The organism is Mesorhizobium sp. B3-1-8 (assembly GCF_006439495.1).
GTDB lineage: Bacteria > Pseudomonadota > Alphaproteobacteria > Rhizobiales > Rhizobiaceae > Mesorhizobium.
Genome location: NZ_VFTK01000015.1, coordinates 55931 through 111008, shown reverse-complemented (window position 1 = coordinate 111008; position 55078 = coordinate 55931). Strand labels below are relative to the sequence as shown.

The window sequence follows — 55078 nt, the reverse complement described above, 5'->3', positions numbered from 1 at the left end:
CTGGATTGAAATCCCGGCATCGTGCACGGTCGCGGCGCTTCCCGAAACAAGCCTGTGCCACCAGTAGAGATCATGGCCCTCGGCGATAAGCCGGTAGGCGCAAGTTTTTGGCAGCCAGGTGATGGTGCGCACATTCTGCGGCGTCAGGCCGACGCAGTCGGGCACCCGCGCCAGGCGGTTGGCATAGTCGGAGCAACGGCAGTTCTGCGCGTCGAACAGCCTGCAGCCGACGCTTGTCCAGAATATCTCGCCGGTATCCTCGTCCTCGAGCTTCGACAGGCAGCATTTGCCGCAGCCGTCGCAAAGCGATTCCCATTCGGCCGGGGTCATCGCTTCAAGCGTCTTGGTTTTCCAGAACGGCGCGGTCATTTTGGTGGATTTGGCCCTCCGCGGCCTTCCGGTCAAGCGCTGCTGTGACGCTGACCCCGTATCAACATTAGAAAAACATGAAATTGCCTTTAAAAGGCCGGTTGGGCGTCCTTGGCTGGTGCCAATGCCTGACGGAACCAATTGCGGATGATGAAAGTTTGGGCAGGGATGGGACCCCAGTAGGAGAAAATTGATATGAAACGCCAACCACGGATTCTGGCGGGCACGGCAATCGGCCTGCTTATGGCATCCGCGCCGTTGGGCGCGTACCCGCTGCAGGGGGGTGTCGCTTCTGGCAGCCTGCACGGCGCGCCACTCATTCTCGCGCAGGCCGCCTGCGCCGAAGGCCAGTCGGCCGAGGAATGCGCCCAGGCCGGTGGCGGCCAGCAGGGGGAACAGCCGCGGAAAAGGAAGCGCGAACAGCAACAGCAAAGCGAATCGGCGCCGGCTGAACAAGCCGCACCCGCCGAGTCCGAGCAACAGCCGCGCAAGAAACGGCATGAGCAGCAGCAGACGGACAATGGCCAGTCCGGGGAGGCTGCCCCGGCCGAGCAGCAATTCAAGCCGCGCAAGAAGCGCGACCAACAGCAGCAGATCGAAGCGGCGCCCGCCGACCAGGGCGGCCAGCCCGCGACCGACGAGCAGCCGATCAAGCCGCGCAAGAAGCGCGATCAACAGCAGCAGATCGAGGCGGCGCCCGCCGACCAGGGCGGCCAGCCCGCGACCGACGAGCAGCAGCCGCGCAAGAAGAAGCGCAATCAGCAGCAGATCGAAGCAGCGCCGGCCGACCAGCAGCCCGCGCAACAGGTCGCACCTGCCGCCGGTAACCAGCAGCAGAACGACCAGCAGCAAGGCAACCAGGGTCGCAAGAAGCGCAAGCACGATCAGCAGCAGAGCGAGCCGGCCGGTCAGACCGGCGAGCAGGTGGCGCCGACCGAACAGACCGCTCCCGCCAACGACAACCAGCAAGGCGGCAACCAGGGGCGCAAGAAGCACCGGCAGAACCAGCAGAACGAGGCCGCTCCGGCGGGCGAACCCGTGCCACAGGCCGAGCCACTGCAAAACGGCGAGCAGCCGGTCCAGGGCGAACAGACCCAGGACAAGAAGAAGCGCGGCAAGAAACCGGCTGCCGAACAGCCGGCAAACGGTGAACAGCCCGCTACCGGTGAGCAACCTGCCAACGGCGAGCAGACAAAGACTGGCCGACAGCCCGCCACCGGCGAGCAGCAACCCGGGACCGGCGAACAGCCGGCGAACAACAACCAGCCTGCCAATGGCGGCAACGCCGCGCAGGGCGAAACCGCCAATCCGAACGAGGCACCTGTCCTGGACAGCCAGAAAGATGCCGTGCGCAAGCACCGGGGTCGCAACGATACCGGCCAGAACGGTGGTGCCCAGAACGACAACGGTCAGGCCGGCAATGGCCAGAAGACCAATCAGGCCGGACAGCGGCAGGGTGGCGAGCAGGCGCAGCAGCCGGCTCCGGTCGATCAAGGCCCGCCGCCCACCGACGACAAGTCGGCGCAGCAGGCGATCAGGCCAGAGAAGCTCGTCCCTGTGGATGAGGAGAAGGGCAAGCGGATCGACCGCACGCCCGAAGACTTTGCCCGCGACCGCCGGCGGCCAAAGGGCACCGACGTCGTGAAGCAGTTCGGCGACCGCGTCATCCTCCAGTTCAACAACCAGACATTCGTGGAAAGCAACGAGGCGCCCCGCATCACCCGCGGCGCCAAGGACGTCTACTACGAGGACCTGTCGGGCGGGCGCACCCGCGAGACGGTCGAACGCGGCAACGGCGTCCGCGTCGTCACCATCCGCAACCGTTATGGCGATGTCATCCAGCGATCGCGGGTCATGCCGGATGGCCGTGAATATGTGCTGAGCTATGTCGATGAGCGGCAGTACCAGGATGACGGCGACTGGCGCGATCCCGGCGACGACCTGCCGCCGATGCGGCTCACCATACCGCGGCGGGACTACATCCTCGATTCCGAGGATGTAGAGAGCGACGACGACTACTACACTTTCCTCGAGCAGCCGCCGGTGGAAAAGGTGCAGCGTCTCTACTCGATCGACGAGGTCAAGCGCTCGGCCCGCGTGCGCGACATTGCACGGCGTATCGATCTCGACACGCTGAACTTCGACTTCGGCTCGGCCACCATTTCCGACACCGAGGTGCAGAAGCTCGATGGCGTCGCCAACGCTATCGAAAAACTGCTGCAGAAGAACCCGGCCGAGACCTTCTTGATCGAAGGCCACACCGACGCCGTCGGCACGCCGGATGCGAACCTCGCTCTGTCGGACCGTCGCGCCGAGGCGGTCGCCGAGGCGCTCACCAACGCCTTCGGCATCCCGGCCGAGAACCTCACCACGCAGGGTTATGGCGAGGAGTATCTCAAGGTGAACACGCCCGGACCGAACCGCGAGAACCGGCGTGTCGCCATCCGCCGCATCACCTCGCTGGTGGCGCCGGTGGCGAGCAACAGCGACCAGCAATGAGCGTGTGATTTCAAGATCCTGTCCGGATTTTCGGAATCAGCGCGCAAGATGAAGGCCCGTCCTGTCCGGACGGGCCTTTTTCTTGCCGGCTCAAGAAGATTTGTCCTGCCGATTAGCGACTGCTCATTGAATCGCCGCATTGCGACACCCAGATTCTGTGTAGGGCGTTCCCTGCCCTGTCCCGACTCCAGCGGGACACACTGAGCCCCGTCGGGTCCCCTCCCCGGCGGGGTTTTTTGTCTTGAAAACCGGCCCTGTCTGGCCGAAATACCCTCTATCGCAATTTGAACGGAAGCCTTCATGAAGCGTCTCGAACTCGCCATCGAATCCGTCATCCTGGCCTCGCGCTGGCTGCTGGTGGTCTTCTATCTGGGGCTCGGCGTGGCGCTGGCGATCTACGCGCTTTCTTTCGGCAAGAAGCTTTATGAGTTCGTGATGAGCGCCTTCACGCTCGGCGACACCGACACGATCCTGAAGATGTTGGGCTTGATCGACGCCGCGCTTGTCGCCTCGCTGGTGGTGATGGTGATCATCTCGGGTTACGAGAACTTTGTCAGCCGCTTTGACGAGCAGGACGGCGAGGTCCATTGGCTGGGCACGATCGATGTCGGCTCGCTGAAGGTCAAGGTCGCCTCGACCATCGTCGCCATCTCCTCCATCCACCTTTTGCAGGTGTTCCTGAATTCCGTATCCTACACGACCGACCAGCTGATGTGGCTGACCATCATCCATCTCGCCTTCGTCGTTTCGGCGCTGATGCTGGCCTATATCGACCGAGTCATGGCGTTGGCCAAGGGCAAGAAGGCCGCGATGGATCGAGGCGAGCGCTCCGTCAGTAGATCCTTCTGACTTTCGTCTGCGAGTTCGCAAACACCTCGTCGGGGACAAAAAAGTCGCCCGCGAGCTGATCGGCCGCGCCCGGTGCGTAGATCGAAAAGTCCGTGACGCCTTCAGCGCGCAGAACCTCTTCGTCGATGTAGAAATTGCCGGTCGCCTCGCGCGACGGGCGCAGGAAGATCGCATGCGCCGCATCGGCCATGATGTCGGGCGAGCGGCTCATCGCCGCTACCGTCGCGCCGCCAAGCAGATTGCGCACGGCGGCCGTATCGATGGTCGAGATCGGCCACAGCGAATTGACGGCGATGCCGGCTCCGGCGAACTCCGCGCTCATGCCAAGCGTGCACATCGACATGCCGAACTTGGCCATCGTGTAGGCGACGTGGTTCTTGAACCACTTGGCCTTCATGTCGAGCGGCGGCGCCAGATTCAGGATGTGGGGATTCTCTGCCAACTTAAGATGGGGAATGCACATTTTGGAGACCAGGAAGGTGCCGCGCGTATTGATCTGGTGCATCAGATCGTAGCGCTTCATGTCGGTCTCCAGTGTGCCGGTAAGCTGGATGGCGCTGGCATTGTTGACGCAGATGTCGATGCCGCCGAACCGCTCCACGGTCCTGGCCACCGCCTCGGCGACCTGCGCTTCGTCGCGAATGTCGCAAAGCACCGGCAGCGCCTTGCCGCCGGCCTGTTCGATTTCTTGCGCCGCGCTATAGATCGTGCCCGGCAGTTTCGGATGCGGCTCGGCGGTTTTGGCCGCGATCGTCACATTGGCGCCGTCGCGCGCCGCGCGCAGCGCGATCGCCAGCCCGATGCCGCGCGATCCGCCCGAGATGAACAGCGTCTTTCCGTTGAGCGACATCCTTCGCCTCCCTCATCAATTCGGAAGGCAACTTGCGCGGCTGATGGGCACGGCGCAAGAGCCGAAAGGAGGCGAAGCGGTTACGCTGCGTAGCGTAGGAAACCACCGTGGCGCGGAGAGGATCACTTGAGATTCAGGTCAGGCCGAGTCGAGAATGGTGGGTTCCGAGAACCGGAGCGGAGCGTACTTGAAGTACGTGAGCACCGGAAGCGCAGGAAGCCGCCATTCGCAGGCTGGCCTCACCTGAATCTCAAGTGACCCTAGACCAGCACCAGCCCCTGCCGCATGGCGATGGCAATCGCGTCTGTCCGGTTGGCGGCGCCGAGCTTGATCAGGATGGCGGCGACGTGGAACTTCGCCGTGTGGACGGAAATGTTGAGCCGCCGGGCGATGATCTTGTTCGGCGCGCCTTCGGCCAGCAGCGCCAGCACTTCAGCCTCGCGCGGCGACAAGGCCGGGCGAGGCTGGTTGTCGTCAGGCGTCTCTTCCCCGGCAAGCTCGTCATCGTGGAAATCGCCATGCGCGACCTCCGACGGCGGCGCCTTGCCGACGCGGTAGCCTGACGCCGCCAATCGCGCAGCGGCGGCGATCAGCAGGCCATTCGCGGAGACAGGCAGCACGGCCAGCACATTGTCCGCCGCCCCCCGCTCGCCGCCCGCACGCCGCGAAAGCAGGACGATGGGCGTCGCCGAACTGACGACCCGGCTTTCCAGGCCGGCCTCATCGGCGACGGCGACATCCGCCATTTGGCCGACGCCACTTCCAGCCAATGCCGGCGCCAGATCGTCGCTCGCGGCCAGCGCATCGGCAAGCTGCTCGGCCCGCTGGGCATCGGCAAGCGCGACAAGCACCGTCAGCCGGTGAATTGCCGGCTCCGGTCTCGCAATCATTTGTGCCGCGCTGCTGGCCATCGATCCTCTCAGCTCAGCGGTTTCTCGCCGATGGTGATCGACACGTCGCGCTCGGCGCCGCCGCTCGAAACGCCTAGAGTGACGGTGGTGCCCGCGCTGTCCGGTCCGAGCTTGCGGATCAGCTCGCGCGGTCCATGCACGGCCTCGCCGTTCCAGGCGATGACGATGTCGCCGACATGCAGGCCGGCGGCCTTGGCCGGGCCTTTATCGTCGAGGCTCATCACCATGGCGCCTTTGGTGTCGCCATTGCGGATCGGATGCAGCCCGGCGCCGAGATAGCCGCGCGCGACATGGCCCTTCTCGCGCAGTGTCGCGACCGCGCGCTCGATCGTCTCATAGGGCATCACCAGCGCCCGCCGGCGCGGTCCGAACAAGAGCATGCCGATCACGCCGCCCTTGGCGTCGAGCACCGGCCCGCCCTCGAAGCGCCCGCCGGTGTTGATGGCGAGGTTGATGCGCCGGTCGATCGTGCCGCCGCGCATCGAGCGCCAGGCCGAACCGACCTCGCCGACCGTGCCGAATACGGCAAGCGCGGCTCCCTCGCTGCTGCCCGCGGCGATCGCCAGATTGCCTGGGCGCACGGCAGAGGCCTGGGCCAACTGCGGGAGACCGGCAGCACCGGAAGCAGGCTTCAACAGGGCAACGCCCGTCGAAGGATCGCGTCCGACAAGCTCGGCCTTGACGGCCTCGCCGGAAGCCAGCGTCAATTCGATCTCCTCGCCGGCTTCGACCGCTTCCTCGGCGGTGACGAAGAAACCGTCGCGCCAGTGGAAGGCGCTGGCGGTGCGGTGATGGTGCGTGACGAAACTCGCCACCGCGGGGGCAGCGGTGGCCGCGACGTCGGCAATCGCGTCGGAAAAGGCACTGAGGTTGAAGTCGCTCATAAGACTATCTCCTGGGTTCGGTGACCCAGATATCGCTCGGTAGCGCAGCCTCGGGTACTCGCCTGACGGCTAGTCACCGGCCCGACTGGCCATCTGGTCAGGTCGCGGCAATTGCGGCCGCTCCGCACATATAGTCATCATTGTACGAGGGAACACGCCCATGGCTTTCGCAGCCGAAAAACTTCCATCCGATGACACTTTGCTCGACGCTTACTCGGTATCCATCGCCGATGCCGTCGACCGCATCGGTCCGGCCGTGTGCCGCATCGAGCGCATCGGCGCCGGCGGCCACGGTTCGGGCTTCGTCATCGCGCAGGACGGACTGGTCGTCACCAACTTCCATGTCGTCGGCGACGCGCGCGCCGTGCGCGTCACCATGCCGGACGGCGCCGCGCGCGAAGGCCATGTGCTCGGCCGCGATCCCGACACCGACATCGCGCTGGTGCGCGCCGACGGCAGTTTCGCCGACGTCGCGCCGCTCGGCGATTCCAAACGCCTGCGCCGCGGCCAGATCGCCATCGCCATCGGCAATCCGCTCGGTTTCGGATGGACAGTCACCGCCGGCGTCGTCTCGGCGCTCGGCCGCTCGATGCGCGCCTCGACCGGGCGGCTGATCGACGACGTCATCCAGACGGATGCCGCGCTCAATCCCGGTAATTCGGGCGGACCGCTGGTGTCGTCGGCGGGCGAGGTGATCGGCGTCAACACCGCCATGATCCACGGCGCGCAGGGCATCGCCTTCGCGGTCGCCTCCAACACCGCCAATTTCGTCATCTCGGAAATCATCCGCTTCGGCCGTGTGCGCCGCGCCTTCATCGGCGTTTCCGCCGACACGACCAACCTGCCGCGCCGGGCGGCACTCTTGTCGCAAGTGACCACGAACACGGCGGTGCGCCTGCGCGGCGTCGAGAAGAACGGCCCGGCGGCCAATGCCGGCCTGAAGGAGGGCGACATCATCGCGGCAATAGACGGCCGGCCGGTCACCGGCGTCGACGACCTCGTGCGCATGCTCGACGCCGAGCGCATCGGCCGCGAGACGCTTTGCACCGTCGTGCGCCGCACCGGCGTCAGCCAGGTGACGGTGATGCCGGTGGCGCGGACGAACTGAGAGCCGTCGGGCGGCCTAGCCCCCGGCCGCGCCCTCGGCGTAATGCGCCAGGAACTCCTTGCTTGGCGGGATCGGCTTGATCACGTCGATCAGCACGCCGTTGGGGTCCCTGGTGAGTGGCGCTGGCCGAAGGGCTCGTCGCGCAAGCTGCGCAGGATCGGCAGGCCTGCGGCGACGACGCGCTCATAGACGGCGTCGGGATCCCGGACCTCGAAATTGATCAGCAGGCCGGACGCGCGCCCCCGTCCCTCTTGCGGGATCGTCTCATGGTCGCCCTGGACGATGCCAAGGTTGACGCGCCTGTCCTCGACCGACTGCAGGTGCACATACCAGTCGCTCTCGAAGAGCGGGGTGAAGCGGAAATGCTCGACGTAAAAGACCGCCGTCCCGGCGACATCGCCCGTCATCAGCACCGGATAATAGCTGGTCGTCTTCATCTTTCCTTCTCCTCGCATCCAACATACAGTCTGTATGTAAGTTCAAATAACATACAGGCTGCATGTATGCAACAAGAGTCCGGGCGCCGCTCCAACCGCGACCGCACCGAGGCGACGCGCGCCGATCTGATCCACGCGGCGCGAAAGCTGTTTACGGAAAAATCCTACGCCGAGACCGGCACGCCGGAGATCGTCGCCGAAGCCGGCGTGACGCGCGGCGCGCTCTACCATCACTTCGCCGACAAGCAGGCGCTGTTCGCGGCGGTCGTCGAGCAGGAGGCCGCGTCCGTGGCGGCGGAGATCGACCATGCCTCCCCGCCCTCGCTATCCGCGCGTGACGCGCTGATCGCCGGATCAGATGCCTATCTCAAGGCGATGCGCGCGCCCGGCCGCACGCGGCTTCTGCTGCTCGACGGGCCGGCCGTGCTCGGGCGCGCCGCCATGGACGAGATCGACAACCGCCACGGCAACCGCTCGCTGCGCGAAGGTTTGGCGGCTGCGATGTGCGCGCAAGCGATGACCAGATTGCCTCTTGAGGCGCTGACCGCCCTGCTGGCGGCGGCCTTCGATCGGGCGGCTTTGGCCATCGAGGCGGGCGCGTCCGGCGCGGATTACCGCGCGGTGCTGATCGCGCTCATGGACGGCTTGTCTCCGGCCCTTCCTCCGTCCACACGCCCGGCTCCATCTCGTTGAAGCAGCCGAGCTGCCGCTTGAACTCGTCGATCAGCCAGGTTGCCGCCGGCTTGGGGCTGCGGTCGACGCGGTGCATGGCATAGAGCGGCGAGCGTACCTCGCGATAGGGCTCGAGATCGAGTTCGACCAACCGGCCGCTGGCAAGGTCGTCGGCGATCAGCCAGCGCGGCAGGCCGCCCCAGCCGAGACCTTCGCGCATCAAGGCATGCTTGGTGCGCACATCCGTCAGCCGCCACGTCCGATAGGCAAACACGCCATAGTCGCGCCCGCGTGTCCGCTCCGACTGGTCGGTGACGACGAGCTGGATATGCTCGCGCAAATCCTCGACGGCGACGGGCCTGGGCAGCTTCGCCAGCGGATGGTCGGGCACCGCCGCCGGCACCATCGAGGTGAAGCCGATGCGCAGCAGATTGACGTCGGCGTCGCCTTGCAGGCCGCCAAAGCCAAGATCAGATTGGCCATTGACGACCTGGTCGACGATCAGGCCGAGCGAGCCGATGTAAAGGCGCAACATGACCGCCGGGAACTGAACCTCGAAGGCCTTGAGCACGCGCACCAGCGCCGGTGAAGGCAGCGCCACGTCGACCGATATTGCCACTTCCGCTTCCAGCCCTTGCCGGTAGCCATCGGCGCGCGAGCGGATGCGCTGCAGGACGCCGATCATGCGCCGCGCGTCCTCCAGCATCGCCTTGCCGACATCGGTCAGCTGCGGCTCGCGCACGCCTTCGCGCTCGAACAGTTTCAAGCCGAGCTGCGCTTCGAGATTGGCGATGCCGTAGCTCACCACCGACTGCGCCCGGTTGAGCTTGCGCCCCGCGGCCGAGAAGCTGCCGGTGTCGGCTACTGCCACCAGGATCTGGAGCTGATCCAATGTCGGGTTCGGCTGCATGGCTAGGCCATCTATTTTATTGATGGATTGTATGCACATTATACCAGTTATCCTGATGGAGCAGCAATCCCATATCGGTGTGGAAAGTTTTAATCCCAACCCCAAGGGGACACCGCCATGTCTATTCTGCTCGTTACCTCCAGCCCGCGCGGCGCCGCTTCGCACTCGACCCGCGTCGCCACTGATCTTGCCCAGAAGCTGGTTGCCGCCGATCCGGCCAGCACGCTTGTCGTGCGCGATCTGGTCGCCAATCCGCTGCCGCATATCGACCCTGACTACGCCACCGGCATCTATACGCCGGCCGAAGCCCGTACGCCTCGCCAGGCCGAAGTCGTCGGCGTTTCCGACGCCGTGCTCGACGAGCTCTTCGCCGCCGACACCGTGATCCTCGCAACCGGCTTCATCAACTTCAACATCTCTTCCACGTTGAAGTCCTGGGTCGACCACGTCGCCCGCTCGGGCAAGAGCTTTGCCTATGGCGAAGGCGGCCCGAAGGGTCTCGTCAGCGGCAAGAAGGTCTATATCGTGCTGGCTTCCGGCGGCATCTATTCTGAAGGCGTCGCGGTGCAGATGGACCATGCCGTGCCTTACCTGCGCAGCGTGCTCGGCTTTCTCGGCATGACCGACGTCGAAGTCATCCGCGTCGAGGGCGTTGGCATGGGTGCCGATGCGGTCACCGCCGCGCTGGCCCAGGCCACCGCCAAGGTCGATGCGATCGCTGCCGCCAACGCCAATCAGGTCGCCGCCGCGGCCTGATTGCCGATGCCGGTAATGAAAGAGGCAGGCGCCCGCCAGCGCGTGCCTCTTTTTGCGTTCGCTGGTAGGTGGCCGCCCTACAGCGGCGGCAGCACTACCGCCGGATGGCGATCCTCGCGCAGGATCAGCCCCAAGCTGTAATCCAGCGCCAGCTTCATGGCGCCAAGCGCGGTTCCGACATCTTCCAGCGAACTGACCGCAATCTGCGTCGGCCATGCCAATTCGCCGGCCACCCGTTCGACCTCCGCCGTCATCAGCGTATTGCGCCCGACGCCACCACCAAGCACGATCAGGCCCGGATCGAACATGCCGATACAGCCGGCCGCGAGCCGGCCGATATCGGCGGCATGGCGCGACACTGCCTCGGCGGCCGGGCGCGACCCTGCGAGCGCCAGCGCGAACAATTCCTTGGCCGAGTTAGGCGGGGCTCCTTCTTGCGCCGGCCAGGTCTGCCGGCTGCGTTCGATCAGCGCCCGCGAGCCGAGATAGTGCTCCAACCCTTCGCGATAAGGCACTTCGCTGACCGACCACGGAAAAGGCATGCGGCCGACTTCGCCGGCAGCGCCGCCTGCGCCGCGATAAAGCCGGCCTTCATTGATGAGGCCAAGGCCGACGCGCACGCCGACCTGCAGGAAGGCAAAGGTCTGGTGACCTTGCGCCGCGCCGAAATGCATTTCGCCGATCGCCGCGCAGTTGACGTTGTTCTCCAGGATGATCGGCACATCGATCTTTCGTCGAAGCGTGTGCAGCACGGCGTCCGGACTATTGCCCTGGCCATTGCCGAGGCGGCTGTGCGAGACGATGCGCGGCACCGCGACCGCTATGCTGCGCAAGGTGCGGAAAGTCTTGCCAACCTTTGCGGGGATCGATTTGGCCACCGACAGAACGACCGCGCCGATCTCATCGATGGTCGCCCCGTCCGCAATGCTCTCCTCCCCCGTGGCCAAAGGCTGGGCATCCATCGAATAGGCGACGGCGCGCACTTGTGCGGCGCCGACATCGATGCCGATCACATAGCCGGCACCGGGGCCAATGCCATAGACGGTGGCGGTCCGCCCGACGGCGCCGCGTTCCGTCCCGCGCGACGCAACGAGGCCGAGCGCGCTGAGCTCTGAAACGGCGGCCGACATGGTCGGCTTGGAGAGTTCCAGCATCGAGCCGAGCTTCGGCCGCGTCACCGGCCCTTGCGAGGCCAGCAGGCGCAGCACGGCGCGGGCGCTTTCCGTCAAGCTGGGGATGTCGGCTGGAGCCATCTGCGACGTTTATCCCGCCTCTAGTCCCTCTTGGCGCTCGGTCCGGACCTGCCGTAGCGTATATCGCGAATCAAACACGACAGCCGTCATTGTGAAGGGTTTGAGCGGTTTCCGCGAATTCCCCGGCAAGAACAGCGGCGGCGACGGGATCAAAGCTCAGTCGGCGACCAGGGTTTCAGCTTGGTGTCCGTCTGCCGGTAGCGGAAGGTGATATCGGTGAGGCCGGCCGCATCCTGCATGTCGCCGACGATCATCTGCAGCGCGATGATTTCCAGGATGCCGTTCGCCATCGCATTGCCCAGCGCCGGAATGGAGATGACAGCCAGCCTGTCGGCAGCAGCGATGTCCATCCTGCACGTAATCAGGACCGAGGGGCAGCCGAAGGCCGCGACATCCTGCGCGATCTTGACCTCGCGGCCGTCGCCGAAGGCGACAAGGCCTGTGGCCGCGTCCTGCGATTCCATCGGGCCGTGCAGATAGTTCAGCGTATCCCAGCCGGAGGCAGGAACCCGAACTGCCTCGCGGATCAGCATCGCCGCCTCGCCCGCGTTCGCAAAACCTATACCGGCGCCGACGATGTCGATGGAGGCACGGCCGGCCAGCAGCCTCGCTGCCCGGCCGGCACTTTCCCAGCCATCGGCCAGCAGTCGCTCGACTGCCCCCGGCAATTGCGCCCAGTCGAAGGAGCCGCCGGTGATCCTGTCGACCAGCATGCCGAGCGCGAGCAAAGTGCCGGTATAACCGGTCGAACTCGCGCCATTGTCGGCGCCCGATTCCATGGCGATCACCGCGCCAGTTATACCGGCCAGCGGATTGTCGCCGCCACGGCAGATGGCAAGGCGAGGATAGGCTTTCGCCTGTAGCATCACATCGGCGATTTCACGGCTCTGGCCGGAGGCTGACAGAGCGACAAAGGCTTCCGCGGACGCATCTGTCCGGCCATAGAGTTCGGTCGGCACGAAAGCGATCCCCCGCCTGCCGGACTGGCGCAGATAGAAGGCGCCGGCGAGCGCCGCCTGATAGCTGGCGCCGATACCGGCAAAGCCGATGGCTCCCGCGGTGAAACCCGAGAGGTCGAGCGTGTCGAGCGCCTTGGCCACAGCCTGCCTTCCGGTCTCAAGGCTTTCGGCTTGGCGGGACACCGCCGTTCGGTAGCCGATACGCTTCATTTTCGATGCTCCATGACTGCTATGCTCTGCTGCGGGAAGCTGTTTGGCCCGCGACAAGGCGTCCAGCCAGCGCCACCGCGCCGATCACCGGCGGCTCGCGCAGCAGGACCACGTGGCTTATCGGCGACACCGATGCCATGGCCTCGACGAAAGCATCCATCAGCATCGGCTGCTCGGCAATGACGCCGCCGCCGGCAACGACAAGCGCGGCATTGGCGCCGCGTTCGATCAGCAATTGGACGAGCGCGGCAAGTCCCTCCCCGCCTTCCTTGATGACGCGGGAAGCGAGCGGCGAGCCGGCAGTTGCCGCATCGAAGACGGCGTTGGCGTAGCGGCCCCAGGCCGCGGCACCCCTCGTCTCGTTGAGCAATATACCGAGCTTGGTCTGGTCGTCGGTTCCGATTTCGCGCATCAGCACGGCGATCAGCGGATCGCCCTCCTGGCCGCGGTCGAGCGCGCGGCGGATCGCCTTGGCCGCTTCCCGCACCAGTGCGGCGGCGCTGCCTTCGTCACCCAGGATCCAGCCCCAGCCGCCAGCGGCAAGCATCTTGCCCTCGGCTGTGCGCGCGACCGCGATCGAACCGGTTCCGGCCACCACCCCGATGCCGTCATCATAGCCGGCCGCGGGCACCATCAGTTCGGCGTCGTTGACCACCTGCACCCTGGTTTTGAGATTGGCTGACAGCAGCGCCTGGAAACGCCGGCATTGCTCGTCGGTATCGCAACCATGCGCGCCGACGGCCATGGCAGCCGGCGATGATCCGCCGCACAGGTCCGCAACGATGGCCGCCAGTTTCGCCGCATCGGCCTCCATCTGGCGGATCCGCCACTCGTCGGTGACAACCGTCTTGTCGAACAACAAGGTGTCGCCGCGCCGCCCCATGATGCGCGTCTTGGTGCCGCCTATGTCCACGCCCGCCAACAGGTTCTGATCCACGAACATTCCCCTCGTCCCACGGGCTACCGATGGACCGCACGACGTCACGATCACATTAGTTAGGAAACTTTACAAACTATCTTTCCAGACGGCAAGAACTATGATTTGATTAATCGCGTCAAAGCGCATGAAGCGCTGAATGGGAGATCGGGAAGATGAGCAGGAGAAGGATCGGCCTGGCCCTCGCGGCCGCCTCTTTCGCATGGGGATTCGCAACAAGTCTGGCGCACGCCGCCGACATCTCGTTCTGGACCTGGCGCCAGGAAGACAAGGCCGCCTACAACGAGCTCTTCGCCGACTTCACCAAGGCCAATCCGGACATCCACGTGAAGTTCGAGTCCTTCCCGGACGAGAATTATCCGACCATCGTCTCGACGGCGTTGGCCGGCGGCAAGGGCGGCGACGTCATCCACACCCATGCCTATGGCTGGCTCGAGCAATTCGTGAAGGCCGGTTATTTCGAGCCGCTCGACATGAGCACCGTGCCCTCGCTCGCCAACCAGCCGGCGGATGCGCTGGTGTCCGGCACCTACCGCGCCGACAAGAAGGTCTATTCGCTGCCCTTCGCCTCGCAGACGCTTGGCCTGTTCATCAACAAGGACGTCTTCGCCAAGGCCGGCCTGACGCCGCCGACCACCTGGGATGAGTTCATCGCCGCCAGCAAGGCGCTGAAGGAAAGGGGCATCTATCCCTTGGCTAACGGCATGGGCACAAGCTGGTTCAACGAGATGTTCGTGGCCATCTTCACCAACCCGTTCCTCGGCCAGGACTTCGTCAGCGACCTGACCAGCGGCAAGACCACCTTCAAGGACCCGCGCTATGTCGCGGCACTCGGCAAGCTGCTCGAACTGCGGCCCTATATGCCCGAAGGCTTCGAAGGCATCGACTATGAGACGGCCGGCCAGCTGTTCCTGAGCGGCAAGGCGGCGATGCTCGCCGGCGGCAGCTTCGACATCGCCACCTACCGGTCGCAGAACCCCGCCATCAACATGGACTTCGTCGCCCCGCCAATGGCCAAGGCCGGCGACACGCCGCAAGCCACGAAATTCTTCGACGGCGGCTACGCGGTCAATTCCAAGTCGGCCAACAAGGAAGCGGCGCTCAAGCTGGTCAACTGGATGGGCACCAAGGAGTTCGGCGACAAGTTCTCGGCCTTGCTCGGCAACATCTCGCCGATCAAGGGCGTCGTCATCAAGGACGAACTCTTGTCGCATGTCGCCAAGTTGAACGAGACGGCGATGCCGCATATCAATGTCGTCTATTTCCGCTTCGAGAAGCCGACGGGATCGGAGCTGCTGCAGGGCGACATCACCAAGATGATGTCCGGATCGATCACGCCGGACCAACTCGCCGCCGACATCACCGACGGCCTCGCCAAATGGTACAAGCCGTTCCAGGGCCAGTGAGTTCCAGGGCAAGTGAGATGACGGACGGCTGGCGCCACACCGAAAGACCTTTTCCGTGGCGCCGGTCGCTCTGGATTGCCGCGCTGCTGACGCCGGCGCTGGTGGTCATGGTGCTGTTCGTGCTGTGGCCGCTCCTGTCGGCCTTCCGCTTCGCCTTCTATGAGTTCAACGGCCTGCGTCCGTCCGGCTTCATCGGTTTCGAAAATTTCCGCGAGGTCCTGTTCGAAAAGCCATATAGCGACTGGACTTACAATGCGCTGAAGCACAACGTCGTCGCCTTTCTGGCGCTGATGGTCTTCGAGAACGGCACTGCTTTCCTGATCGCCTTCGCGCTGCTCAAGGCGCTGCCGGGCCATCGCGTCCATCAGGTCATCGTCTTCCTGCCGGTGGTGCTGTCGGCGGTGATCGTCGGCTTCCTGTGGAAGCTGTTCCTGCATCCCCTGTTCGGGCTGGTGAACCAGCTCATTGGCCTGGTCGGCGTCGGCGCCATTCCGTGGCTCGGCAACGAAAACACTGCGCTCGGCAGCATCCTGTTCGCCAACATCTGGCACTGGCTCGGCTTCCCCACTCTGGTGCTGCTTGCCGGCATGCAGCGCATCAGCAAGGACGTGCTGGAGGCCGCCCGCCTCGACGGCGCCGGCGACTACGCGCTGATGACGAAGATCGTCTGGCCGTTGATCGCGCCGAGCGTCACCATCGTCACCATCCTGACCTTCATCGGCAGCTTCAACTGGTTCGAAATCCCTTATGTGATGGCCGGCCTGACGGGTTCGCCGGGCGGCTCGACCGACGTGCTCGGCCTCTATTTCTACCGCACGGCCTTCGGCAGCACGACCACCGGCATCCAGGATTTCGGCCAGGGCAGCGCGCTGGCCGTGCTGATGTTCGTCTTCGTCGCCGGCGTCACCGCCATCGCCCTGCGTTACCTGCGCCGTCGCGAAATCGAGCAGTGATGAGGGATCGCGGCGAGACGATCAGGAACGGCGCCATCCAGCTCTTGCTGGCGGTCAATGCCGTGATCATGATCTATCCGCTGTTCGTCATGGTGGCGTCGTCGTTCAAGACCAACGCCGAGATCTTTTCCTCGCCGCTCTCGCTGCCGACGCATTTCTCGACCGCCAATCTGGAGAAGGTTTGGACCGAGACCAATTTCGTCCGCTATTTGGCAAATTCGGTTGGCATCACCGCGGCCTCGGTCGCGCTGATCCTTTTGTTCAGCACGCTCGCCGGCTATGCGATCGCCCGCTACCGGTTCCGGCTGAGCTCGCTGGTCCTGATGTTCTTCCTGAGCGGCATGACCGTGCCGCTGAAGCTGGCGATCATCCCGCTGTTCATCCAATTGGACACGCTCGATCTCGTCGACAGCTATCTCGGGCTGGTGCTCGTCTATGTGGCCATGGGCATTCCTTCGGCTGTCTTCATCATGACCGGCTTCCTGCGCACCTTGCCGCGCGAGTTGGAGGAATCCGCCCGTATGGACGGCGCCAGCGAGCTCCGCATCATGTGGTCGATCATGCTGCCGCTGGCGCGGCCGGCGCTGGTCATCGTGGCGATCCAGAACGCGGTGCCGATCTGGAACGACTTTTTCTTCCCGCTGGTGCTGATCACTTCCGACAATTTGAAGACACTGCCGCAAGGGCTGACCGTGTTCGTCGGCGAATTCACCACCGACTGGGGGGTGCTGTTCACCGGTCTGACACTGGCGGCGCTGCCGATTACCCTGCTCTATATCGTGCTGTCGAAGCAGTTCATTTCTGGCATCACGCAAGGCGCGGTTAAATAGGCGCAGTCAGACAGCGAAGAGATCGAGGCATCAAAAGTGGCGAACCGGAACAAGATCATCATCACCTGCGCGGTCACAGGCTCGATCCATACGCCGTCAATGTCGCCGCATCTGCCGGTGACGGCCGAGGAGATCGCCACCGCCGCCATCGAGGCGGCCGAGGCGGGCGCCGCGATCGTCCATCTTCACGCCCGCAATCCGGTCGATGGACGCCCCGACCAGTCGACAGAGGCGTTCGCCCCTTTCCTGCAGGTCATCAAGCAGCGCTCCAACTGCGTCGTCAACATCACCACCGGGGGTGCTGCGACGATGAGCGTGGAGGAGCGCGTCCGACCGGCGAAGGTGTTCGCGCCCGAGGTCGCGTCGCTCAACATGGGCTCGATGAACTTCGCGCTGTTCCCGATGCTGGAGCGCTTCAAGACCTTCGAGCATGAGTGGGAGCGGCCTTATCTGGAATCCTCGCGCGACCGCATCTTCCGCAACACCTTTGGCGACATCGAGCACATATTGCGCACCTGCGCCGACAACGGCACGCGCTTCGAGATCGAGTGCTACGACATCGGCCACCTTTACACGCTGGCGCATTTCGTCGAGCGCGGCCTGGTCAAGGCGCCGTTCTTCGTCCAGAGCGTGTTCGGCATCCTCGGCGGCATCGGCACGCATCCCGAAGACGTCGCCCATATGAAACGCACGGCCGACCGCCTGTTCGGCAACGACTATCACTGGTCGGTCCTGGGCGCCGGCCGCCATCAATTGCCGATCGCCACGCAGGCGATCGCGCTGGGCGGCAATGTGCGGGTCGGCCTGGAGGATTCGCTGTGGATCGGCAAGGGCAAGCTTGCCCGCTCCAGCGCCGAGCAGGTGACCAAGGTCCGCCAGATTATCGAAGGCCTCGGCGCCTCGATCGCCACGCCCGACGAGGCGCGCCAGATCCTGCAGCTCAAGGGCGGCGACAAGGTCGCGTTCTGACTGGGGCGCCGGTCAGCCGAACATCCGCTCGCCCTGCTCGTCGACGAGCTGGATGCCCTTCTTGATCGAGATGTCGACGGCGTCGTCGAGCCCGGCGAAACGGTCGGCGCGGATGAAGCGGTGCTCCTTCATCACGCCGTCCACTTCCTTCGAGACGACGCCGCAGGTCTGGTACTGGCCTTCGGCCTTGTAGGGCGTCGCGCTGATCAGGAATCCCTTGTGCTCGACCTGCTTTGCCGGCTTGGTGGAGCCAGTCTCCGTTGCCTCACTACCGCCGCCGCCAAAAAGCTTTTTCAGAAAAGACATTTTTCAAAACTCCCGTTCACGCCCACACAAGAGGAATCACCGCATCCCCTGTTCGCGCAGGCCCTGTTCACGCAGGCTTTGTCTCAGCATGCGCGAATGCGCCGCCGTGTTCCAGCCCCTTGACGAAAACGCCGACAAGAAGCTCGATCTGATGCCAGATCTCCTCGGCCTGCCTGCTGTTCGAATTCGCAACATAGCCACTGGTCACAATGCCATGCACGCTTGACCACAGGGTCCGCGCCGCAAGCGCGCGGCGGTCGTCGTCGAGGCCGAAATCGCCTGCCTTGAGCACGCCGGCGACGATGTCGAAGAGCGCGTCGAGCAGCGCGTCATAAGCGTCCGGGCCAGGCCGCGTCGCGCGTCGGCGGTTGAAGGCAAGCACAGCCGGCCAACTGCCGGGATGCGCCTCGACGAAGCGCACATAGGCAGCCGCCATCGCCAGGATGCGATGCTGGACGTCGGTCACCCCTTGCCTTTCGAGATCGGCCATCGCCGCCAAGCCTGTCGCGCCCAACCGGTCGAGCAGCCGCATGTTGACGGCGCGGTGCACCTCGTCGAGATCGGCAAACAGATTGTAGACCGATCCGACGGAGATGCCGGCCTGCTCGGCGATGGTGCGCGCTTTCAGGTTCTCGGCGCCGCCCTCGTTGAGCAGCGCCTCGGCGATGGCGAGCACCTTCTCGCTCATCTCTTCCTTGTCCAGCGCCATGCTCTTTCCTGTCCTTATGTCCGAAGTCGCAAGCCTAGCCGGGAATTCATTCCATTTGCTTGCGTTTACCATGTCCGGCAGCTCATGAACAGCGTTCAAAATAGCTCTTAAACAATGTTCATTTCCTGTAATGTTGAGTTTGTGAACAACGTTCACGAAAACAGGGAGAAGACCATGCTTAGCCTGATCAAGACATTGCTGGACGGCGCCAGCGCACGGGCCGAGGACAATCTGAAGGATCGTTTTGCGATCGACCTCCTGGCCCAGCGCATCCGCGACGCGGAGGCGGGCCTTGCCGCCGCCAAGCAGACGCTCGCCTCGCTGATCGTACGCCAGCGAGCCGAGCAGACCAGCCTCGACCAGCTCGACCGCCGCATCGCCGATCTGGAGACCCGCACGCTCAGCGCGCTTTCGGCCAACAACCGGGCGCTTGCCGAAGGCGGCGCTTCCGCAATCGCCGAACTTGAGAACGAGCGCGAGGTCCGCCGCGCCACGGTCAAGAGCCTGGGCGAGAAGACCTTGCGGATGCGTCTGTCCGTAGAACAGGCGCATCGCCGTATCATCGATCTCAACCAGGGCATGATTTCCGCCCGTGCGATCGATGCAGAACGCAAGGCGCAGTCCCGTCTCAACCGTTCGATCGGCCGCACCGCGAGCATCAACGAAGCGGAGGAATTGCTCGCTCGCATCAAGGAAAGCAGCGACCCGTTCGAGGAGGCCGGCATCCTCGACGAGATCGACGGCGAGCTGCGCCACGAGGCGATCCGTGAACGCCTCGCCGAAGCAGGCCACGGACCAGCCACCAAGGTGCGCGCTGAGCACGTCCTGGCGCGCCTGAAATCGCTGAACTGAGCCCGAAATTCCAAAACGGATCAAACCAAAGGAACACCACGATGAACGGCAATCAGACTTACATTTTGTTCAATACGGTGTCGGTGGGCGCCGCCTACTTCATGCTGGCCCTGTCGCTGTGGCTGGCGCCGGTCGACCTCTCGACCAAAGGTTACTGGGCGATGGGCGTCCTCTTGCTCACCGGCAGCCTGGTGAACCTGGTCAAGTACCGCACCGACGAGCGGATCGCGGCCGAGACCACCGCCAAGATCGAGAAGGCGCGCAACGAGAAGCTGATCAGCGAATATGTCGGCAAGGAATAATCCCTGCCCTTACCGATCACGGACTGAATGCAAAAGCCCGGAGCGATCCGGGCTTTTGGGTTCCATATGAGAATGTCTTAGCGACGAGCCAAGGCCTCGATCGCCTCGGCGGCGTCTTCCAGGATGCTGATCGCCTCGGCCTGCTTGTCTTCCGGCGCGTCGGCGATGTCGCCGAGCGCGGCGCGCAGCCGGTGGCGCAGCGCGCGGAACCGGTCGCGCGTTTCCGAGCGGCCGCGGCGCCCCTCGTCCTTGTCGTCGCCCCAGCCGAACCATTCGCGCGCCGCGGCCATCTTGCGGCCGAAACGCTCAAGATGGTCGAGCACGCTGTCGATCATCTCGCGATTCTCCTCGAGATGCGCCTTGCCGGCCTCGGTGATCGAAAACACCTTCTTGTTGCCTTCGCTAGAGGACACCGCGTAGCCCGCCTCCTCCAGGAAGGTCAGCGTCGGATAGACCACGCCCGGGCTCGGGCTGTAGACGCCGCTGGTGCGCTCTTCCAGAGCCTTGATGATGTCGTAGCCGTGGCGCGGCGCGTCGGCCAAAAGCGACAGCGTGATCAGCTTGAGATCGCCGTCGGCCAGCATGCGCCCGGCGCGGAACATGTCGCCCGGGCCGCCGCGTCCGCCGCCCCTGCCGCCATGGCCGAACGGGCCAAAGCCGCCGCCGCCGCGGCCGCCGAATTTGCCGGCCATATGCATGAACATACGCTCGCCGAAGTGGTTGTGTCTGTGCATGGATTGCTCCTTGAGTTATATCTTACGATACATCGTAAGTAAGACGCACGGCTTGCAGAGTCAAGATATATCTTAAGATGTATCTTACGACGTGCCAAGACCGCTTATGCGTCTTCGTATGACTGGGCCGAGAGCGCTACCAATGGCCCTTGCGTCGGTTCCAGGCGTAGAGCACGTCCGCGAAACGGTCATAGGCAAAGCGCGTCAACGGCAGGGCGATGGGGTTGCCGAACAAGCTCGCCAGCCATTCCCCGCCCGGCGTGATCCGCCAGACCGCGATCGCCACGTCGGCGCCAACCAGCAGCCGCCCGCTGGCGTCGGTCGCGTGCAGGCGCCGGCGAATATCCTCCAGCGAGGCGCCGAAGGCGGAGAGCGCCTCGGGTTCGAAATTGATGTCGCGGAATTCGACGCGGCCGGCCTTGACCGCTTCGGCGAGCCGCCGCTTCTGGTGGTTGATGCCGGCGTCGCACACCGGACAGCGTGTGTTGTACCAGACGGTGAGCAGCGGCTTGGGCATGGCGCGACTATCGGGAATGCGGCGCGACTGCGCAACAGCCGCGCCGATCCCTAGGGCAATTCCAGGAAAAGTGTGGGCGGTTTTCCGCCTGGAAATTGCAACAAAACAAAGACTTAGTGCGGTTCACCGTTTCCGTGAAACGGTGAACCGCTCTAAGTCGCCTTACCCGAGCGAGCTGATGATTTCGCGATAGGCGAATTCCGGGAACGCCTTCATCGTCCGCGTTTTGACATTGCCGCCCGACGACAACAGCAGCGCGAAGCGGGCGAGCACCGCATCGTCCGGGGCTTCGACGATGGCGACCATGTCGCATTCGCCCATGGTCAGATAGAACGACTTGAACGATCCGCCCATTTCTCCCAGCAGCTTCTTGGCGGCATCGAGCCGCTTTGGCGACTCCCGCACATTCTTGGCGCCCAGCTCGGTCCAGTTGATAAGCACGATGTAGGTTGTCATGGCACACCTCCCTCCGGCGCCACGGAGCTCGACGCCTGGCCGTTACGACCGGCGCCGGGGCGGGCATCCGGCTTTGTCGCCCATAAATGCATCCGACCCCGAAATTATCCTCCTGCCGGGCAAAGCCGGCAAGCCGGCATGAGAGACGGCCGGGAACGAAAAAGGGCGCCGGAGGCGCCCTTTGGATCTTGATATGTCTGGTTCCGCTCAGCTGTCGAGGAAGCTTCTGAGCTTGCGCGACCGGCTCGGATGCTTGAGCTTGCGCAGCGCCTTCGCTTCGATCTGGCGGATGCGCTCGCGCGTGACCGAGAATTGCTGGCCGACTTCTTCCAACGTATGATCGGTGTTCATGCCGATGCCGAAACGCATGCGCAGCACGCGCTCCTCGCGCGGCGTCAGCGAGGCAAGCACGCGCGTCGTCGTCTCGCGCAGATTGGCCTGGATCGCCGCGTCGATCGGCAGGATCGCCATCTTGTCCTCGATGAAGTCGCCGAGATGCGAATCCTCTTCGTCGCCGACAGGCGTTTCGAGCGAGATCGGCTCCTTGGCGATCTTCAGTACCTTGCGCACTTTTTCCAGCGGCATGGCGAGCTTCTCGGCCAGTTCCTCCGGCGTTGGCTCGCGGCCGATCTCGTGCAGCATCTGGCGCGAGGTGCGCACGATCTTGTTGATCGTCTCGATCATGTGCACCGGAATGCGGATGGTGCGCGCCTGGTCGGCGATCGAGCGGGTGATGGCCTGCCGGATCCACCAGGTGGCGTAGGTCGAGAACTTGTAGCCGCGGCGGTACTCGAACTTGTCGACCGCCTTCATCAGGCCGATATTGCCTTCCTGGATCAGGTCGAGGAACTGCAGGCCGCGGTTGGTGTATTTCTTGGCGATGGAGATGACCAGGCGAAGGTTCGCCTCGACCATTTCCTTCTTGGCGATCGCAGCCTCCCGCTCGCCCTTCTGCACCTGGTTCACGATCTTGCGGAATTCCAGGATCGAGATCGCCGTTTCGGTGGCGAGGTTCTGGATCTCGGCGCGCAGCTCCTTGATCGCGTCCTTCTCGTTCTTGGTGAACTCCTTCCAGCCGCGCGAGGTCAGGTTGGCGATCGAGCGGGTCCAGTTGGGATCGAGCTCCGAGCCCTGATACTCCCTGAGGAATTCCTCACGGCGCACGCCATAGCTTTCGGCGAGACGCAAAAGCTTGCCCTCGTTCTGCACCAGGCGCTTGTTGATGTCATAGAGCTGCTCGACCAGCGCCTCGATGCGCGCGGCGTTGAGCGACAGCGACTTCACCGCCTTGATCAGCTGGTCCTTCAGCTCCTTCAGGCGGCGGTCCTGACTGGGCGAGAGCGTGCCGGCCGCGGCCAGGCGGTTCTCGACCTGCTGGTCCTGCAACTTGCGCAGCTTCTTGTAGGTGTCGGCGATGACGTCGAGCGTCTCCATCACCTGCGGACGCAGTTCCGCTTCCATCGCGGCCAGCGACAGGCTCGCCTCGTCCTCGTCGTCTTCCTCTTCCTCCAGCCCACGCGTGTCGCCGCCGACATTGGTGATGTCGTCTTCTTCCTCGCGCGCCGCCGCGCGGCCGCGCGGCTTCTCTTCGGGCTTGGGCGCTTCCTCGACGCGTTCGACCACGGGCGCCTGCTTGGCCTCGGGGCCGGCATAGGTTGCCTCGAGGTCGATGATCTCGCGCAGCAGGATCTTCGATTCGTTGAGCTCGTCGCGCCAGATGATGATGGCCTGGAAGGTCAGCGGGCTTTCGCACAGCCCCGCGATCATCGTTTCGCGGCCGGCCTCGATGCGCTTGGCGATCGCGATTTCGCCCTCGCGCGACAGCAGCTCGACCGAGCCCATCTCGCGCAGATACATGCGCACCGGGTCGTCGGTGCGATCGGTCGGCTCTTTCTTGGTGGTCGTGGCGGCGACGGCGGTGCCGGTCTGCTCGGCGAGCTCGTTGGCGTCTTCCTCGGCGTCGGCGGCCGGCTCGGCTTCGGTCTCCTCGCCCACCTCGTCGTCCTCGACGACGTTGATGCCCATGTCGCTGAGCATCGCATTGATATCTTCGATGCGGTCCGGATCCGTCTCTTCCGAGGGCAGCACCGCGTTGAGCTCGTCGAGCGTGACATAGCCGCGTTTCTTCGCGGCCTTGATCATCTTCTTGACAGCATCGTCGGAAAGGTCGAGCAGAGGGCCATCGGTGGCGCCTTCACGTTCGGTCTCGACCTCTTCCTTTTCCTTTGTCGCCATTCTTTGTCGTCTCCAAGCGGCCGAATATCGAGGCCGCGTAAACTGTCGGATCGGTTTTGCCGGATGCGCTCGCACCGGAACGCTTTTTACCGGTCCGGCAACCGTGTCATCGCTTTTGTTTTGTGCCTGTCGCTAGTCCCAAACCGGTTTCCACTTTTGGGCGACATGCATTAAGTCCAGATTAACCCTGATATCTGGAGCGGGCACTTTGCCTGTCCAGTTGTCACCAGTGCCTCACATCGCTCGAATTTCCCGCCGACGCCGGGGCACGGGTTAACGTTTCGAATCGTCCTGATTCCGCCAATCTGCCAGAAGGTCAAGCGCCTCTGGCATGATTCGCATGAAAAAAGCGAATCAATTACCCGACTTAGAGGCGTCGATTCGACGCGCTGCGCATTTCCACTTCACTTCCAATGGAGGTATTCGGCCCTAAACGCGGCCAACCCTGCCCGATGAAACGCCAAACCCTTCGATCAGCGCTTCCGTTGCCTGCACATCGTTGAATTGCGCTTGAATCTCGACGAGATGCCGGAAGTTTTCGTCCGAAGGGTCTGCATCGAGCGCCGCCTGCGCCTGTTTCAGCTCTCTATGTAATGTGCGGGCGCTGCGCTGCAAGTGCATCGCCTGGTTGAAGGCGTCGCGGGCATCCTCGAGCGCCGCGGTCTCCAGCGCCGGCCATTGACGCGCGCGCTTGATCAGTTCCACCGCCCGCTCCCAGATGCCGCCGCAGCCGGCGCGCTCGATGGTGGCGATGACCGCGCCGCGCTCGTCGGCCGCGTCATGCGCCATCGCGTCGAGGATGGCGGCGTGGAGTTTCAGCAAATCCGAATTGGCGAGGTCGAGGAATTCGACATGCGCGAAATTCTCGTCGATCAGTGCCGGATGGTTGACGAGCGCCACGATGATCGTCGCCTCGCGCACCGACATCCCCTCGCCCCGCTTGACCAGCGCCGACTTGCCGAGGCTTTCGCTGATCGCGATGCGCCCGCTTCCGCCCTTGGCGAACTGTCCACCGGGCGCCGCGGCTTTGCCTTGGCCGCGTTCGCCTGGCCGCCCGCCATCCTGACGGCCCTGCCGCGGGCCGCGCTGCGAGCCGAAGAAGCTCAGCTCCCGCTCGCGCATTTCCTGTTGGTAGTGATAGCGTGTGCTTTCGTCGCGTATACGACTTGCGAGCTCACGCAGCCTTTTTCCAAGTTCCGCCCGACGCTCCGGCGTGTCGAAGACGCCGCCCGCGGTCTCGCGCATCCACAACAGGTCGACCAGCGGTCGCGCATCGGCAAGCACCGCGCGAAATGCGTCCGGTCCGTCCGCCTTGACCAGATCGTCAGGGTCCTTGCCTTCCGGCAGCAGCGCAAAGCGCGCCGAGCGTCCAGGTTGGACTGCCGGCAGCGCCAGGTCGGCGGCGCGCCATGCCGCCTTCAGCCCCGCCTGGTCGCCGTCGAAGCACAGAACCGGCTCGCCGGCCATGCGCCACAACAGCTCGAGCTGGTTTTCGGTAAGGGCCGTGCCGAGCGGCGCCACGGCGTTCTCGAAACCGGCCTGCGCCAACGCGATCACGTCCATATAGCCTTCGACCGCGATTACCGTGCCGCCCTTGGCGAGAGCCTTGCGGGCGCGGGCGAAATTGTAGAGCACATTGCCCTTGTGGAAGAGCTCCGTCTCCGGCGAATTCATGTATTTGGCCGGAGCATCGGGCGCCAGCGCCCGCCCGCCGAAGGCGATGATCTTGCCGCGCGAATCCGGGATTGGAAACATGATGCGGTCGCGGAACCAGTCATAGGAGACCGGGATGTCGTCGCCATGTCGCACCAGGCCGCAAGCCTCGATGTCGGCCTTCGGCACGCCCTTGGCGGCAAGATGTTCCTTGAGCGCGTTGCGGCTGTCCGGCGCATAACCCAGCCGGAACGACTGCTGCGTCGCCGGCGTCAGCCCGCGGTCGCGCAGATAGGCGCGCGCCTTGGCACCCTCCGGTCCTTGCAGCCGCTCCTGGAAGAAGGCGGTCGCCATTTCCATGACGTCGGTCAGGCTGGCGCGTTCCTTCTCGCGCCGTTCCTCTTGTTCGTTGCGCACCGGCATCGGCACGCCGGCCATCTCGGCGATCTTCTCGACCGCTTCGGGGAAGCTGATGCCGTCGAGCTCGGTGAGGAACTTGAAATGGTCGCCCGAAACCGAGCAGCCGAAGCAGTGGTAGCGGCCCTTCTTGTCCTCGCAATGGAAGGACGGGCTTTTCTCGCCGTGGAACGGACAACAGGCCCAGTAGTCGCCGCGCGACGCGTTGGTCTTTTTCCTGTCCCACGCGACGCGGGTGCCGATGACCTGCGAAATCGGCACGCGGTCGCGTATCTCGTCGAGGAAGGCGGGCGGAAAGCGCATCGGGGAAACTCTTTTGCCCTCCATATAATCAAGCCGCCCGGGCACGGCGACTCCGTCCGGCCCATCGTACCCGCTTTTCACAGACGAAAAAGAAGGCGGCCGGGCGGCCACCTTCTGAATTTCGGGATTGCCGCGGATTACTGCGCGGCGATCGCGCCAAAGATGATGCCGGAAAGGACGCTGACCAGCACGTAGTCGTTGCCGACTCGGATCCACTCCTGGCCGGGGCCGGGGCGGCGCAGGCCATGGCGGTTCCAGTCGCGCACCGCCTGGTGACGTTTCCAGTTGGAATAGCGCTGGCCGTTGCGCCAATGGCTGCGCTTTACCACCTTCTTCTTGACGATGACGCGCTTGTCGACATGCCTGCCGGGCTTCTGCCAGTCGACCTGCGTGTAATTCGACTGCGGCGCGCTCGGTTGGACGAGCGGCGCGGCCTGGCCGGAGAAGGCCGAGGCGGCCAGCATGGAGGCGGTGACGGCGGAAAGTATGAGACGCTTCATGGTCAGTACTCCTTGTTGTCGATAGGCAGAGGAATAGCCGCCAATGGATGAACTGAAACTGAACATGAAAATTACAATTCTGTAATGGTTTCCGATGCTTGCAGAGCCTGCTTCAACAAGGCTTTGGATCGCGCCGGTCGTGCCGTTCCGGCATCGCTTCATTCCGAGCGAAGGCGCAGCCGCCAGGCGCATGCAACCAATGTTTCCGCCATTCATTTCCGACATGCGCCGTCGAGCCGAGACTATCATCGCATCAGAAAAATCTATTATTCGGCTAATCTTAATTGGTATATTTCCACGCATTGAAATGATTGAGATTCGTCCTCCTCCACGCATTGCCAGAGCCACCTTGCGAGGTCGGCCTTGAGCGGCTCCGTCGTCCTCCTGCACCTTGCCGGCGCGGTGGCGCTGATGCTGTTCGCCACCCGCATGGTCAAGACAGGCGTCGAGCGCGCCTATGGCGACGTGCTGCGCCACAGGCTGCGCGCCACCATGCGCAATCCGGTCATGGCGGTGCTGGCCGGCTGTGGGCTGGCGGTCGCGCTGCAGAGTTCGACCGCGGTGACGCTGCTGGTCGGCTCCTTCGCCGGAGCCGGCATCGTTTCGGGCGCCGCCGGGCAATTGGCAGTGCGCGGCGCCGAGATCGGTTCGGCGCTGGTGGCCAAGCTGCTCACCTTCGACCTGACGCTCTTGGTGCCGCTCTGCCTGATCGCGGGCACGGTCATGTTCATGGCCACCGAGCGGCGCGATTGGCGGCAGCTGGGCCGTATCCTGATCGGCGTCGGCCTGCTGATCCTGTCGCTGGAGATGATCGGTCAGGCGTCGGAGCCGCTGCGCAACAGCCAGTTGATGCCGCTGATCATCAATTATTTCTCGGGCGATTCCATCACCACCTATCTCCTGGCCGCGCTGGTCACCTGGCTGTTCCAGTCCAGCATTGCCGCGGTGCTGCTGATGGCGACGCTGGCGGGCCGCGGGCTGATCACGCCGGAGCTCGGCGTGGTGCTGGTGCTTGGCGTCAATCTTGGCTCGTCGCTCATCGCGCCGATGCTGACGCGGTCCGCACCGCCCGAGGTGCGCATCGTGCCGATCGGCAATCTCTTGATGCGCGGCCTCGGCTCGCTGATCATGCTGGTGCTGATCATGACCTTCAAACCGGATGTCGCCTTCCTCGGCAAGACCGCACCGGATCAGATCGTCAACGCCCACATTTTGTTCAACGTGCTGATCCTGCTGGCCGGACTGCCGCTGGCCGGCCTCGTCTACCGCGCTTCCGAAAAGATCGTGGCGCTGGGCAGCAAGCCTCAGCCGGCCGCCGCGCTCGAGGTCGTCGAGCTGTCGGCGCTGAACGAGAGCGCCCTCGATACGCCGAGCCAGGCGCTGGCCAACGCGACGCGTGAGGTGGTGCGGGTCTGCGAAATCGTCGAAATCATGCTGAAGCGCATCATCGAGCTTTACGAGGATGCCGACCCCGCCAAGATCAAGGCGCTTGCCGCGCTCGACGACCGTGTCGACAGGAAGCATGCCGCGATCAAGCTCTATCTCGCCAAGATCACCAGGAATCCGCTGACCGAGGACGAGGCATTGCGGTGCCAGGAGCTGATCGGCGCTTGCGTCAAGCTCGAGCAGGTCGGCGACATCATCGTGCGCAACATGCTGGTGCATGTCAGGAAGAAGCTGGAGCGCGGCCTGGAATTCACGCCGGAAGGCTGGCAGGAACTTTGCGCTTTCCATTCCTCCGTGCTTGCCAATGCGCGGCTTGCCTTCAACGTTCTGGTCTCGCGAGATCCGGAAACCGCCAGGCAATTGGTGCTGGAAAAGGACCTGCTGCGCGAACGCGAGAAAGAAACCAGCGCCAGCCATTTCGTGCGCCTGCGCGAAGGCACCGCCAAGAGCGTCGAGACGAGCTCGATCCACCTCGACACGATCCGCGACCTGAAGCAGATCAACTCGCTGCTTGCCTCCATTGCCTATCCGGTGCTGGAGGAGCGCGGCCTGCTTGGCGGCTCGCGGCTGAAAGCCAGCTGAGGTTATCGAAGGCAGCCGAAAAATTAATCTTTGCTCATCCTCGCTTCCGTCGGCTAAGGATCGCCTGAGGGACCTGTTAGGAGGACGATCCGTCGATGGACACGCATTCGCGCAGCTTCGCCAAGGCGCTTTCCTGGCGCGTCACCGGCACGATCGACACGATGATCATATCGCTTGTGGTGACCGGCAGCATCAAGCTCGCGGCCACCATCGGGCTCACCGAAGTCGTCACCAAGTCGCTGCTCTACTACCTGCATGAACGGGCCTGGCTGAAGATCCCGTATGGACGCAAAACGGCGGCGTAGTCGCGGCGACAGGCCGGTTCTGATCGGTCCGGTCAAGAAAAGCTAAAGCGCCATCGTCAATTTCTGCATTGCCGCGCCCGCCCGGGCGTGGTTTGAGGCGTGCATTCCTCGCCTGTGTTTTGAACCATGCTGCCGCTGATTGCCCTTTTCCTTGCCGCCTTCGCCTTCGGCACCACCGAATTCGTCATCGCCGGCGTGTTGCCCGAGGTGGCGCAGGGCCTCGGCGTTTCGGTGCCGACCGCAGGCTATCTCGTCTCCGGCTATGCCTGCGGCATTGCCATCGGCGGCCCGCTGCTGGCTTTGGCCACCGGCAAGATCTCGCGCAAGACGCTGCTGATCGGGCTGACGATCGCCTTCACCCTTGGTCAGGCGGCCTGCGCGCTGGCGCCCGATTTCACCTCGATGCTTCTGCTGCGTATCGCGACTGCCGTGGCGCATGGCTGCTATTTCGGCGTCGCCATGGTGGTCGCGGTCAGCCTGGTGCGCGAGGACCAGCGCGGCCGGGCGGTCGCGGTCATTCTCTCGGGACTGACGGTCTCCAATGTCATCGGCGTGCCGGCGGGAACGGCGATCGGCAGCCTGTGGGGTTGGCGCGCGACCTTCTGGGTGATGGGCGCGCTGGGCATCATCGCGATCCTCGCCATGCTGGCGCTGCTGCCGCGAACGGCGGGCGCCGCCAATCGGCCAGCGGGCCTGGCGCGCGAAGTCCGTGTGCTCGCCCGCCAGCAGGTCTGGACGTCGCTGATCCTGATGCTGATGCTGATGATCGGCCAGTTTGCGCTGTTCACCTACATCACCCCGATGCTGCTCGAAGTGACTGGCCTCCACGAGAGCCTGATCCCCTTTGTGCTTTTGCTCAACGGCGTCGGCGCCACGATCGGCGTTCTGGTCGGCGGCAAGCTCGCCGACTGGAAGCTGATGCCGTCGCTCATCGTCATGCTTGCCCTGCAGGCGGTGGCGCTGGGCATCATCCATCTTGTCAGCCCCTACCCGGTGCCGATGGTCGTCGCCATCGTCATCTGGGGCGGTCTCAACTTCGCCATCGGCGCGCCGATCCAGACGCGCATCCTCGCCTGGACGGCCGATGCCTCCAACCTCGCCTCTTCGCTGATTCCGTCCGGCTTCAATGTCGGCATCGCGCTGGCCGCCTCGCTGGGCGCGGCGATGCTCAATGCCGGCTACGGCTATCGCAGCCTGCCGCTGGCCGGCGCCTTGGCGATGCTGGTGGCGGTGGTGGTGGCTGTCGCCTCGCAGGCCTGGGAGTGGCGCAGCCGCGCGACCCCGCCGCTGCCGGCGGCGGCCGAATAGCAGGCTTTCGCTTGCCTTAGACTTTTGGCCGAGAAGGGCCCGCAGGTCCCGAAAGAATGGAAGCCAGGCCTTGAAGGCCCTCCTTCAACCGTTCGCGGTTGGGGGTGGCGCCCAGCGCCAGGCGAAAGCCGTTGGGAAACTCCTGCCCGACAGCGAACTCTTCCGCGGGGCTGATGGCGAGCCCTCGACGGCGAGCGGTGCCGGCGAGCTCTTCCGAGCGCAGTTGGCTCTCCAGCGGATACCATAGATGCAAGCCGGACTCCGATGCCACAAAACCCTCGGGCAGGATGTCGCGCGCGATCTCTTGCCTGGCCTGCGCTTCGGCGCGCACGGCGGCGGTGATTTCCCCGGCAAGACCGCTGCGCAGCCACTCGCAGGCGAGGCCCGTCATCAGCGGCGGCGCCATCATCGTCGTGCCGCGTATCGCTGCCGCGACCCGCTCCGCGGCTTGCTGATCGGGCACCGCCAGGAAGGCCGTGCGCAGGAAAGGTGAGATGCATTTCGCCAACGTCGCGACATGGAAGGTCCGCTCCGGCGCCAGATTCAGAAAGGCCGGCGGCGGTGCGGCGAGCAACCTTCTGTAGGGATCGTCCTCGATGATGGTCAGCTCGAATTTTTCGGCCATGCGGGCGAGTTCGCGCCGGCGGCCTTCGGGCATGACGGATGCGGTCGGATTTTGAAGCGCCGGATTGAGGTAGAGAATACGGGCGCCATGCCGGCGCGCCGCCTCTTCGAGATCGTCCGGCCGCATGCCCTTGCTATCGTTTGCGACAGCGGCGAGCTTGCGGCGCGCGGCCTCGGCCAGCGCGATCAGCCCGGGGTAGGTCAGCGCATCGCAAAGGATCGCGTCGCCCTCGCGGGTCTGAGACAGCACGACGGCCGTGAGCAGCGCCTGCGCGCCCGAGCCGACAACGACCCTCTCGGCCGGCAACCTGTCCCCCGTTTCGGCAAGCCATGACGAGCCGACGGCGCGCTCCACGGGCGAGCCCGGACCGGGATGGTAGGAAAGCAGCGCTTCGGCGCTGGAGCGCTTGAGCAATCCCTCGATGCCCGTCCTGATCAAGGCCGGCAGGTTGAGGCCGGCCGGTGCCGGCGGAATGTTCATGCTGAGATCGAGGACAGGCTCTTCCGGATCGCCCGGCGTGACGAAGGTGCCCCGGCCCGCCTTCGCGTCGATGAGGTTCCTGCGCCTGGCTTCGGAAAACGCCCGCGTGACCGTCGTGAGATCGACCCCCAGCAGCCTTGCGAGTTCCCGCTGCGGCGGCAACCTGTCGCCAGGCTGCAACCGGCCGTTCGAGCGGGCATCCGCAAGGGCGTCGACGATCTTCAGATAGACCGGTCGCGGCCCTGCCTCCAGAACCGGGAGCCAGCCGATGTCGCTTTCGCCCGTCACGTGTCGCCAATCCATACATTTTGTCGCATTGTATGCATACAAGTATGATATATGTATGTATCCGAGACCTCAAGGCCTGTACCGGCCCTCACGCGAGGTCCATTGGAGCGATCATGGAAGACCTTGCGCATTACCCACGTTTGGTACCTTGGCAGGTAGGAATCCGTGGCCGTTGCCCGCGTTGCGGCGAGGGCCACCTGTTCGAGGGATTCTTGAAACTGGCTCCGAAATGCGATGTCTGCGGGCTCGACTATTCCTTTGCCGATCCAGCCGACGGCCCGGCGTTCTTCGTCATCTGCTTTGCTTGTGTGCCTTCGGTGCTGTTCGCCGTCTGGGCGCAGGTGACTTTCGAGCCCTCCATGTGGTTCCACGCTTTCGTTTCGATCCCGATCGTTCTTGCGACCTGCATCCCGCCGCTCAGGCCGCTCAAAGGCTGGCTCGTCGCAAGCCAGTTCTACCACAAGGCGGAAGAAGGAAGGCTGGCCAGGCCCGGCGAGTAACCTTCAAAGGTCGATACGGAACTTGAGGCTCTCCGCGCCGCCATAGGCGGCGTCCTCGAAGAAGCGGCCGACGAGTTTGCCGCCATTGGCTGTGATGACCTTGTGCGAAGCCGGATTGCCCGGCTTCGCGGTGATCTCGACATGGTCGAGCCCGACCGCCCTCGCCTCGTCCAGCATCAGCCGCAACGCTTCGGTGGCATAGCCTCGGCTCCGCTTCCACGGCACCACCGCATAGCCGATATGGCCAAGCACATGCGAGGGCAGCGCCGACGTGCCCTTCTGCCAGCGAAAACCGATCGAGCCGGCGGCCTCGCCATCCCAGATCCAGCGCCGGAAGCCCGGTAGGCGCGGCACGGTCGTGCCGTCGGGCAAGGTGATGGGCGGCCCCTTCGCTTCGGGGTCGTCAAGGCCGGCGAGAAAGGCGATGGGATCTTTCTCGATCGCCTCGAGCTGCTCGCGCGTCGCTTCGAGGAACCGCACATTGTCGGGCGACCACCCGCGCTCCAGCGCCGCCTTGTAGGAAGGCAAATGTTCGAGCGCGGGTTTGACGATCTCGATCATGGTTCGCTTCCCTGTCGTGACCCGGCATAGCCGCGGCACGGATCGCCCTCAAGTCGCCTGAAACCGGATTTCGCCCTTGTTCAGGAAACAAGCCTTGTCGAACAGTGACATGTCGAGCGGGTTCGGCAGCCGGATATCGCCGATACCCGGGAACGGTCTCCCGGAGGAATCATAGGACCTGTCGACCTGCGAGATGAAGACCAGGACCAGTCTCCGTTCCCGGGCAAACGACCTCAAGGCGCGGATCTGGACCATGAGCTCGGGATTCTCCCGCTTCTGGTCGAGCAGTTGCAGATAGTCGATGACCGCCAGCGTGCCGCGCGGCGCCGACCGCAACCTCTCGACGATGTAACTGGCGCTTATGGCGTCGGAATTGTCGAAATCGAACAGGTGATTGAAATCGGCCGGGTCGATCCCGATGTCGCGGAACCGGTCGAGAATGTCGGCATGCATGTATTCCAGGGTGAAGAACACGGCGCGACTGCCTTGCTTCATGGCCGCCACGGCGAGATCGAGGCTCATCAGCGTCTTGCCCTGGCCTGGCCGCGCCGCCACGAGAACCATGTCGCCGGGGATCAGCCGCCTCAGCAAGCTGTCGCCGGGCGCGGCCTCGGCGGCCTTGGCCGCAAGCAGGCTCCAGCTGGCAAAGCCTTCCTTGGCGGCAACGCGGTCGAGCGCCTGATGGAGCGGAACATTTTCCCGGCGGGACAGGAGCCTCGCCTGGCGTTTCAGATGATAGACGGGTGCGGAAAGCCGCATCGAAAAACCTCCTGCCGCGAGCAGTCTCGACAACCCCTCCTTTTGCCTGGCGCTCGAACAGTTGGTTGGATGTGAATTGCCCTGCATGAACGATGCTTCCCGATGGAGGGAGGAGGCGTGGGCGCGCCGGAATCAGATCATAGCTCAATCGAAGCGGTCCGGAAATCCGACTTCCAAAAGGCGTCGCTAAACTAGAAGTGTTTCGCCGATGGATGCGAGATCTTCTATGATCGACCTGGGTGATTCACGGGTACGAGACAACGCTTCGACAGGAGGGGCAAAACGGTGGGGTTGAAATCTGTTCCGCTGGGCGCGGCCATCTTTTGTCTTGTCGCGACCCTCGCCGCATTGACGGCGTCCGTCAGCTCGTTCGCGGCCTTGCGGCCGTCGACCATTCCGGACTGGCTGCAGCGCCATGTCGGCGACGGCGAGGGCCAGATTTCGCAGGTCGTTCTGGAGCGGGCGCGCGCGCTCTACCAGAAGAAGGTCAGCGATGGTTCGGTCGGCAACCCCTGCTACTTCGCCATGGATGCCACGCGTCCCGGCGACCTCGGCAACAGCGTGCTCGGCCAGCGCTACTACATCATATGCGAAAGCAAGCAGCTCTTCCGCGCGGTTTCCTCGGGCCATGGCGGCGGCCGCAACCTGAAAGGCGTTGCCGATTTCTCCAACGGCAGGCGTTGCGCGAAGAACTTCGGCAACGCGATGGACTCCGCGCTGACGGCCGGCGGCGCCTATATGACCGCCGAGACCAAGACGTCCTTCAAGGGGTATTACCGTGTCGGCGCGCAGAACGCGGTGTTCATGCGTAGCTTCATCCAGTTCGACGGCGAAGGCGAAGCGGCGAACGCCAGGCAGCGCGTGATCGGCGGCCATCCGGCTGCCTTGCTCAGGGGCATGTGCATGCGCAAAGACCCGAACAGCTCATACGCCGACCATGACGGCCTTGTTCCGTTCGGCAAGCTGGTGAACTATGCCGGCGGCCGCAGCAATGGCTGCACCAGCTGGTCGCCGGCCGATGCCGAGCAGATCATCCCGCTGGTGAAGAACAAACCGACGACGCTCTACATTTATCCGGAATCGCGCGACATCGCCGCTGTCGCCCGGGCAAAGGCCGCAGGCCAATCGCTGTCAGGCGCGGGCCTCTATTGGAACGCCTCCTGCCTGAGCGAGATCGGCTCGCCGAAATTCTGGCCCAGGAAGACGCTGGAGCCGATCATCGCGCAGTACAAGAAGGATCATCCGGCACCGCCGCCGCAGCCGATACCGATGTGCAAGGATTAGCGAAGCCGCACCCCTACTGCAGCAGCCCCTTGATGATGGCGCTGGCCTTGGCGAAGTCCATCTGGCCGGCATACTTCTGCTTCAGCGCGCCGATCACCTTGCCCATGTCCTTTTGGCTGGCGGCACCCGTCGCCGCGATCGCTTCGCGCGCCGCAGCCTGGATCGCAGCGTCGTCGAGTTGCGTCGGCAGGAACGCGCGGATGATTTCCATCTCGCCGCGCTCCTGCGCCGCCAGTTCCGGCCGCTTGCCGTCCTCGAAGGCCTTGGCCGATTCCTCGCGCTGCTTCACCATCTTGGCGAGGATCTGCAGGATCTCTTCCTCGCTCGCCGGCGGCTTGCCGGCGCCGCGATTGGCGATGTCGCGATCGTGGATAGCGGCCTGGATCAGCCGCAGCGTCGGCAGGCGGTGCTTGTCCTGCGCCTTCATCGCGCTCTTCATGGATTCGGCGATTTTCTCGCGCATCGTGCTTCTCCTTCGAATGCGGCGGACAATAGCTTTGCCGAACAGCCAACGCAAATCGCGGCAAGATGCTGATATTGCTGGACGAAAGCAAATCGGCCGTGGTCCGGGGACGCCGCATTGACCGCTCCGGCCCGTTCGCCTATGTACTCGGTCCTGCATGAGACAATGAGTTGACGCGTGGGAGCCGGGAAATCCAGCTTCGCGCCTTGCCGCGCAAATGGTCCTGCCGACCGATTGCCGCGCCTGACAGGAGTGCCGCAATGGCCACCACCACCGCCCCCTGGGCAACTGAAAAGCCGACCGCCCTTCTGGTCCTCGCCGACGGCACGGTGATCGAAGGCCGCGGCCTTGGCGCCACGGGATCGGCCGTTGCGGAAGTGTGCTTCAACACCGCGCTGACCGGCTACGAGGAAATCCTCACCGATCCGTCTTACGCCGGCCAGATCGTCACCTTCACCTTCCCGCATATCGGCAATGTCGGCACCAATGACGAGGACATCGAGGATTTGCATCCAGCCGCCCGCGCGGGCGCTGTCGGCGCGATCTTCAAGGCCAACGTCACCGACCCGTCCAACTATCGCGCCGCCGGCCATCTCGACAAGTGGCTGAAGCGGCGCGGCATCGTCGCGCTGTCCGGCATCGACACCCGCGCGCTGACCGTGCTGATCCGCGAGAAAGGCATGCCCAATGCCGTCATCGCGCATGCGCCCGATGGCGTCTTCGACATCGAGGACCTGAAGCGGCAGGCCGCGGCCTGGTCGGGCCTGATCGGCCTCGATCTCGCCAAGGTGGTCACGTCGGGCCAGTCTTCGGTCTGGCGCGAGACGCCCTGGGTCTGGAATGAAGGCTACGGCGAGCGGGGCGAGCCTTCCATGCACGTCGTGGCCGTCGACTATGGCGTCAAGCGCAACATCCTGCGCCTGCTTGCAGGTCTCGGCGCCAAGGTCACCGTCGTCCCGGCCAAGACCGGCGCCGAGGAGATCCTGGCCATGCGGCCTGACGGCATCTTCCTGTCGAACGGCCCCGGCGACCCGGAGGCGACCGGCGAATATGCCGTGCCGGTGATCCAGGACCTCTTGAAGACCGACATCCCGGTGTTCGGCATCTGCCTCGGCCATCAGATGCTGGCGCTGGCGCTCGGCGGCAGGACCGAGAAGATGCACCAGGGCCACCACGGCGCCAACCATCCGGTCAAGGACCACACCACCGGCAAGGTCGAGATCGTCTCGATGAACCACGGTTTCGCCGTCGACGCGGACTCGCTGCCCGAAGGCGTCGAGGAAACCCATGTCTCGCTCTTCGACGGCTCCAACTGCGGCATCGCGCTGACCGGCCGTCCAGTGTTCTCGGTCCAGCACCATCCCGAGGCCTCGCCTGGCCCGCAGGATTCGCATTACCTCTTCCGCCGCTTCGTCAACCTCATCCGCGAGCGGCGCGGCGAGGAAGCGCTGGCCGAACGCGCCTAGATCAAACCGCCGTCCGTCACCGCCGCTTCCTGCGTGTGCATGCGCTCGACTTCCTTCGGCGTCGGCTTGGCCACTTTCGTCACGAAGACGATGACCGCCAGCGTCAGGAAGATCGCGCCCAGCACATAGGGCGCGCCGCCGAACACGACCGGCGCTGTCGGGCTCGTGAACCAGGAAAAGATCGCCGTGTAGAGCAGCGGCGTGATGATCGAGGTGATCGAGAAGATCGAGGTCATCGCGCCCTGCAATTCGCCCTGCGCCGAGGGCGGCACCTTGGCGGCGGCGAGGCTTCTGAGCGGCGGATCGGCCAGCGCCTCCAGGCAGCCGGCCACGATCACCGCATAGATCATCCAGCCTTGCGTCGAAAATGCATAGCCGAAGGCGCTGAGCGCAGTGAAGGTCAGCCCGATAGCCGCCGTCCTCCATTCGCCGAGCTTGGGAATGATCCGCGGCAGCACCGTCGCCATGATGATTGCGCCGCACAGGCCGAAGGCGCCGAGCGAAAAGCCGATCTGCTGCTGGCTCCAGCCATAGCGATAAGTGGAGACGAACGACCAGACCGCCGGATACATCATGTGGCCGAGCGTCATCAGGAAGAACACCAGCCCGATCCAGCCGATGCCTGGATAATTGCGCATCTGCATGAGCGTGCCGACCGGATTGGCACGCTTCCACTCGAAACGGCGACGATGCTTTTCATCCAGCGTCTCCGGCAGCAGGAACATCGCGATCAGGAAATTCACGAAGGCGAGTGCTGCGGCGAAATAGAACGGCACGCGCGGCCCGAACGTGCCGAGCAGCCCGCCCAGCACCGGGCCGATGACGAAGCCGACGCCGAAGGCGATGCCGAGCAGGCCGAAATTCTTCGCCCGGTTCTCGTCGTTCGAGATGTCGGCGATGAAGGCCGATGTCGTCGAATAGCTGGCGCCGGAAATGCCCGCGAGCACGCGGCCGATGAACAGCATCGGATAGGACCAGGCGATGGCGCAGATCAGGTTGTCGATGGAAAAGGTCAGCACCGAGGCAAGCAGGATCGGCCGTCGTCCGAAGCGGTCGCTCAAGCCGCCGATGATCGGCGCGAAGACGAACTGCATCGCCGCATAGACGAAGAACAGCCAGCCGCCCTCGATCGCGGCCTCACTCACGCTGACGCCGCTCAGTTCCTCCAGATAGGCCGGCAGCACCGGCATGATGATGCCGAAGCCGATGATGTCGAGCAGCAGCGTCGTGAAAACGAGCGCAAGGCCCCGCCTGGCGGTCTTCGGGTCGATCATGGTGACAAGCTCCTCAACCGCCTTGCGGCACAGGCGGGAGGGACCTTATAGGCGAGGTTAGCGGCGGGAACAATCCGCGAACGAAGGCAAACGTCTTATGCTGACATCCCTTGCCAGCCGCCTTCGATCGTTGGTCGTCACCCGAAAGAAGCGGCAAGCGCCGCCTCAGATCGGACCGCTCATCGTGTTGCAGTCGGACAGCTTGCCGCTCTTGTAGCCGCGCGCCAGCCATGTCTGCCGCTGCTGGGAGGTGCCATGGTTGAAGCTTTCCGGCACGACATAGCCCTGTATCTTCTTCTGCAGCGTGTCGTCGCCGATCTGCTTGGCGGCATTCAGCGCGCTTTCGATGTCACCCTGCTCCAATATACCTTTTTGCGCGGTGTAATGGGCCCATACGCCGGCGAAGCAGTCGGCCTGAAGCTCGATGCGCACCGAGAGCTGGTTGGCGTCGGCCTCGCTCATGCCTTGGCGCATCTGGTTGAACTTGCTCATGATGCCGGTGAGGTTCTGCACATGGTGACCAACCTCATGGGCCACCACATAGGCACGGGCGAACTCGCCGGAAGCGCCGAACTGCTGGTCGAGCTGCTGGAAGAAGGTCATGTCGAGATAAACCTTGCGATCGCCCGGGCAGTAGAACGGCCCGGCCGCCGCCGCGGCGAAACCGCAGGCTGAACGGACCTGGCCGCTGAACAGCACCAGCTTGGGATCCTCATAGGTCAGGCCCTGGGCCTTGAAAATGCCGGTCCAGGTGTCTTCGGTTTCCGCCAGCACCGTCGCGACGAACTGCTTCATCTCGTCATTGGCGGGCGCGCCGCCATTGTCCTGCGAGCCGCTGTTGTCGGTGATCTGGCCGCCGCCCGGGAGCAATCCGCCGTCGCCGCCACCCAGGATCTGCGATGGATCAAAACCGAAATACCATCCCGCGAGCACGACCAGGATGACCAGGAGAATGCTGCCGCCGCCACCAGTACGGCCGCCGATGGGAAGTCGGAACTGACCGCCGCCGCCCATTCCACCGCCAAGTCCGCCGCCGCTGTCGCTACGGTCATCCTCGATGTTGTCGCTCTGACGACGGCCTCTCCAAAGCATGGCAACTCCTCGCAACGCGAATGTCCTGGAGGGACTGGCCCACGACCACCCCCTGCAGACAATTATCGCAACGGCTGGCCTAAGTCACAGAATTTTTCGCTCCCGCCAAATGTCGGACGCGCCGGAAACCTCAATCGGACAAGCAAAGCCCACCCACCATAAACCGGCTAAAAGCCTTAGCTTTTCTGCTTGGCGCCGGCGCTCTTGCCGTCCGAACTTTTCGAACGTTCCTCGAAACGCGCCGCGCCCTTCTTCAGCGGATGGCCGGTCTCGGCCTCGGTCTTGCGCTCGTCCTTGGCGGCCGCCTGCCGCAATCCCCTGGCTGCCTGCTTTCCCTTCGCGGTTGGTGCCTGTTCGACGCCCATTGCTTCCTCCTTGAGCGCGACAATCGCGCGATGTGGGAAGTAATGCGGCGGAGATGCGTCGGTTCCGCTTCAATACGCTCGGACGGACCGCAGACCTAGTCCTGGCGGTTCGTCATCGCCCGGCGGAAAGCTTCCAGCGTTTCGGCGCTGACATGGTGCTCGATGCCCTCGGCGTCGATGCGCGCCGTCTCGGCGCTGACGCCGAGAGAGCGCAGGAAGGCCTCCACCGTCTGGTGGCGGATACGGCTTTCCTCGGCGACCTTGCGGCCGGCTTCGGTCAGGAACACGCCGCGATAGGGCTTCCGCGAAACCAGCCCATCGGCGCACAGCCGGGTCAGCATCTTTGCCACCGTCGGCTGCGCGACGCCGAGCCTTGCCGCGATATCCACCTGCCGCGCTTCGTTGCCGTCCTCGATTAGGTCGGCGATCAGTTCGACATAGTCCTCGACCAGCGCGCCGCGGCGCGCTTCGCGCGTCTGCCGGAAACCCTCCGAATGGATTTCGGCATCGGGAAGCGGCTCCTCGCGTCGAACTGGTTTGTTCCTAAGCGCCAATACGCGCTCCTCCTTGAATCGGGGTCGTATCCATAACACGAACCCCTGATGGTCCGGCCGTTTATTTGCATTCCCGCGCGGGCGCAACCAGCGTTTGCGGTCGCCCGCGTCCTGCTCTGGCGCATCACGAAAGCATGATCAATGAAATATAGCCTATTGCATAATGTTGAGCCATGGCGTAGATAAAAGGTACCTTCGATACATTCCAGCGGAAATCCCCCATGTCCGACGCCGATGCAGCAACCGTAGCCCGACCCACATGGCGATTCGATAAGCCCGACGACGAGCAGCCAAGCCTGCGCGAGGTGAACGCCTCGATCGCGGTGCCACAGACTGGAGTCTGGTTCCGCCGCCTGTTCGCGTTCATGGGACCGGGCTACATGGTCTCCGTCGGCTATATGGATCCGGGCAACTGGGCGACCGACCTCGCCGGCGGCGCCCAGTTCGGCTACACGCTGCTCTTCATCATCATGCTGTCGAACCTGATGGCGATCCTGTTGCAGGCGCTCGCCGCGCGCCTCGGCATCGCCACCGGGCGCGACCTCGCGCAGGCCTGCCGCGCCTACTATCCGCGCCCGGTCAATCTGGTGCTCTGGATCGCCTGCGAGCTGGCCATCATCGCCTGCGACCTCGCCGAGGTGATCGGCACGGCGATCGCGCTGCAGCTTCTGTTCGGCATCCCGCTGATCGGCGGCGCCATCCTCACCGCGCTCGACGCTTTCCTTGTGCTGCTGCTGATGAACAAGGGCTTCCGCTATCTCGAGGCCTTCGTCGTCGCGCTGCTGATCATCATCTTCGGCTGCTTTGCCATCCAGATCTTTGTCGCCGCGCCGCCGGCCGGCACCATCCTGCATTCGATGTTCGTGCCGTCGCCGGAGATCGTCACCAATCCGGCGATGCTCTACATCGCCATCGGCATCATCGGCGCGACGGTCATGCCGCATAATCTCTATCTGCATTCCTCGATCGTGCAGACCCGCGCCTATGAGCGCACCGATGCCGGCAAGCGCGACGCCATCAAATGGGCGACGACGGATTCGACCATCGCGCTGGTCCTGGCGCTGTTCGTCAATGCGTCGATCCTGATCGTCGCGGCGGTCGCCTTCCACGATACCGGCCATCACCACGTTGCCGAGATCGGCCAGGCCTTCGAGCTGCTCTCGCCGCTGCTCGGCCTGGGCATCGCCTCGATCCTGTTCGCCGTCGCGCTGCTTGCCTCCGGCCTCAACTCGACTGTCACCGCAACGCTCGCGGGCCAGATCGTGATGGAGGGCTTCCTGCGCCTGCGCATCCCGCAATGGGCCCGTCGCCTGGTGACGCGCGGCATTGCCATCGTCCCCGTGGTGATCGTCACAGCACTTTATGGCGAGAAGGGAACCGGCCAGCTGCTCGTCTTCAGCCAGGTGATCCTGTCGATGCAGCTGCCCTTCGCGGTGGTGCCGCTGGTGCAGTTCGTGTCGGACAAGAAGAAGATGGGCAATTTCGCCATACCGCGCGGCGTAGCGGCGCTGGCCTGGGTGGTGGCCGCCGTCATCCTCGTTCTCAACTTCAAGCTGCTCTACGACACCTTCGCCGGCTGACCGCGACATTCGCGCCGGCCGCGCTATCTTCGCGCCATGGCCAAACCGGACGAAGCCCGCAGATTCTACGCCAGGCTGATGGCTGCGCAGGCCCGGTCGGCCGATCCGCGCATCGAGGAGGTGTTCGCCGCGGTGCCGCGCGAGGCCTTCCTGGGTCCGGGGCCATGGACTGTTTTTGCCGGCGAAGGCCGCTTCGAGACGCCGAGCGCCGATCCAAGCTACATCTACCAGAATGTCCTCGTCGTGCTCGATGCCGACAAAGGCATCAACAATGGCGAGCCGCTTCTGCATGCCATGTGGCTCGGCAAGGTCGAGCCGAAGCCAGGCGAGCACGTCACCCATATCGGCGCCGGCACCGGCTATTACACGGCACTGCTGGCGAGGCTGGTCGAGCCGGGCGGCGGCGTCACCGCCTTCGAGCTGGAGGCTGGTCTCGCCGCGCGCGCCAAAGCGAACGTTGCGGCTTACGGCAACGTCGAAATTGTCCAGGCCGATGCTGTCGCCAATCCATTGCCGCCGTCCGACGTCATCTACGTCAATGCCGGCGTCGTCGCTCCGCCCGCCGCGTGGCTGAAAGCGTTGACGCCCGGCGGCCGCATGGTCTTTCCGTGGCGCCCGTCCGAAACCGTCGGCCTCGCGGTCCTCATAACACGCCTGGAAAACGGCTTTGCTTGCCGACCGTTCATGGGCTCCTGGTTCATCCCTTGCGTCGGCGCCTCCATTGCCGAGCCGGCAGCGAAAATACCGACCCGCGAGCGCGCCGCGCGCACCCGGTCGATCTGGCTGAGGGAGGACAAGGCGCCGGACCGGACGGCAACCGCCGTGTTCGGCGACATCTGGTTCTCATCTCGCACGGTCCGCGCCGAGAGCACGCGATAGAAATTTTAAAACCCTTGTCGAAAACGCGCCTTGCCGTTCGTCCTAGGAGCAATTCCAGGAAAAGTGCGAACCAGTTTTCCGTCAGGAATTGCGTCAAACCGCTCTAGGCAGAAATCCGGCCCTGACGGCGCGGGTCGTGAAACGGAGAAGACAGATGCGCAAGATCATCGCCGCCACATTCGTAAGCCTCGACGGCGTCATGCAGGCGCCGGGCGGACCGGAAGAGGATCCGGTCGGCGGTTTCAAGTTCGGCGGCTGGACCTTCCATTACTTCGACGAAGTGGGGGGCGCGGCAATGGAGGAACTGTTCTCCAAACCCTTCGCCTTGCTGCTCGGCCGCAGAACCTATGACATCTTCGCCGCGCACTGGCCGTATCAGAACGATCCGATCGCGGATGTCTTCAACCCCGCGGTCAAATATGTGGCCACGCACCGGCCGGATTCGCTGACCTGGCAGAACACCCAGTCGCTCGGGCCCGATATCGTTGCCAGGCTTAAGGAACTCAAGCAGGAAGACGGACCGGATCTGCTCATCCAGGGATCGGGCAATCTGATCCAGACCTTGCTCGCCAACGGGCTGATCGACGAGATTCGGCTGATGACCTTCCCGCTGGTCGTGGGCAAGGGCAAGCGGCTGTTCGGCGACAGCGCGATGCCGGCGGCGTTCAAGCTCGTCAAATCGCAAGCTTCCGCCACCGGCGTCATCATAGCGATCTATGAGCGCGCGGGCGAAATCCGCACGGGCTCGTTTGCTCAGCAGGACCCTTCCAAAGCCGAACTCGAACGGCGCAGGAATTGGAAGTAGCACAAGGCTGTCGCACGGCGGCGGGGCCGCCGCGTATTCGCTTTATGAAGCCTCTCTTGGCAACGACGACTGAACGGTCAGGAGCCGCCGATGATCCCCACCATTACCGCCTTTGAACGCTCGCCCGATGGCGGCAGGGGGCTGGCGCGCGACATGCACGTGCGCTGGGCGCTCGAGGAAGTCGGCCAGCCTTATGACGTTCGCCTTGTTTCGTTCAATGCGATGAAGCGACCCGCGCATATTGCACTCAACCCCTTCGGCAGCATCCCGACCTATGAAGAAGGCGATCTCGCTCTGTTCGAGTCAGGCGCGATCGTCCTTCACATCGCCGTTCGTCACCCCGGCCTGATGCCCGAGGATGCGAACGCACGGGCGCGCGCGATCGCCTGGATGTTCGCAGCCTTCAGCACCGTGGAGCAACCGATCCTCGATCGCACGACAGCCGTGATCCTGGAGCGCGACGCGGCGTGGCACGACCAGCGCCTGCCTTTGGTCGATGACCGGATCCGCAAGCGGCTGGCCGAGCTCTCCCGCCATCTCGGCGATAGCGACTGGCTCGACGGCGCGTTCAGCGCCGGCGACCTCGTCATGGTGGGCGTGCTGCGCCGGCTGCAGAGATCGGGTTTGCTGAACGAATTCCCGAACGTTGCCGCCTATGTCGCCCGCGGCGAGGCGCGGCCGGCCTTCAAGCGTGCATTCGACGCGCAGTTGGCGGTCGCCATGGCCGCGTCGAAGGGGTGACCGAGGTCCGGCCGGCCGTTTACGCCGCTTGGCGATAGCGTGAAAGGCCCTCGCGGATATGGCTGGCAAAAGCCTGCGCGGCCGGTTGGATGGCATGTTTGGGCATATGCAGGTTGACGGAGAAATTCGGCAGCGCCGGAAGCCCGGCATCGGACAGGATGTCGAGATCGGGCGGAACCGTCGAGGCAAGCCATGTGGTCACAGCGAGGTCCGACCGCACCGTCGCGGTCGTTGCGTCGATGTTGCCGTTCTCGAACACGGTGCGCCAGTCGAGCCCGTGCTCGCCAAGCGCTGCCAGCACCGCCGGCCGGAAGGCGCAGGTGTCGGCGACAATGGAAACCGGCAGCGGCCGCTTCAGGCGTGCCGCCCCGCCTCTGGCGCCGACCCATACCAGCCGGTCGACGAGCAGGCATTCGCCGGCGGTGGGACCGACGCGCTCCTCGATGACGGCAAGGTCGATCGTGCCCGCCGCCAGGGCCGCCGCGAGTTCCGGCGAGGACGCGCAGACCAGCGAAATCTCCACCTGCGGATAGGCTTCGGCATAGGCCTTCAGCGCGGGCGCGAGCAGCGTGCCGACGAGATCGTAAGGCACGCCGATCCGCACCTGCCCGGCAAGCGCCCTGCCCCTGATTTCGGCAAGGATCTCGTCGTTGAGCTGGAGCAGGCGCCTGGCCTTGTCGAGCAGCCGCTCGCCAGATCGCGTCAGCTTCAGGCCGTGGCGGTCGCGCTCGAACAGGCTCTGAGCGAGCACCTCTTCCAGCCGCTTGACCTGCTGGCTGACGGCGCCTTGCGTCAGGTGAAGCGCGTTGGCCGCCGCCGTCATGCTGGCCTTGTCGGCCGTCGTGACGAAGGTGCGGATGAGAGTCGTGTCGAGATCGCGGATCATGGCTGGCATTATAATCCCTAATGCAAACCATATCAAACATTGCATTTACTGATGCGACGAAGCGTCTAAGCATGCCGGCTTCCTCGACTGGGAAGCCCGCATGTCCGACACCATCATCCCGCTGGTCCTGTTCGCGCTGATCTCGACCTCGACGCCAGGCATCGCCACGACATTGTCGACGGCGTCCGGCGCGCAATTCGGCTTCCGCCGTTCCGTGCCTTTGATGGCCGGCAGCGCCGCCGGTTTGGCTACCGTGGCGGCTGCGGGCGCGGCCGGGCTGGCCGGTCTGCTCGCCGCGGTGCCGTCCTTGCAGCTTGCCATGAAGATCGCCGGCTCACTCTATCTGATCTGGCTGGCCATCAAGATCGGCCGCAGCGGTCCCCCCAACCTCGACATCAGCATGGCAAAGCCAAACAGCTTCTTCGGTGGCGCCGGCATCCAGTGGATGAACCCGAAGGGTTGGGCGATGGGACTGGGCGCGGCCGCATCCTTCGCGGCGCTGGCCGATGGCCCCTTGCAACTGGCGCTTCTGCTCGGCGCCGTGTTCGGCTTGGCAGCGGCCTTTTCGCTGTCGCTGTGGTGCGTGGCGGGAACCCTGCTTGCCCGCCTGCTCAAGACCGAGCGCCAGTGGCGTATGCTCAACCTCGTGCTGGGCCTGCTGCTGGCCGCCTCGATCCTGCAGATGTGGCGGCCGGTATGAACGCTCATTCCTCGCCCCCACCAAAGTGGGGGAGAGGTGGCTCGGCGAAGCCGGGACGGAGAGGGGGACTGGCGCCCAAGGTTGCCAATTATCCGGTGACGGGATCGCCCTGCGAAAGCCCCTCTCCGGCCGCTCCGCGGCCACCTCTCCCCACTTCGTGGGGCGAGGAACTTCAGACGGCGTAGCGCGCCGCCGGCTTGCCTGAGAACAGGCTGCCGAAGAACTGGTCCCGGGCACCGAGATAGGTGGCCAGCCCGGCCGCATCGGCAAGGCCGGGCGCGGTGACGGTCTCGCCCTGGGCGAACCCGGCAAGTGCCGCATCGACCAGATCTTCGGCACTCATGATCCAGTCCGGATTGATCCCGTCGAGGCTGATGCCGGAGACGTCCCACAACTCGGTGCGGATCGGTCCGGGCACGACGGACTGCACCTTCACATTGGTGCCGGCGACTTCCTTCTGCAGCGCTTCGGTGAAGTTGGCGACATAGGCCTTGGTGCCGCTGTAGATGCCGCCGACGGCAATGCCATAGGCGACGACCGAGGCGATGTTGATGATGGCACCGCGGTTGCGCGCAAGCAGGCCCGGCAAGACCGCCCTGGTCAGCCTGGTCAGCGCCACGACATTGACCTTGATCATGCGCTCAGCCGTGTCGGCGTCGGCGTCGGCAATCGTCTCCAGGCCGGCCACGCCGGCATTGTTGATCAGCAGCGTCACGCTATCGTCCGTCGCGACCGTCTGTTCGACGCGGCGCAGATCGGCATCGACGGAGAGATCGGCGACGATCGTCTTGACCTTGCGGCCATAGGCATAGGCCAGCTTGTCCGCCACTTCCTGCAGCCGGTCGGCGCGCCGCGCCACCAGCACCAGGTCGTAGCCCTGCCCCGCCAGCCGGTCGGCATAGACCGCGCCGATGCCCGACGATCCGCCGGTGATGACCGCCGTGCCCTTGTTGTCCTTCATGCTCATAGTCCTGTTCCTTTGTTCGCTTCGCTTGGTCGGCGTCGATGATCACATCATCCGCTGAACCTCTGATTTCAATTAGTGGCATATGCCACTTTCGCCGAAGTAGGTATATGCCACTATCTTGTCAACGGCGGCCGCGAAAACTATTTCTGCGGCAGGCCGGCGCGTCGCCTCGCCGGCAGGAGTGAACATGACCGACGCTCAACAACCCGGATTCAGCCGCTGCAACAACGCCACGCTGCGCCGCGCCGCGCGCAGCCTGGGCCGCTTCTACGACGACGCGCTGGCGCCTTCGGGCCTGAAGGGCACGCAGTTCGGACTGCTCTTTCAGATCCATGTCAGCAGCGAGCCGGCGATGAGCACCGTGGCCGACGCCCTGATCATGGACCTGTCGGCGCTCGGCCACACGCTGAAGCCGCTGATCCGCGACGGCTATGTCGAGACTTTTGCCGACACGAACGACCGCCGCGTCAAGCGTTTGCGGCTGACGCCGCAAGGCCAGGCCAAGCTCGACGAGGCGCTCAAGCTCTGGAGCGTCGCGCAGCGGCAATTCGAGGACAAGGTCGGAGCGGAGCGGGCGACGAAGCTGCGCGCGGCGCTGGACGCGGTGGCCGATCTCGATCTTCAAATGCCGGCGGCCGCTCCTTCGCCCTGAAGAAGCGGCCGTCGGTCAATTCTTTAGCTGTGAAGACGTGCCGATATCCAGGTCGGGCCGGGCTCACCTGAATATCGGCACTCTTATTCGGCCGGCATCGCCACCGGCCGGGCCAACATCCGGCCGGCGAGCACGATGCCCAGGCCAATAATCGGGAACACCGCCGCGATCAGGCCGAGGTCGGCCGGGACGCCGAAGCGCAGCACGGCGGCGCCGACCACCGCGCCCAGCGCGACGCCGAAGTAGAGCGCCGAGGCGTTGAGTGACAAAACAATGGGCGCGGCGTCAGGAGCGAGCTTGATGATGCGGCTCGCCTGCGCCGGCGGAAAAGCCCAGCCGACGATGCCCCACGGCACCATCATGGCCATCAGCGCCGGTCCGGCGAGATGATGCGGCAGGAAGGTCGGGATCAGCGAGAAGGTGGCGAGCATCGCGGCGGAGAGCGCCAGCGACCAGGCGACGGTGCGGGTGGCGCCGAAGCGGTCGGCCGCCTGCCCGCCGGCGATGTTGCCGATGACGGCGCCGACGCCGAAGGCGAGCAGCATGCCCGGCAGCGCGATCGGCGAGAGCCCGCCGCCTTGGATCGCCAAGGGCGCGATGAAGCTGAAGACGGTAAAGGCGCCGACCAGCGCAAGCGCCGTCGTCAGAAGGATCGGCATCACGCCGGGGCGCACAGCCGCCGCCAGCCTGCGCTTCAGCGGCAGCCTGGTGCCGACAATGCCGCGCGGCAGCCGCCACCACAGGATCGCGCCGGACAGCGCGCCGAGCCCGGCAATGGCGAAGAAGGTGCCGCGCCAGCCGGCGATCGCCGCGACCAGCGCGCCGAGCGGCGCGCCGACCGCCACGGCCACCGTGGTGCCGCCGACGACGACGGCGATGGCGCGCGCCCGGTGATGGTCGTCGACCAGCGCCACGGCGGTCCCTTGCGCGGTCGCCGCGAACAGGCCGGACGACAGCGCCATGACGATGCGCGCGATCAAAAGCAGCTCGAAGGACGAACTGAGCGCGGCAACGATGTTGCCGATGACGAAGAACACCAGCGTCCACAGGATGACGCGGCGCCGGTCCCATTCGCCGGTCAGCGTCGCCAGCACCGGCGCGCCGATCGCATAGGCGAGCGCGAAGGCGGTGATCAGCGAGCCGGCGAGCGGCACGGATATGCCGGCGTCAGTGGCGATATCGGGAAGAAGGCTCGAGATGACGAAGCCTTCGGTCGAGATCGCAAACGATCCGAGCGCAAGCCAGAAGATCCGCTTGTCCATGGGGAGTTGTCCATAGTTCAAAAGTTATTGAACAATTGGACATAACAGGGCATGATGTCAACCGAGCCGGGACAAAATAGCTGAACCCTGCTGACAGCCCTGTGTCAGGACCGGGGCCAAAATGGAGAGGCTAGGTCCATCGGCAGAAAGGAAGCCGCGTTGAAGTTCGTGCCGTTTATGCTTAATTCTGAGCCATGACCCTGCCCCATCCAACCGCCGATCAGATCAGCCTGCCGATCGTACTTGCCGTGCTCGGCGACCCGACCCGGCTTGCCATCGTGCGCTATCTGGCGAGCAAGGAAGGCGTGCCGCTGAACTGCAGCAAGTTCCTCGACCTCGCCTCCAAGACCAATCTCAGCTACCACCTCGCCAAGCTGCGCGAGGCGGGCGTCACCCGCAGCGAAGCGGTCGGCACCAGCCGGCTGATCACATTGCGCCGTGACGATCTCGACAGGCGTTTCCCCGGCCTGCTCGACAGCGTGATTGCCGCGGCTGAGGGCGATCCTGCTTTGCCGGCAGTCGGCACCGCTGAAGTCGAGGTTTCGGCCTGAGCGACACATTTGCGCGTGGCCCGGGCCTCACAATCGCCGCTAAATTCAGGATGACATTCGGCAGCCTCGCCGCCTATATCTGGTCGCGCCTTGGAACTTGCAGTTAAAAGATGAAGCGCAAAGTCACGCTCCGATCGACACTGCTGATCGCCGCTCCTTTGCTGCTGGCCGCGTTGCCGGCCATGGCTCAGGATCCGCCGGGACCGATCATTTCGATTATCGGCGGCCTCGCACCGGACGATCTCCTCAATATCCGTGCCACCGCCTCGCCGAGTGGAAAGGTGGCCGCGCGGCTGCCCAACGGCACGGCCGTCAAGAATTTCGGCTGCAACGTCATCAACGGCTATCCCTGGTGCAAGGTTGAGGATACGCAGGATGCGCATATCGTCGGATGGGCGCCCGCCCGCTATCTCAGCCCCAACAACCCGGCGCCGGTGCCTGAAGACGCCGCCGCGCCAGCAGTCGCGGCCGTTGCGTCTCAACCTTCCGGGGAGCAGCAGCCTGATATAGCGGCGCGCCTGGGTGGCGGGGAGCCGGCCGAGCCGCCGACTGCAGCCGAGATCGGCAGGACCGCCATGCAGGACGCGTATGGTCTCGCCTTCGCAGCCTCGGCCAGCGCCGGGTCCGATGCCCCAGACACCGGCATCCCCTGCGCTCGCGATGTCGGCCAGCCAATGATCCGTTGCGAGACCAGCGTCGCGCACACAGGCGCCGACAGCACCGTGACGGTGACCTGGCCGGATGGCGGCAGCCGCGTCATCACCTTCCATGGCGGCAAGCCGAGCGGCTCGGACTCGCCGGACGAACTCCGTTTCACGCGCGAAGGCAGCCTCAACATGATCCGCATCGGCGTTTCCGAACGCTTCGAGATCACGGACCAGCTGGCGTTGGGGAATTAGGGGTTAGGCAGTAGGGAATAGGCAGTAGGGCAATCAAGAGCATCTGCCTACTGCCTACTGCCTGTTCCCTCATTTTCAGGGTTACATCCGCCAAAACTCTTCCCTATAAGGCCCTCCTAGCCTGATACCAGAATCGCAAGCACAACCGGCCGGGTCCTCCCCCGCCCGGTTTTTCGTGCAAGCCGCTCGCCGAACGGATTTTTCGAATATGCCAAGACGCACCGACATCAAGTCGATCCTGATCATCGGGGCCGGCCCCATCGTCATCGGCCAGGCCTGCGAATTCGACTATTCCGGCACCCAGGCCTGCAAGGCGCTGAAGGAAGAGGGTTTCCGCGTCATCTTGGTCAACTCCAATCCGGCCACCATCATGACCGATCCGGAGCTGGCCGACGCCACCTATATCGAGCCGATCACGCCCGAAGTGGTGGCCAAGATCATCGCCAAGGAGCGGCCCGACGCGCTGCTGCCGACCATGGGCGGCCAGACGGCGCTCAACACCGCGCTGTCGCTGCGCCGCATGGGCGTGCTCGAGCGCTATCAGGTAGAGATGATCGGCGCCGACGCGGCGGCAATCGACAAGGCCGAGGACCGCGCGCTGTTCCGTGAGGCGATGAGCAAGATCGGCCTCGAAACGCCGAAGTCGATGCTGGCCAACGCCACTGACGTCAAGAACGCCGACCGCAAGACGCATGAGGCCGAGCGTGCCGCGCTGAAGGCGGAGAACCCGGAAAACCTCGACGCCGCGCTCGATGCGCTGGAAACCCGCTGGAACCTCGGCGAAGGCGACCGCAAGCAGCGCTATATCAGCCACGGCATGGCGATCGCGGCACAGGCGCTCGACCATGTCGGCCTGCCGGCCATCATCCGCCCCTCCTTCACCATGGGCGGCACCGGCGGCGGCATCGCCTATAACCGCGCCGAATTCTACGACATCGTCCAGTCCGGCCTCGACGCCTCGCCGACCACCGAGGTGCTGATCGAGGAAAGCGTGCTCGGCTGGAAGGAGTATGAGATGGAGGTCGTCCGCGACAAGGCGGACAATTGCATCATCATCTGCTCGATCGAGAACCTGGATCCGATGGGCGTGCACACCGGCGATTCCATCACCGTCGCGCCGGCGCTGACGCTGACCGACAAGGAATACCAGATGATGCGCAACGCCTCGATCGCGGTGCTGCGCGAGATCGGCGTCGAGACTGGCGGCTCCAACGTGCAGTTCGCCGTCAACCCGGCCGATGGCCGGCTGGTCGTCATCGAGATGAACCCGCGCGTCTCGCGCTCATCGGCGCTTGCCTCCAAGGCCACCGGCTTCCCGATCGCCAAGGTCGCGGCCAAGCTTGCCGTCGGGTACACGCTGGACGAGCTGGAGAACGACATCACCGGCGGCGCGACGCCGGCCTCCTTCGAGCCGACCATCGATTACGTGGTGACGAAGATCCCGCGCTTCGCCTTCGAGAAATTCCCCGGCGCCGAGCCGGTGCTGACGACCGCCATGAAGTCGGTCGGCGAGGTGATGGCCATCGGCCGCACTTTTCAGGAATCGCTGCAGAAGGCTTTGCGTGGACTGGAAACCGGCCTGACCGGATTGGACGAGATCGAAATCCCCGGCCTCGGTCACGGCAGCGCGCCAGCCAGCCACGCCGACGACCGCAACGCGATCCGTGCGGCACTCGGCACGCCGACCCCGGACCGGCTGCGCATGGTGGCGCAGGCGATCCGCATGGGCACCTCGCTGGAAGACGTGCACGCCATGTGCAAGATCGACCCGTGGTTCCTCGAGCAGATCGCCGGCATCATCGCCATGGAGGAACGCATCCGCGAGCATGGCCTGCCGCAGGATGCCGTCAATCTGCGCATGCTGAAGGCGATGGGTTTTTCCGACGCCCGCCTCGCCTCGCTGACGAAGACAGACGCGGAAGTGATTCAGAAGGCTCGAGAAAAGCTCGACGTTCATCCGGTTTACAAGCGCATCGACACCTGCGCGGCCGAGTTCGCCTCGCCGACCGCCTATATGTATTCGACCTATGAAGTGCCCTTCGTCGGCGAGCCCGCCAACGAGGCGCGCGTGTCGTCGCGCAAGAAGGTCGTCATCCTCGGCGGCGGCCCGAACCGCATCGGCCAGGGCATCGAGTTCGACTATTGCTGCTGCCATGCCGCCTTCGCATTGCGCGACGCCGGCTATGAAGCGATCATGATCAACTGCAACCCGGAGACGGTCTCGACCGACTACGACACCTCCGACCGGCTCTATTTCGATCCGCTGACGGCGGAGGACGTGCTGGAGATCCTGCGCGCCGAGCAGGCGTCCGGCGAGCTCGTCGGCGTCATCGTCCAGTTCGGCGGCCAGACGCCGCTGAAGCTGGCCGACGCGCTGGAGAAGGCCGGCATCCCGATCCTCGGCACCTCGCCCGACATGATTGACCTGGCGGAGGACCGCGACCGCTTCCAGAAGCTCTTGCACAAGCTGAACCTCAGCCAGCCGAAGAACGGCATCGCCTACTCGGTCGAGCAGGCGCGCCTCGTCGCCGGCGAACTCGGCTTCCCGCTGGTGGTGCGCCCGTCCTATGTGCTCGGCGGCCGCGCCATGCAGATCATCCATGACGAGGGCATGCTGCAGACCTATCTGCTCGACACCGTGCCCGGCCTGGTGCCGGAGGACATCAAGCAGAAATACCCCAACGACAAGACCGGCCAGATCAACACGCTGCTGGGCAAGAACCCGCTGCTGTTCGACACCTATCTCTCCGGCGCCATCGAGGTCGACGTCGACTGCCTGTGCGACGGCAAGGCGACCTTCGTTTCCGGCATCCTGGAGCATATCGAGGAAGCCGGCATCCATTCGGGCGACTCGGCCTGCTCGCTCCCCGTTCACTCGCTGCCCTCCGACCTCGTCGATGAGTTGGAGCGGCAGACGGCCGCCTTGGCGCGCGCGCTGAACGTCGGCGGCCTGATGAATGTGCAATACGCCATCAAGGACGGCACGGTCTATGTGCTGGAGGTGAACCCCCGCGCCTCGCGCACCGTGCCCTTCGTCGCCAAGACCATCGGGCGTCCGATTGCAAAAATCGCGGCGCGCATCATGGCCGGCGAGACGCTGGAAAACGCCTTCGCGCACTATGGCGCGATGCCCGATCCGCGCAATCCCGGTCATATCGCGGTCAAGGAAGCCGTCTTCCCCTTCGCCCGCTTCCCCGGCGTCGACATCCTGCTCGGCCCGGAAATGCGCTCGACCGGCGAGGTCATGGGCCTCGACCGCGATTTCGCGCTCGCCTTCGCCAAGAGCCAGCTCGGCGCCGGCGTCGACCTGCCGCGCTCCGGCACGCTGTTCGTCTCGGTCCGCGACGAGGACAAGAAAGGCATATTGCCTGCGGTCAAGCGCTTGGCCGGCCAGGGCTTCAGGGTGATGGCCACCTCCGGCACCGCCCGCTTCCTCGCCGAAAACGGCGTGGTCGCCGAAAAGATCAACAAGGTGCTGGAAGGCCGCCCCCACATCGAAGACGCCATCCGCAACCGCCAGGTCCAGATCGTCTTCAACACCACCGACGGCCAGAAAGCGGTGTCGGACTCGAAGTCGCTGCGCCGCGCAACGCTGATGCAGAAGGTGCCGTATTACACGACGCTATCTGGGGCTGCGGCCGTGGCGGAGGCGATTGCGGCGCTGAGGGCGGGGAACCTCGAGGTGAGGCCGCTGCAGGAGTATTTTGCTTAGGGTTTTGCGAGATAATCTCGCTGAACCCTCACCTTTGCTTGTTAGCTCACAATCTCGGTCTCAATCGTCTTTTCAGCCTTATTCTTAGCCCGTTCCAACTTACCTGTGGCCTTCTTTATTCTAACAGCCGCTTCCTTTGCCTTGTCTCCCTCAATTGTATCCCGCTTAATCACCTCATTCTCGATAAGCTGTGAAAGGTTTTCGTTGCCGACCCTGATGTCGGGAAAGAGTCTCCGGATTTCTCGCCGCACAAGTGAGACGACCGGCTCGGACCGCATGATCGCGGAGACTGTGAACTTGTTGAAAAGCTGCGCCTGCTGATGAAAAGCGTCCATCGCGTCAATTGTCAGCCCTTCCTTTGCGAATAGGAAAAGGCACTGCAGATGATCTTCGTTCTTGGGATTCACGTCCGCCAAAACGATGCGGCAAACTTCTTCGTGGCTTATCTGGTTGGCGACGTAGATTCGGACCAGCCGCCATTCGACGGCATTCGTCAGAATTACCCAGTGGATGCCTTGATGAGCTCCATAGTCAATGACCTGGCGCAAATGATTATCAGCAAGTTCAGCACCCGCTGATTTCACCTCGACGAGCAATCGAAGCTTGCCACCTATTTTAATCGCAAGATCGACATAAGTGGCCTTAATCTGATGCTCGGAGGTTAGCTCCTCATATTTTTCATAACCAAACACCTCAGCGAGGATGTCCTTTACCAGCGTAACGGTGTCGGCCTCGGCCACGTCCGACTTTTGCTGCGTCAAGGCAATGCGCTGGTATTTCTTTATATTCGACGCAATACGGTCGACGAATTTCTTAGGTAGCTTATTCATGACTCGCCCTCCTATCCCCGGTGAGATTTGAAGGCGACTTTACTTTAAAGACAAGTGGAAATTACGCCGGCTTGAAAAATGTGCCTGCTCTCCCACAAGCTTCTCGCACCTCTTCATCAGCCGCCCTTGCGGACGGGGACGGCTGAGAGGTCGATCTTGGGCATGGCGGCCTCGCGGGTTGATGTGGTGAGTTTAATGCGCGGCGGCTGGAAGCGAAGAGCCAGGCGAGTGGAAAATGCGCGGCGTGGCGATCCTTCGCCCCCCTCTCTGTCCTGCCGGACATCTCCCCCTCAAGGGGGGAGATTGGCAGCTTCGACGCCCCGCCTTCCCTGCAACCTTGGAGATTGGCGAAAGCCGGCGTGACGGCTGATCTCCCCCCTTGAGGGGGAGATGTCCGGCAGGACAGAGAGGGGGGCCGTAGAGCGAATCGCCGGCCGAATGGCTCCGCCCAAGTCCCTCACTGATGCGCGACCGCCAGTTCCTTCGCGTGCTTCTCGTGCATCTTCAGCACCGGCA

The 55078-nt window shown here is 64.2% G+C and carries 55 protein-coding genes and 1 pseudogene (2 of these 56 cut by a window edge); 26 read left to right on the top strand and 30 right to left on the bottom strand.

Features of this window, described 5'->3' with window-relative positions:
* A protein-coding gene (locus FJ424_RS15960) for a YcgN family cysteine cluster protein (protein ID WP_140640628.1) crosses the window boundary here: on the bottom strand, positions 1-369 show its 5' portion. Its footprint begins 78 nt before the window's first position; the window shows 369 of its 447 coding nt (coding positions 1-369); the start codon lies at positions 367-369; its stop codon lies off the left edge, out of view.
* A gap of 1557 nt (positions 370-1926) precedes the next feature.
* On the opposite strand from FJ424_RS15960, the gene FJ424_RS34020 reads away from it, so the two are divergent.
* Both FJ424_RS34020 and FJ424_RS15950 read left to right on the top strand, forming a co-directional pair.
* The gene (locus tag FJ424_RS34020) at positions 1927-2868 is read left to right on the top strand and encodes an OmpA family protein (protein WP_246677262.1); all 942 of its coding nucleotides are present in this window, start codon (positions 1927-1929) and stop codon (positions 2866-2868) included.
* 300 nt (positions 2869-3168) lie between these two features.
* Positions 3169-3717, top strand: a complete 549-nt coding sequence (locus tag FJ424_RS15950; RefSeq protein WP_140653824.1) for a TIGR00645 family protein — start codon at positions 3169-3171, stop codon at positions 3715-3717.
* Here the strand turns inward: FJ424_RS15950 and FJ424_RS15945 are convergent.
* The 3 genes from FJ424_RS15945 to FJ424_RS15935 form a co-directional block, all read right to left on the bottom strand.
* Complete coding sequence (locus FJ424_RS15945; RefSeq protein ID WP_140653822.1) at positions 3701-4567, bottom strand: NAD(P)-dependent oxidoreductase; 867 nt, start codon at positions 4565-4567, stop codon at positions 3701-3703. The genes FJ424_RS15950 and FJ424_RS15945 overlap by 17 nt on opposite strands.
* Positions 4568-4827: 260 nt before the next feature.
* Positions 4828-5457 carry a helix-turn-helix transcriptional regulator gene (locus FJ424_RS15940; RefSeq protein WP_140653820.1) on the bottom strand — a complete coding sequence of 210 codons (630 nt, stop codon included), beginning with the start codon at positions 5455-5457 and terminating at the stop codon, positions 4828-4830.
* Positions 5458-5486: 29 nt separating this feature from the next.
* Positions 5487-6362: a S1C family serine protease gene (locus FJ424_RS15935; protein ID WP_140653818.1), complete on the bottom strand. Its 876-nt coding sequence runs from the start codon at positions 6360-6362 to the stop codon at positions 5487-5489.
* Between the two features lie 160 nt (positions 6363-6522).
* Here FJ424_RS15935 and FJ424_RS15930 point away from each other — a divergent pair, with 160 nt between their 5' ends.
* Positions 6523-7470: a trypsin-like peptidase domain-containing protein gene (locus tag FJ424_RS15930; RefSeq protein ID WP_140653816.1), complete on the top strand. Its 948-nt coding sequence runs from the start codon at positions 6523-6525 to the stop codon at positions 7468-7470.
* 15 nt (positions 7471-7485) lie between these two features.
* Here FJ424_RS15930 and FJ424_RS15925 read toward each other — a convergent pair.
* Positions 7486-7907 (bottom strand): annotated as a pseudogene (locus FJ424_RS15925) (VOC family protein).
* 66 nt (positions 7908-7973) lie between these two features.
* Between FJ424_RS15925 and FJ424_RS15920 the strand changes: the two are divergent.
* A complete protein-coding gene (locus tag FJ424_RS15920; RefSeq protein ID WP_140653814.1) occupies positions 7974-8600 on the top strand; it encodes a TetR/AcrR family transcriptional regulator in 627 nt (208 codons plus the stop codon).
* Here the strand turns inward: FJ424_RS15920 and FJ424_RS15915 are convergent.
* On the bottom strand, positions 8542-9489 hold the full coding sequence (locus tag FJ424_RS15915; RefSeq protein WP_140653813.1) for a LysR family transcriptional regulator: 948 nt from the start codon (positions 9487-9489) through the stop codon (positions 8542-8544). The two genes, FJ424_RS15920 and FJ424_RS15915, sit on opposite strands and share 59 nt — an antisense overlap.
* Positions 9490-9606: 117 nt before the next feature.
* Here FJ424_RS15915 and FJ424_RS15910 point away from each other — a divergent pair, with 117 nt between their 5' ends.
* Positions 9607-10245, top strand: a complete 639-nt coding sequence (locus FJ424_RS15910) for an FMN-dependent NADH-azoreductase (protein ID WP_140653811.1) — start codon at positions 9607-9609, stop codon at positions 10243-10245.
* A 77-nt stretch (positions 10246-10322) separates the two neighbouring features.
* Here FJ424_RS15910 and FJ424_RS15905 read toward each other — a convergent pair whose 3' ends face one another.
* The 3 genes from FJ424_RS15905 to FJ424_RS15895 all read right to left on the bottom strand — a co-directional run bounded on the left by FJ424_RS15905 (position 10323) and on the right by FJ424_RS15895 (position 13610).
* Positions 10323-11498 (bottom strand): ROK family transcriptional regulator, encoded by a 1176-nt coding sequence (locus tag FJ424_RS15905; RefSeq protein WP_140640648.1) that lies wholly within the window; start codon positions 11496-11498, stop codon positions 10323-10325.
* Positions 11499-11647: 149 nt separating this feature from the next.
* Positions 11648-12667, bottom strand: a complete 1020-nt coding sequence (locus FJ424_RS15900) for a sugar isomerase (protein WP_140653809.1) — start codon at positions 12665-12667, stop codon at positions 11648-11650.
* Positions 12668-12686: 19 nt separating this feature from the next.
* Positions 12687-13610, bottom strand: coding sequence for a BadF/BadG/BcrA/BcrD ATPase family protein (locus tag FJ424_RS15895; protein WP_140653807.1), 924 nt, complete (start codon positions 13608-13610; stop codon positions 12687-12689).
* Positions 13611-13759: 149 nt separating this feature from the next.
* Between FJ424_RS15895 and FJ424_RS15890 the strand changes: the two genes are divergently transcribed.
* From FJ424_RS15890 to FJ424_RS15875, 4 genes are read left to right on the top strand one after another with little or no spacing between them, the layout of a single operon-like run.
* A complete protein-coding gene (locus tag FJ424_RS15890; RefSeq protein WP_140653805.1) occupies positions 13760-15010 on the top strand; it encodes an extracellular solute-binding protein in 1251 nt (416 codons plus the stop codon).
* A gap of 17 nt (positions 15011-15027) precedes the next feature.
* Positions 15028-15963 carry a sugar ABC transporter permease gene (locus tag FJ424_RS15885; protein WP_140653804.1) on the top strand — a complete coding sequence of 312 codons (936 nt, stop codon included), beginning with the start codon at positions 15028-15030 and terminating at the stop codon, positions 15961-15963.
* Positions 15963-16793 (top strand): carbohydrate ABC transporter permease, encoded by an 831-nt coding sequence (locus FJ424_RS15880; RefSeq protein ID WP_140653802.1) that lies wholly within the window; start codon positions 15963-15965, stop codon positions 16791-16793. The genes FJ424_RS15885 and FJ424_RS15880 overlap by 1 nt, the downstream gene beginning before the upstream one ends.
* A 36-nt stretch (positions 16794-16829) precedes the next feature.
* Entirely contained in the window at positions 16830-17762 is a 933-nt protein-coding gene (locus FJ424_RS15875; RefSeq protein WP_140653800.1) for a 3-keto-5-aminohexanoate cleavage protein, read from the top strand.
* 12 nt (positions 17763-17774) lie between these two features.
* Here FJ424_RS15875 and FJ424_RS15870 read toward each other — a convergent pair whose 3' ends face one another.
* Positions 17775-18068 (bottom strand): HlyU family transcriptional regulator, encoded by a 294-nt coding sequence (locus FJ424_RS15870; protein WP_140653798.1) that lies wholly within the window; start codon positions 18066-18068, stop codon positions 17775-17777.
* A 67-nt stretch (positions 18069-18135) separates the two neighbouring features.
* The gene (locus FJ424_RS15865) at positions 18136-18777 is read right to left on the bottom strand and encodes a TetR/AcrR family transcriptional regulator (protein WP_140653797.1); all 642 of its coding nucleotides are present in this window, start codon (positions 18775-18777) and stop codon (positions 18136-18138) included.
* Between the two features lie 174 nt (positions 18778-18951).
* Between FJ424_RS15865 and FJ424_RS15860 the strand changes: the two genes are divergently transcribed.
* Together FJ424_RS15860 and FJ424_RS15855 are read left to right on the top strand one after the other, a co-directional pair.
* Entirely contained in the window at positions 18952-19629 is a 678-nt protein-coding gene (locus FJ424_RS15860; protein ID WP_140653795.1) for a PspA/IM30 family protein, read from the top strand.
* Positions 19630-19670: 41 nt separating this feature from the next.
* Positions 19671-19931 (top strand): YiaA/YiaB family inner membrane protein, encoded by a 261-nt coding sequence (locus tag FJ424_RS15855; protein ID WP_140653793.1) that lies wholly within the window; start codon positions 19671-19673, stop codon positions 19929-19931.
* 77 nt (positions 19932-20008) lie between these two features.
* Here FJ424_RS15855 and FJ424_RS15850 read toward each other — a convergent pair whose 3' ends face one another.
* The 6 genes from FJ424_RS15850 to FJ424_RS15825 form a co-directional block, all read right to left on the bottom strand.
* Positions 20009-20665, bottom strand: a complete 657-nt coding sequence (locus FJ424_RS15850) for a PadR family transcriptional regulator (RefSeq protein WP_140653791.1) — start codon at positions 20663-20665, stop codon at positions 20009-20011.
* A gap of 136 nt (positions 20666-20801) precedes the next feature.
* The gene (locus FJ424_RS15845; RefSeq protein ID WP_181175256.1) at positions 20802-21182 is read right to left on the bottom strand and encodes a DCC1-like thiol-disulfide oxidoreductase family protein; all 381 of its coding nucleotides are present in this window, start codon (positions 21180-21182) and stop codon (positions 20802-20804) included.
* Between the two features lie 162 nt (positions 21183-21344).
* Positions 21345-21638 carry a GYD domain-containing protein gene (locus FJ424_RS15840; protein ID WP_140640672.1) on the bottom strand — a complete coding sequence of 98 codons (294 nt, stop codon included), beginning with the start codon at positions 21636-21638 and terminating at the stop codon, positions 21345-21347.
* Between the two features lie 207 nt (positions 21639-21845).
* The gene (gene rpoD, locus FJ424_RS15835) at positions 21846-23873 is read right to left on the bottom strand and encodes an RNA polymerase sigma factor RpoD (RefSeq protein ID WP_140640674.1); all 2028 of its coding nucleotides are present in this window, start codon (positions 23871-23873) and stop codon (positions 21846-21848) included.
* Between the two features lie 429 nt (positions 23874-24302).
* A complete protein-coding gene (dnaG, locus tag FJ424_RS15830; protein ID WP_140653789.1) occupies positions 24303-26246 on the bottom strand; it encodes a DNA primase in 1944 nt (647 codons plus the stop codon).
* A 137-nt stretch (positions 26247-26383) separates the two neighbouring features.
* Complete coding sequence (locus tag FJ424_RS15825) at positions 26384-26746, bottom strand: RcnB family protein (protein WP_140653787.1); 363 nt, start codon at positions 26744-26746, stop codon at positions 26384-26386.
* 363 nt (positions 26747-27109) lie between these two features.
* On the opposite strand from FJ424_RS15825, the gene FJ424_RS15820 reads away from it, so the two are divergent.
* The 3 genes from FJ424_RS15820 to FJ424_RS15810 all read left to right on the top strand — a co-directional run bounded on the left by FJ424_RS15820 (position 27110) and on the right by FJ424_RS15810 (position 30387).
* Positions 27110-28774 carry a Na/Pi cotransporter family protein gene (locus FJ424_RS15820; RefSeq protein ID WP_140653785.1) on the top strand — a complete coding sequence of 555 codons (1665 nt, stop codon included), beginning with the start codon at positions 27110-27112 and terminating at the stop codon, positions 28772-28774.
* A gap of 95 nt (positions 28775-28869) precedes the next feature.
* Positions 28870-29079, top strand: coding sequence for a DUF2061 domain-containing protein (locus FJ424_RS15815; protein ID WP_140640682.1), 210 nt, complete (start codon positions 28870-28872; stop codon positions 29077-29079).
* A gap of 126 nt (positions 29080-29205) precedes the next feature.
* On the top strand, positions 29206-30387 hold the full coding sequence (locus FJ424_RS15810; protein WP_140653784.1) for an MFS transporter: 1182 nt from the start codon (positions 29206-29208) through the stop codon (positions 30385-30387).
* A 16-nt stretch (positions 30388-30403) separates the two neighbouring features.
* Here FJ424_RS15810 and FJ424_RS15805 read toward each other — a convergent pair whose 3' ends face one another.
* Positions 30404-31780, bottom strand: a complete 1377-nt coding sequence (locus tag FJ424_RS15805; protein WP_181182032.1) for a PLP-dependent aminotransferase family protein — start codon at positions 31778-31780, stop codon at positions 30404-30406.
* Positions 31781-31893: 113 nt separating this feature from the next.
* Here FJ424_RS15805 and FJ424_RS15800 point away from each other — a divergent pair, with 113 nt between their 5' ends.
* Complete coding sequence (locus tag FJ424_RS15800; protein ID WP_140640688.1) at positions 31894-32280, top strand: DUF983 domain-containing protein; 387 nt, start codon at positions 31894-31896, stop codon at positions 32278-32280.
* 3 nt (positions 32281-32283) lie between these two features.
* Here FJ424_RS15800 and FJ424_RS15795 read toward each other — a convergent pair whose 3' ends face one another.
* Together FJ424_RS15795 and FJ424_RS15790 are read right to left on the bottom strand one after the other, a co-directional pair.
* Positions 32284-32841: a GNAT family N-acetyltransferase gene (locus FJ424_RS15795; protein WP_140653780.1), complete on the bottom strand. Its 558-nt coding sequence runs from the start codon at positions 32839-32841 to the stop codon at positions 32284-32286.
* Between the two features lie 48 nt (positions 32842-32889).
* A complete protein-coding gene (locus FJ424_RS15790; protein WP_140653778.1) occupies positions 32890-33600 on the bottom strand; it encodes a DNA helicase in 711 nt (236 codons plus the stop codon).
* A gap of 285 nt (positions 33601-33885) precedes the next feature.
* On the opposite strand from FJ424_RS15790, the gene FJ424_RS15785 reads away from it, so the two are divergent.
* Positions 33886-34884 carry a hypothetical protein gene (locus FJ424_RS15785; RefSeq protein WP_140653776.1) on the top strand — a complete coding sequence of 333 codons (999 nt, stop codon included), beginning with the start codon at positions 33886-33888 and terminating at the stop codon, positions 34882-34884.
* Between the two features lie 13 nt (positions 34885-34897).
* Here FJ424_RS15785 and FJ424_RS15780 read toward each other — a convergent pair whose 3' ends face one another.
* Complete coding sequence (locus FJ424_RS15780) at positions 34898-35347, bottom strand: GatB/YqeY domain-containing protein (RefSeq protein WP_095817380.1); 450 nt, start codon at positions 35345-35347, stop codon at positions 34898-34900.
* A gap of 260 nt (positions 35348-35607) precedes the next feature.
* Here FJ424_RS15780 and carA point away from each other — a divergent pair, with 260 nt between their 5' ends.
* The gene (gene carA, locus FJ424_RS15775; protein WP_140653774.1) at positions 35608-36813 is read left to right on the top strand and encodes a glutamine-hydrolyzing carbamoyl-phosphate synthase small subunit; all 1206 of its coding nucleotides are present in this window, start codon (positions 35608-35610) and stop codon (positions 36811-36813) included.
* On the opposite strand, the gene FJ424_RS15770 is transcribed toward carA, so the two are convergent.
* The 4 genes from FJ424_RS15770 to mntR all read right to left on the bottom strand — a co-directional run bounded on the left by FJ424_RS15770 (position 36810) and on the right by mntR (position 40098).
* Positions 36810-38087, bottom strand: a complete 1278-nt coding sequence (locus FJ424_RS15770; protein WP_140653771.1) for a TCR/Tet family MFS transporter — start codon at positions 38085-38087, stop codon at positions 36810-36812. The two genes, carA and FJ424_RS15770, sit on opposite strands and share 4 nt — an antisense overlap.
* A gap of 165 nt (positions 38088-38252) precedes the next feature.
* Positions 38253-39179, bottom strand: a complete 927-nt coding sequence (locus FJ424_RS15765; protein WP_140653769.1) for a neutral zinc metallopeptidase — start codon at positions 39177-39179, stop codon at positions 38253-38255.
* Positions 39180-39355: 176 nt separating this feature from the next.
* On the bottom strand, positions 39356-39544 hold the full coding sequence (locus tag FJ424_RS15760) for a hypothetical protein (RefSeq protein WP_140640705.1): 189 nt from the start codon (positions 39542-39544) through the stop codon (positions 39356-39358).
* 95 nt (positions 39545-39639) lie between these two features.
* Positions 39640-40098, bottom strand: a complete 459-nt coding sequence (gene mntR / locus FJ424_RS15755; RefSeq protein ID WP_140640707.1) for a manganese-binding transcriptional regulator MntR — start codon at positions 40096-40098, stop codon at positions 39640-39642.
* 221 nt (positions 40099-40319) lie between these two features.
* Here mntR and FJ424_RS15750 point away from each other — a divergent pair, with 221 nt between their 5' ends.
* From FJ424_RS15750 to FJ424_RS15735, 4 genes are all read left to right on the top strand, one after another.
* On the top strand, positions 40320-41678 hold the full coding sequence (locus tag FJ424_RS15750; protein ID WP_140653767.1) for an Nramp family divalent metal transporter: 1359 nt from the start codon (positions 40320-40322) through the stop codon (positions 41676-41678).
* 36 nt (positions 41679-41714) lie between these two features.
* Complete coding sequence (locus FJ424_RS15745) at positions 41715-42557, top strand: methyltransferase domain-containing protein (protein ID WP_140653765.1); 843 nt, start codon at positions 41715-41717, stop codon at positions 42555-42557.
* Between the two features lie 154 nt (positions 42558-42711).
* Complete coding sequence (locus tag FJ424_RS15740) at positions 42712-43362, top strand: dihydrofolate reductase family protein (protein ID WP_140653763.1); 651 nt, start codon at positions 42712-42714, stop codon at positions 43360-43362.
* 90 nt (positions 43363-43452) lie between these two features.
* Positions 43453-44103, top strand: coding sequence for a glutathione S-transferase family protein (locus FJ424_RS15735; RefSeq protein WP_140653761.1), 651 nt, complete (start codon positions 43453-43455; stop codon positions 44101-44103).
* Between the two features lie 19 nt (positions 44104-44122).
* On the opposite strand, the gene FJ424_RS15730 is transcribed toward FJ424_RS15735, so the two are convergent.
* Positions 44123-44989 carry a LysR substrate-binding domain-containing protein gene (locus tag FJ424_RS15730; protein ID WP_140653907.1) on the bottom strand — a complete coding sequence of 289 codons (867 nt, stop codon included), beginning with the start codon at positions 44987-44989 and terminating at the stop codon, positions 44123-44125.
* A 100-nt stretch (positions 44990-45089) separates the two neighbouring features.
* Here FJ424_RS15730 and FJ424_RS15725 point away from each other — a divergent pair, with 100 nt between their 5' ends.
* Positions 45090-45689 carry a LysE family translocator gene (locus FJ424_RS15725; RefSeq protein ID WP_140653759.1) on the top strand — a complete coding sequence of 200 codons (600 nt, stop codon included), beginning with the start codon at positions 45090-45092 and terminating at the stop codon, positions 45687-45689.
* Between the two features lie 172 nt (positions 45690-45861).
* Here the strand turns inward: FJ424_RS15725 and FJ424_RS15720 are convergent, their stop codons facing one another.
* A complete protein-coding gene (locus tag FJ424_RS15720; protein ID WP_140653757.1) occupies positions 45862-46656 on the bottom strand; it encodes an SDR family oxidoreductase in 795 nt (264 codons plus the stop codon).
* A 187-nt stretch (positions 46657-46843) separates the two neighbouring features.
* Here FJ424_RS15720 and FJ424_RS15715 point away from each other — a divergent pair, with 187 nt between their 5' ends.
* The gene (locus FJ424_RS15715; protein ID WP_140653755.1) at positions 46844-47308 is read left to right on the top strand and encodes a MarR family winged helix-turn-helix transcriptional regulator; all 465 of its coding nucleotides are present in this window, start codon (positions 46844-46846) and stop codon (positions 47306-47308) included.
* Between the two features lie 83 nt (positions 47309-47391).
* On the opposite strand, the gene FJ424_RS15710 is transcribed toward FJ424_RS15715, so the two are convergent.
* The gene (locus tag FJ424_RS15710) at positions 47392-48570 is read right to left on the bottom strand and encodes an MFS transporter (RefSeq protein WP_140653753.1); all 1179 of its coding nucleotides are present in this window, start codon (positions 48568-48570) and stop codon (positions 47392-47394) included.
* 194 nt (positions 48571-48764) lie between these two features.
* Here FJ424_RS15710 and FJ424_RS15705 point away from each other — a divergent pair, with 194 nt between their 5' ends.
* From FJ424_RS15705 to carB, 3 genes are all read left to right on the top strand, one after another.
* Entirely contained in the window at positions 48765-49121 is a 357-nt protein-coding gene (locus FJ424_RS15705) for a helix-turn-helix transcriptional regulator (protein WP_140640725.1), read from the top strand.
* A gap of 110 nt (positions 49122-49231) precedes the next feature.
* Positions 49232-50020 (top strand): SH3 domain-containing protein, encoded by a 789-nt coding sequence (locus tag FJ424_RS15700; protein WP_140653751.1) that lies wholly within the window; start codon positions 49232-49234, stop codon positions 50018-50020.
* Positions 50021-50228: 208 nt separating this feature from the next.
* Entirely contained in the window at positions 50229-53732 is a 3504-nt protein-coding gene (carB, locus tag FJ424_RS15695; RefSeq protein WP_140653749.1) for a carbamoyl-phosphate synthase large subunit, read from the top strand.
* Between the two features lie 41 nt (positions 53733-53773).
* Here carB and FJ424_RS15690 read toward each other — a convergent pair whose 3' ends face one another.
* Both FJ424_RS15690 and FJ424_RS15685 read right to left on the bottom strand, forming a co-directional pair.
* Positions 53774-54562, bottom strand: a complete 789-nt coding sequence (locus FJ424_RS15690; protein WP_140653747.1) for a type I restriction enzyme HsdR N-terminal domain-containing protein — start codon at positions 54560-54562, stop codon at positions 53774-53776.
* 457 nt (positions 54563-55019) lie between these two features.
* On the bottom strand, positions 55020-55078 hold the 3' end of the coding sequence (locus tag FJ424_RS15685) for a DUF4142 domain-containing protein (protein ID WP_140653745.1). Its footprint extends 496 nt past the window's final position; only the last 59 of its 555 coding nucleotides appear in the window; its start codon lies off the right edge, out of view; it ends in the stop codon at positions 55020-55022.

Excerpts from the sequence above, each read along its gene's own strand:
- FJ424_RS15720 (WP_140653757.1), bottom strand. The coding sequence starts at position 46,656 with ATGAGCATGAAGGACAACAAGGGCACGGCGGTCATCACCGGCGGATCG.
- FJ424_RS15740 (WP_140653763.1), top strand. The coding sequence starts at position 42,712 with ATGCGCAAGATCATCGCCGCCACATTCGTAAGCCTCGACGGCGTCATG.
- FJ424_RS15930 (WP_140653816.1), top strand. The coding sequence starts at position 6,523 with ATGGCTTTCGCAGCCGAAAAACTTCCATCCGATGACACTTTGCTCGAC.
- FJ424_RS15765 (WP_140653769.1), bottom strand. The coding sequence starts at position 39,179 with ATGCTTTGGAGAGGCCGTCGTCAGAGCGACAACATCGAGGATGACCGT.
- FJ424_RS15810 (WP_140653784.1), top strand. The coding sequence starts at position 29,206 with ATGCTGCCGCTGATTGCCCTTTTCCTTGCCGCCTTCGCCTTCGGCACC.
- FJ424_RS15710 (WP_140653753.1), bottom strand. The coding sequence starts at position 48,570 with ATGGACAAGCGGATCTTCTGGCTTGCGCTCGGATCGTTTGCGATCTCG.
- FJ424_RS15715 (WP_140653755.1), top strand. The coding sequence starts at position 46,844 with ATGACCGACGCTCAACAACCCGGATTCAGCCGCTGCAACAACGCCACG.
- FJ424_RS15905 (WP_140640648.1), bottom strand. The coding sequence starts at position 11,498 with ATGGCTCCAGCCGACATCCCCAGCTTGACGGAAAGCGCCCGCGCCGTG.
- FJ424_RS15770 (WP_140653771.1), bottom strand. The coding sequence starts at position 38,087 with ATGATCGACCCGAAGACCGCCAGGCGGGGCCTTGCGCTCGTTTTCACG.
- FJ424_RS15940 (WP_140653820.1), bottom strand. The coding sequence starts at position 5,457 with ATGATTGCGAGACCGGAGCCGGCAATTCACCGGCTGACGGTGCTTGTC.
- FJ424_RS15935 (WP_140653818.1), bottom strand. The coding sequence starts at position 6,362 with ATGAGCGACTTCAACCTCAGTGCCTTTTCCGACGCGATTGCCGACGTC.
- FJ424_RS15760 (WP_140640705.1), bottom strand. The coding sequence starts at position 39,544 with ATGGGCGTCGAACAGGCACCAACCGCGAAGGGAAAGCAGGCAGCCAGG.
- FJ424_RS15735 (WP_140653761.1), top strand. The coding sequence starts at position 43,453 with ATGATCCCCACCATTACCGCCTTTGAACGCTCGCCCGATGGCGGCAGG.
- FJ424_RS15730 (WP_140653907.1), bottom strand. The coding sequence starts at position 44,989 with ATGATCCGCGATCTCGACACGACTCTCATCCGCACCTTCGTCACGACG.
- FJ424_RS15855 (WP_140653793.1), top strand. The coding sequence starts at position 19,671 with ATGAACGGCAATCAGACTTACATTTTGTTCAATACGGTGTCGGTGGGC.
- FJ424_RS15860 (WP_140653795.1), top strand. The coding sequence starts at position 18,952 with ATGCTTAGCCTGATCAAGACATTGCTGGACGGCGCCAGCGCACGGGCC.
- FJ424_RS15690 (WP_140653747.1), bottom strand. The coding sequence starts at position 54,562 with ATGAATAAGCTACCTAAGAAATTCGTCGACCGTATTGCGTCGAATATA.
- FJ424_RS15885 (WP_140653804.1), top strand. The coding sequence starts at position 15,028 with ATGACGGACGGCTGGCGCCACACCGAAAGACCTTTTCCGTGGCGCCGG.
- FJ424_RS15745 (WP_140653765.1), top strand. The coding sequence starts at position 41,715 with ATGGCCAAACCGGACGAAGCCCGCAGATTCTACGCCAGGCTGATGGCT.
- rpoD (WP_140640674.1), bottom strand. The coding sequence starts at position 23,873 with ATGGCGACAAAGGAAAAGGAAGAGGTCGAGACCGAACGTGAAGGCGCC.
- FJ424_RS15900 (WP_140653809.1), bottom strand. The coding sequence starts at position 12,667 with ATGAAGCGTATCGGCTACCGAACGGCGGTGTCCCGCCAAGCCGAAAGC.
- FJ424_RS15920 (WP_140653814.1), top strand. The coding sequence starts at position 7,974 with ATGCAACAAGAGTCCGGGCGCCGCTCCAACCGCGACCGCACCGAGGCG.
- FJ424_RS15950 (WP_140653824.1), top strand. The coding sequence starts at position 3,169 with ATGAAGCGTCTCGAACTCGCCATCGAATCCGTCATCCTGGCCTCGCGC.
- FJ424_RS15865 (WP_140653797.1), bottom strand. The coding sequence starts at position 18,777 with ATGGCGCTGGACAAGGAAGAGATGAGCGAGAAGGTGCTCGCCATCGCC.
- FJ424_RS15890 (WP_140653805.1), top strand. The coding sequence starts at position 13,760 with ATGAGCAGGAGAAGGATCGGCCTGGCCCTCGCGGCCGCCTCTTTCGCA.
- FJ424_RS15870 (WP_140653798.1), bottom strand. The coding sequence starts at position 18,068 with ATGTCTTTTCTGAAAAAGCTTTTTGGCGGCGGCGGTAGTGAGGCAACG.
- FJ424_RS15800 (WP_140640688.1), top strand. The coding sequence starts at position 31,894 with ATGGAAGACCTTGCGCATTACCCACGTTTGGTACCTTGGCAGGTAGGA.
- FJ424_RS15790 (WP_140653778.1), bottom strand. The coding sequence starts at position 33,600 with ATGCGGCTTTCCGCACCCGTCTATCATCTGAAACGCCAGGCGAGGCTC.
- FJ424_RS15795 (WP_140653780.1), bottom strand. The coding sequence starts at position 32,841 with ATGATCGAGATCGTCAAACCCGCGCTCGAACATTTGCCTTCCTACAAG.
- FJ424_RS15945 (WP_140653822.1), bottom strand. The coding sequence starts at position 4,567 with ATGTCGCTCAACGGAAAGACGCTGTTCATCTCGGGCGGATCGCGCGGC.
- FJ424_RS15750 (WP_140653767.1), top strand. The coding sequence starts at position 40,320 with ATGTCCGACGCCGATGCAGCAACCGTAGCCCGACCCACATGGCGATTC.
- FJ424_RS15840 (WP_140640672.1), bottom strand. The coding sequence starts at position 21,638 with ATGACAACCTACATCGTGCTTATCAACTGGACCGAGCTGGGCGCCAAG.
- FJ424_RS15815 (WP_140640682.1), top strand. The coding sequence starts at position 28,870 with ATGGACACGCATTCGCGCAGCTTCGCCAAGGCGCTTTCCTGGCGCGTC.
- FJ424_RS15845 (WP_181175256.1), bottom strand. The coding sequence starts at position 21,182 with ATGCCCAAGCCGCTGCTCACCGTCTGGTACAACACACGCTGTCCGGTG.
- FJ424_RS15915 (WP_140653813.1), bottom strand. The coding sequence starts at position 9,489 with ATGCAGCCGAACCCGACATTGGATCAGCTCCAGATCCTGGTGGCAGTA.
- FJ424_RS15825 (WP_140653787.1), bottom strand. The coding sequence starts at position 26,746 with ATGAAGCGTCTCATACTTTCCGCCGTCACCGCCTCCATGCTGGCCGCC.
- FJ424_RS15725 (WP_140653759.1), top strand. The coding sequence starts at position 45,090 with ATGTCCGACACCATCATCCCGCTGGTCCTGTTCGCGCTGATCTCGACC.
- FJ424_RS15850 (WP_140653791.1), bottom strand. The coding sequence starts at position 20,665 with ATGCACAGACACAACCACTTCGGCGAGCGTATGTTCATGCATATGGCC.
- carA (WP_140653774.1), top strand. The coding sequence starts at position 35,608 with ATGGCCACCACCACCGCCCCCTGGGCAACTGAAAAGCCGACCGCCCTT.
- FJ424_RS15700 (WP_140653751.1), top strand. The coding sequence starts at position 49,232 with ATGAAGCGCAAAGTCACGCTCCGATCGACACTGCTGATCGCCGCTCCT.
- FJ424_RS15910 (WP_140653811.1), top strand. The coding sequence starts at position 9,607 with ATGTCTATTCTGCTCGTTACCTCCAGCCCGCGCGGCGCCGCTTCGCAC.
- FJ424_RS15880 (WP_140653802.1), top strand. The coding sequence starts at position 15,963 with ATGAGGGATCGCGGCGAGACGATCAGGAACGGCGCCATCCAGCTCTTG.
- FJ424_RS15705 (WP_140640725.1), top strand. The coding sequence starts at position 48,765 with ATGACCCTGCCCCATCCAACCGCCGATCAGATCAGCCTGCCGATCGTA.
- dnaG (WP_140653789.1), bottom strand. The coding sequence starts at position 26,246 with ATGCGCTTTCCGCCCGCCTTCCTCGACGAGATACGCGACCGCGTGCCG.
- FJ424_RS15895 (WP_140653807.1), bottom strand. The coding sequence starts at position 13,610 with ATGTTCGTGGATCAGAACCTGTTGGCGGGCGTGGACATAGGCGGCACC.
- carB (WP_140653749.1), top strand. The coding sequence starts at position 50,229 with ATGCCAAGACGCACCGACATCAAGTCGATCCTGATCATCGGGGCCGGC.
- FJ424_RS15780 (WP_095817380.1), bottom strand. The coding sequence starts at position 35,347 with ATGCGCGAGAAAATCGCCGAATCCATGAAGAGCGCGATGAAGGCGCAG.